This is a genomic window from Pedobacter jeongneungensis, assembly GCF_039538295.1.
Classification (GTDB): domain Bacteria; phylum Bacteroidota; class Bacteroidia; order Sphingobacteriales; family Sphingobacteriaceae; genus Pedobacter; species Pedobacter jeongneungensis.
Genome location: NZ_BAABBY010000012.1, coordinates 115,343 through 171,637 on the forward strand (window position 1 = coordinate 115,343; position 56,295 = coordinate 171,637).

Here is a 56,295-nt window from a genome sequence, read left to right on the forward strand (position 1 = left end):
TAAAATTTTATTGTAGCTGAATTTACAATCTTTTCTTAAGCTCCGTTTAATGTTATCGGCCAGAAACGCTTCTTCATGCATGTTTTTTCCACCTTCATCATCATCATTCTGCCAAAGCTGAGGAAAGCGTTTTTCCATGTCCAAAGGCATCATGCCCGAGAAAATTGAATTACGGGCATATTGCGTAGCCGTAGGCAAAATACTGGTGTACATATCTTCTTCATCAATCCTGAAATATTCAGAAATTAACGGATTGATGATTTTCCACTGATCGTAACGTAAATTATCAATCAGGATAAAAAATACAGGGGTGGTATCGTTAATATGCGGAAAAGCCTTTTTCTTCAACAATTCATTCGAAAGCAAAGGTGCCTTATCCTTATTCTTAATCCAGTCGAGGTAATTTTCTTCAATAAATTTGGTAAACTGGGTATTGGCTTCCTGTTTCTGCATGGTTAAAATTTCATGCATCTGCGGATCATCTAATTTTTCTAATTCCAGTTCCCAGAAAACGATTTTTTTGTACACATCAACCCACTCTTCGTAATTGAGCCTGTCGCCTAAAGTCATGCCCAAACGGCGGAAATCCTGTTGATAAGCCATTGATGTTTTTTCGCTCACCAAACGTTTATTATCAATCAGCTTTTTTATGGTAAGCAAAACCTGTTTAGGGTTTACCGGTTTGATCAAATAGTCGTCAATTTTACTACCAATCGCATCTTCCATTAAATTTTCTTCCTCGCTTTTGGTAATCAAAACCACCGGCACATCAGGATTTAAATTTTTAATGGCCGAAAGTGTTTCGATACCACTCATCCCCGGCATATTTTCATCTAAAAAAACCAGGTCGAAATGGTCTTTTCCAAATGCTTCCAAAGCGTCGTTTCCATTGGTAAATGTGGTTACATTATAACCTTTATCATTCAACAATAATATATGTGGTTTCAACAGGTCGATTTCGTCATCGGCCCATAATATCTTAGTTTCTTGCATGTTTTTGTAAAAATAGGTATGTATTGCCCTTAAATTTTGGCAGGTAAATCAAACTGTGAATAAAAATAGCAATTTTTGTACCGTATCTATCTATTTAACTATTTTTAACGATTGAACAAGAAGAAAATAATAAATGATCCGGTTTACGGTTTCATCAGTATTCCATCAGAATTGGTTTATGATGTAATTTCGCATCCCTATTTCCAGCGTTTGCGTTACATTAAACAACTGGGGATGACGCATTTGGTATATCCTGGCGCTTTACACACCCGTTTTCACCATGCATTGGGTGCCATGCATTTAATGAGTCTGGCGATTAATCTATTAAAAAGCAAAGGACATGTCATCACCGAGGGTGAAGAAGAAGCCGCCATTTTGGCCATTTTACTGCACGATATCGGCCACGGGCCTTTTTCGCATGCTTTAGAACATTCGTTGGTTACCGGAATCAGGCATGAAGATATTTCGGCAAAGCTGATGAACGACCTGAATGTTCATTTCGAAGGAAAATTGAGTCACGCCATTGAGGTTTTTAACGGCACTTACCATAAAAAATTTCTTCATCAGCTGATTTCAGGTCAGCTGGATTTAGATAGAATGGACTACCTCAACCGCGACAGTTTTTTTACAGGTGTTAGTGAAGGCGTGATCAGTTTCGACAGGATTATCAAAATGTTTAATATACACGATGATGACCTGGTGATTGAAGAAAAAGGCATTTATTCGATTGAGAAATTTTTAATTGCCAGAAGGCTGATGTACTGGCAGGTGTACCTGCATAAAACGGTAATATCGGGCGAAATGATCCTCGTAAAATTATTGGAACGGGCTAAAGAACTATCGGTTGCAGGAACAGATTTATTTGCTTCGCCTTCGTTAAACCACTTCTTAAAAAACGACATCAGCGAAGCCAACTTCTTTGCCCGGCACGAAAACCTGGAGCATTTTACCAATCTGGATGATCAGGATATTTATGCAGCAGTGAAGGTTTGGGTTAAACATCCAGATAAAATTTTGTCTACACTGTGTAAAATGCTTACTTCAAGGAATCTTTACAAAGTAGAAATGGGCAATGAAAAAGCAAGTGATGACCGGGTAAGCTTTCTACAGGATGCAGCTGTTAATTTACTGGAGATTAAACCCGAAGAAGCGAGGTATTTTGTTTTTACCGATTCGATCCAGAACCGGGCCTATAACGCGGGTGTTGGAAATATCAAGATTCTGATGAAAAATAACGATATTGTAGATATTGCAAAGGCATCAGATTTATCCAATCTCGAGTCGCTGCAGAAAACTGTAGAAAAATATATCCTCTGTTACCCCAGGGGCATTTAAGCTTATTTAACAAAATATTTAACTTTTACTGCCGTTTTAAGTCTTATTATTGTGTAAAATATACACCACTTAACCCTAGCAGGTTTTTTTGTTCATATCAATTTAACATATACCTTTGTACGATGCAATTTACTGCCACGCAGATAAGTCAGTTTTTGAACGGTTCCATTGATGGCAACCCAGATGTAGCCGTTACCGAACTTTCTAAAATAGAAGACGGGAAAGAGGGCTCTTTGTCCTTTCTTTCTAATCCTAAGTACGAAAACTTTTTGTATTCTACTCAGGCGTCAGTTGTTATCGTATCAAAAAATTTCGCGCCTACACAACCTTATACCAGCACTTTAATCCGTGTAGAAAATCCATATAGCGCCTTTACCATTTTACTGGATAAATATAACGAAGCCGTAAATGCACAGGCAGCGCAATCGGGCATCGATAAGCAGGCTTTTGTACACCCAACAGCTAAAATTGGTAAAAATGTATTTATAGATGCCTTTGCTTACGTTGCCGAAAATGTAGAAATTGGTGACGGATGTAAAATAAATGCGCAAACTTTTATTGGCGCAAACTCTAAAATTGGCGAAAACAGCACTTTTTTCCCAGGTGTAAAAATCTATCACAATTCAGTAATTGGCAAAAGGGTAACCATCCACTCCAACACCGTTATTGGCAGCGATGGATTTGGTTTTGCCCCTCAAAAAGACGGTACTTACAATAAAATCCCGCAGATTGGAAACGTCATTATTGAAGATGATGTAGAAATTGGTGCAAATACCACGGTTGATCGTGCTACGATGGGATCGACAATTGTGAAAAAAGGAGCCAAAATAGATAACCTGATCCAGATTGCCCACAATGTGGAAATTGGCGAAAACACCGTTTTAGCCGCACAATCTGGCATATCGGGCAGTACAAAAGTTGGCGCTAACAGCGTTGTTGGCGGCCAGGTGGGTATTGCAGGTCACTTAACTTTGGCCAAAGGCACACAGATTGGTGCACAGGCCGGTATCAACTTTAACATTACAGAAGAAAATAAACAATGGCACGGAAGCCCGGCGCAGCCACTGCGTAACTGGATGCGTGCCTCCGTAATTTTCAAACATCTCCCGGATGTAGAGAAAAGAATAAACGCGCTCGAAGAGGAATTGAAAAGGCTTACAGCTGAACTGGAAAAGAATACAATAAACAATGAACGTTAGACAAAAAACGATTAAACAGGAAATATCAGCATCTGGTGTAGGTTTGCACACCGGCGCTAATGTGACTTTAACATTTTGCCCAGCCCCCGAAAATCATGGCTTTAAATTTCAGCGCATCGATTTAGACGGGCATCCGATTATCGAAGCCGATGCAGATAACGTAACTGATACTTCACGCGGAACAACCCTTACTCAAAACGGCGCCAGCGTAAGCACCGTAGAGCACGTAATGGCTTCATTAGTGGGCATGGACCTCGATAACGTGCTAATCAAATTAGACGGACCTGAAACCCCGATTATGGACGGTAGTTCTATCCAGTTTGTTGATTTGCTGGAAGAAGTAGGCACGGTTGAACAAAATGCCGATCGCGAATACTTTACCATTCCCCATAACATTACCTATACCGAAGAAGACAGAAAAGTAGAAATTGTGGCCATGCCGTTAGACGATTATCGTTTTACTTGTATGATTGATTATAATTCTCCTGTTTTGGGCAGTCAGCATGCTGGTATTAATACCATTGCAGAATTTAAAAAAGAAATTGCTTCCTGCCGAACCTTCTGTTTCTTACACGAATTAGAATACCAGTTATCGCACAATTTAATTAAAGGCGGCGATTTAAATAACGCCATTGTAATTGTAGATAAAGAAGTTACCAAAGATGAATTGAGCCATCTGGCCAAATTATTTAACCGCAAGGATATTGATGTTGCCCCACAGGGAATTTTGAACAACATGGAATTGCGTTACCAAAACGAACCCGCCCGCCATAAACTTCTGGATATGATTGGCGATTTAGCTTTGGTTGGTATGCACTTAAAAGGCCACATTATGGCCGCCCGCCCGGGCCACGCGGCAAACGTTGCTTTTGCAAAAAAGATTAAAGCAGCCATTAAAAAAGAGAAAAACAAAAAAATACAGAAGGTGTACGATCCAAGTGCAAAACCATTGTATGATGTGGTTCAGATTATGGATATTTTGCCTCACCGTCAGCCATTTTTATTTGTAGATAAAATATTAGAACTTTCTAAAAACCATGTGGTAGGCGTTAAAAACGTAACCATGAACGAAGAGTTTTTTAAAGGGCACTTTCCGGGCGCACCGGTTTTTCCAGGCGTAATCCAGATTGAGGCCATGGCACAGGTTGGTGGTATTTTAGTTCTAAGCACCGTTCCTGATCCGAGGAATTACTTAACGTATTTCTTAAAAATAGATAACGTACGATTTAGGGCACAGGTTTTACCTGGCGACACCATCGTTTTCCGCTGCGATTTACTCGAACCGATCAGAAGAGGCATTGCCCAGATGAAAGGTGTAGGTATGGTTGGCGAAAAAATCGTTGTCGAGGCTGAAATGATGGCCCAAATTTCAAAAATTAAACAAGCAGAACCCGCCCAATAATGATACAACCTTTAGCATATATACACCCTCAGGCAAAAATTGCCGAAAATGTGGTAATCGAACCCTTTGTAGTGATACATAAAGACGTTGTAATTGGCGAGGGCACGTGGATCGGATCGAACGTTACCATTATGGATGGTGCACGTATCGGTAAAAACTGCCGCATTTTTCCTGGCGCCGTTATTTCCGGCGAGCCTCAGGATTTAAAATTTGCCGGCGAAATCACTACTGCAGAAATTGGCGATAATACCACCATCCGCGAGTGTGTAACCATTAACCGTGGTACTAAAGATAAATGGAAAACCACCATAGGAAGTAATTGCCTTATCCAGGCTTATTCGCACATTGCGCACGATTGCGAGGTTGGCAATAACTGTATTTTCTCTAACAGCACTACTTTAGCTGGCCACATTACCATTGGTAACAATGTAGTACTGGCTGGTTTAGTTGCGATACATCAGTTTGTTAAGGTAGGCTCGTATGCTTTTGTAACCGGTGGTTCATTGGTGCGTAAAGATGTGCCTCCTTATGTTAAAGCAGCCCGCGAGCCACTTTCTTACGCCGGAATCAACTCTGTTGGTTTGCGCAGAAGAGGTTTTACCAACGAGCAGATAGACGAAATACAGGAAATTTACCGCGTACTTTTTGTAAAACACAATAACGTAACCAAAGCTTTAGACATGATCGAAGCCGAATTTAAACCAACGGAAATCCGTGATGAAATTGTTGATTTTATCCGAAATTCTAACCGTGGGGTTATGAAGGGTTTTGGCATGGGCAGTTAAGCAGAAAGCTTAAAGACCAAAGCTAAAATTTTGATTTTTCAATGAGTGATTTAACGCTAATCAGAACTGATTCAGACAATGCCGGTTTTAGACAACTGGTTGCTTTGCTGGATCAGGATTTGGCTGTTAGAGATGGCGACGATCATGCTTTTTATGCTCAGTTTAACAAGGTTGATGCCATTAAAGAAGTGATTGTTGCCTGCCATAATGATGTACCCGTTGGTTGTGGCGCCATAAAACCTTTCTCTGCAACTGAGGCTGAAGTAAAAAGGATGTTTGTGCATCCCGGTTACCGGAAACAGGGAATTGCAGCAAAAATTGTAATCGAACTGGAAAAATGGGCAGCTGAACTGGGCTTTACTGCAACTGTGTTAGAAACCGGCAAAAAACAACCTGAAGCCATTGCGCTCTACCAGAAAATAGGATACTGCATTACGCCAAATTATGGCCAATATATCGGAGTTGATAACAGTGTTTGGATGATTAAACTTTTTAACGCTGACCACCAAACGCCAAACGCTTAGACCAAAATGAATATCTCTTTACAAAATATTGGCAGAAGGTTTAATAAGGAATGGATTTTCAGGCACCTGAGCACCGAATTTACATCGGGTAACAGTTATGCCATACTAGGGCCGAATGGTTCGGGTAAATCGACTTTGCTAAGTGTTTTAAACGGCAGCCTATCTCCTTCTGAAGGGAAAATTACATTTGCGGATACAGCAGAAATCCCTGTCGAAAATATTTACCGGTACATTAGTCTTGCTGCTCCTTACCTCGAACTGGTTGAAACCTTTACGCTAAAAGAGATCATTGATTTTCATTTTAAGTTTAAAAATTTTGCGCCTGGCCTCGATGCTAAAAAGCTGATCGGCGTATTGGGTTTAGAAAAAGCTGCAAATAAAGAAATTAAGTACTTCTCATCAGGCATGAAGCAAAGAACCAAACTAGCTTTGGCCTGTTGCACCGATACACCAATTTTATTTTTAGATGAACCGACCAGCAATTTAGACGTTCAGGGAATAAACTGGTACCGCGAACTGATTGAAAATTATGGAAAAGACCGTTTAACAATAATTGGCTCTAACCAGATCCAGGAATATGATTTCTGTACCACACAGCTGCAAATATCAGATTACAAGTAGTTTACTGCTCCTGAAACCCATCTTCATAACGTCTGTTTTGTCATACATTTGTACTAAAAATAAATTTTTAAAAAAATATTTTGCAATTAAGAAATAGTTTGTACCTTTGCACCACCAAAAAGAGATACAATTATTTAATTTATCTCTAAAGGAAACGTTAATATTTTCCGCAATGCGGAATCAAAAATATAGCCGTAAAAAGCGAAGAGTTTTTCATAGTTTAGTTTGAGGTTTAGGTTGATTATGCCTTTGGAGTGGTTCCCAAAGGCATTTCTTTTATACGGAGGTTTTTTGTTGTGTAAGTGGCATTTATTGATGTACAAGCCCCTCGTTTCTAAACCCGATTGCACGAAAATACTTTTTGGTGCAGCCTTTTCTATAAACTTACAGTTGCAATTGCAAAAAGATTGAAGGGAAAGCGAGACTGCGCTACCCGATTAATGCTGGTTTTGCTTTTCAAATCAATATGCATTTTTTAACTTTGATTTTTAATCATCAACAAAACAACATTTCATTTTAAAATGGCAAAAGCATCAGAAATATGGACCGGAAGTGTTCTTCGTATTAACGGAGAGTTGGTATCAGTTGAAGAATACATCCACCGCACCCCAGGAAATTTAAGAGCCTTTTACCAGGCCCGTATGCGCAATATAAAAACAGGTAAGATTGTGGAATATCGTTTCCGCCCGGATGAAGAAGTTACCTTTGCCCGCGTAGAAACCAATGACTATCAATACCTTTATGAGGATGGCGATTATTTAGTGGTAATGGATAATGAGACTTTTGAGCAGCACAATATCCCTAAATTCCTTTTTGGAGATTCGATCAGGTTTTTAAAAGAGAGCATGACCTTAACGGTTGCCTTTGAAAGTGAAGAGCCGATTATTGCACGCCTGCCAAACAGTGTTGAGCTTATTGTAACCTATTCTGAACCTGCGGTTAAAGGCGATACGGCAACAAGTGCGCTTAAGCAGGCAACTGTAGAAACAGGAGCTGAAATCAGGGTTCCTTTATTTGTTAATGAAGGTGATAAAATTAAAATTGATACGCGTACCGGTGAGTATATGGAGAGGATAAGATAAACCTGGTTAATGGTTTAAATTTTCTTAAGCACTAAGCCTTATGCCTTAAACCTTTATAGGTTTTTATTAAAATAATTTTACCTTTGCCGTCACGAAAAACTAAAATAAACCCCCAATTTGGGATAACACAATATGGCAAAAGCATCAGAAATTAAAACAGGCAACATCCTTCGTATTAATAACGAACTGGTTACTGTTGACGAATGGAATCACCGTACGCCAGGAAAAGGTGGCGCATTTTATACAGGTAAATTCCGTAACATTAAATCGGGCAGAATTGTTGAGGCACGTATGAATACCGACGAGGCTGTAGAAATTTGCCGTGTTGAAACCAACGATTACCAATACCTGTACGAAGAAGGTGATTATTTAATCGTGATGGATAACAATACTTACGAGCAATTTAATGTTGACAAAGCTTTATTTGGTTCGGCAATAAAATTTTTAAAAGAAGGCATGAACATCATTGTTTCGATGGAGAGTGAAGAAGCAATTATGGCACAGTTACCAAACTTTGCAGAATTCGAAATTACGTATTCGGAGCCGGCTGTTAAAGGTGATACTTCTACCAATGCATTAAAAGCAGCAACATTAGAAAACGGTGTTGAGGTTAAGGTACCGATGTTTGTAAACCAGGGCGATAAAATTAAAATTGATACCCGTACCGGCGATTACGTGGAGCGTGTAAAATAATTTAAATTCAATATTCTGAAGCCTCTGAAATTAATTTTTCAGAGGTTTTTTTGTTAGGTTTGCGATGCTGAACCGCTGTTATTAAACCTGATAAAGCGAAAAGCCCGCAGCGAGGCACGAGTGAGGACTTGAAGCGATAGCAGGACTGCAGGCCGCCATCAACACATTACCGCACATTTTCAAAAACAGACCGGACTCTTCTTTTCTTTCTTCGCTACACGATATAAACCTCACAGGTTTTTGAAACCTGCGGGGTTTGAAAAATATTATATTTGTTTTATGCTAAAAGCCGAAATCAGAAAACAAGCGTTAAAAGACAGGTTGCTACTAAACGACTCATTGTATCATGCGTTAAACGAATCGCTTTTAAAACAATTTAAAACACTCAATTTTAGCCAGATTAAAAACATTCATATCTTTTTACCCATTACCGAAAAAAAAGAGCCGAATACTTTTTTATTGATCGAATGGCTGAGTAAAACCCATCCCGAAATTAAAATTATTGTGCCAAAAGCCGATTTCGAAACGGCTTTGATGACCCACCATGAATATCTGGGCAAAGATGACCTTAAAAAAAACCTTTACAACATTCTGGAACCACAAAAAGGAAGCCTCCATGAAGGTGAAATAAACATGGTAATTATACCGCTTTTGGCCTTTGATAAACATGGCTACCGCGTAGGTTATGGCAAAGGTTTTTATGATCGTTTTCTACAGGATATAAATGCTCAGAAAATAGGCTTATCTTTGTACCCTGCTATCGAAAAAATAGATGATGTGAATGAACACGACATCAAATTAGATTTTTGCATAACACCAACAGAAATTATAAAACTTTAAGCTTACCGGAATGCCACAGGAAATCGTTATTAAAACAGAAAAACAATACGAAGACAACATGATTGCGGTATTCGAATTACAGGAAAAAGAAGAATTAACCGCCGAAGACCTTAAACAGATCGAATTGATGTTAAAGGCTGGTGAAAAATATGAAGCGGAGCACCTGTAAGGGTTCATTAGTTCAGTGACCATTGATTGGTTTAGGCGCGCTTCATAAAAATGCTCTTATCCTATCTAATGGCAGATTAAACAAAAGCGTTATCATCCCGATATCCCATTTCGTCATCTCGACTGTAGCGTAGCGAAACGGAGAGATCTATCTCAAGACAGATTTAGCTTCGCTGAGCACTTACGTGGTTCCCGGCAACGTTACCGATGTTAAATCGGTACAAGTTTCACTCCGCCCGAAATGACGGCACGGGAGGCTAAACCTTAGCAGCATGCGCTTTCATAAAATCACTCACCAAATAAGCAATCAATTTAGACGTGAGCTTACTCACCCTTCCATCAAGCATTCTTGTGGCACCTTCGCAAAGGTGTAAATAAGAAAATTTATTAGCGCTGGTTAAAATCAGTTTTCTGACATCGTTAACCGTAAATCCCGATGGTGTTTCGGCACTCGAAAGCACATTTTGGATACAATCTAAGTCGATCTCTAAACCAGCAGCTTTCCCTAATTCATCAAAAAAGCCGCCGGCATCGTCACCCATTAAAATATCATCGAAAAATATAGCATTTAGCCTGGCATTGTTTTCAACCTGGCTTAAAATCGCTTCATTATTGTAATTCTGATGCAGGCCATACATAAAATAATGATTAAGATAATTTTCTGTAAGTGCATAAGAAAACCCATTTCCGCTATGTCTTCCTTCCAGCTCTCTTAAATCGGCATGCGCATCAACGTTTAATACATCAATTGGAATTTTATACGCCAGCGAAGTCCCCTTAATGATGCCATAAGCATTGTTATGCCCACCGCCAATTACCACCGGGATTTTGCCTGCAGAAGCAATTTTTTCGATGACCGGATAAACCAGTTCGTCAATTTCTGCTACTTTATTCCTTAAACCTTTAATAGAAGAATCTTCAGGTTCGTTGATTTCGAAATGGCCTAAAACCAAAATTTCTGCACCATTTAAAAAGCGGTTACTTTGGATATTGAGAAAAGCAGCCAAAGCAGGTTTCCATGCCGAAGCGGCGCCAGCAATACCGGCGTTTGCACGCACACCAATATCTTCCGGAATGCCCAACAATACAAATTTTGAGTGGTTCGCTTTTAATCCTTCAATTGATATTGCCTCATACTGGTATGTTTTAACCCTTTCGCCAAGTTTAATTTCGCCATCACGATGGATAATCAAATGGTTAATGTCGCTCTGCGAATATATTTTAAGGTTATCCATGATAAATTTCACCGTTTAAAATCACCGTATCAACCTGGTTTTCACCAAAACTGTACGGCAAATAGGCAATTGAAGGCATCGGTTTGGTAATAAACAAATTTGCTTTTTTACCAATTGTAATGCTTCCATAATCTTTACTTATTTCCATTGCCGCTGCGCCATTTAAAGTGGCAGCATTAATGGCCTGCTCCGGAAACATCTTCATTTTGATACAACCGAGCGAAACCACAAAATTCATATTCCCTGAAGGTGTTGATCCCGGATTATAATCGGTAGCCAAAGCTACAGGCAAATCTGCTTTAATAAAGCTTTTGGCATCTGCAAATGGAATACCCAGGTAAAACGAACAGGAAGGCAATAACGTTACAATGGTATCAGCATTTCTTAAGGTATTGATGGTTTCTTCGTTACTTTCTTCCAAATGATCAACCGAAATGGCCTTGTTTTTTACGGCAACTTCGATAGCACCTGAAACGGAAAGCTGATTGGCATGTATTTTTGGTTTCAAGCCATATTTTGCTCCGGCTTTGAGTATCTGATCCGTTTCTTCGACGGAGAAAAATCCTTTTTCGCAGAAAACATCAATATAATCGGCCAGGTTTTCTTTGGCAATTAGCGGCAACATTTCATTAATAATCAAGTTAATGTAACCCTGGTGATCATTTTTAAATTCGGCAGGGAAAGCATGAGCAGCCAGAAAAGTTGCCTTTATGGGTATCGGAAAGTGATCTTTTAACCTGCGGATGACCCGGAGCATTTTGATTTCACTTTCAGTAGTTAATCCGTACCCGCTTTTAATTTCAACCGCTGCTGTTCCCTGAAAAATCATCTGTTTTAACCTCACCGCAGCACTTTCAAACAATTCATCCTCTGATGCATTTTGGAGTTTACCCGCCGAGTTTAAAATTCCGCCACCTGCCGCAGCAATTTCCTCGTAGGTTTTGCCCTGTATCTTCATGGCAAATTCTTCTTCACGGGAAGCCGCAAAAACAATATGGGTATGGCTATCGCACCAGGAAGGAAAAACGTAGCGGCCATCCGCATTGTAAGAGGGAAGATGTGCAATAGAAGATGGAAAACTATTCATTTTTCCAAAATCTTTAATCAGGCCATTTTCCAGCAAAAGCCAGGCATTTACGAGAACAGGCAATTTACCTAATTCACAGCCACGGAGCACTAATTTATCTTTAGGATGGAGGCCAACAAGCCCTTTTATATTTATGATTAGCATTTATGGGATGGTTAATTGTTCAAACCGTATAAATTGATTAATTGAGTATTGCGGACAGTTAACCAGTTTAAACAATTAACCGATTAATCCAAAACCTAATCTATTTCCAATAGAACCGGACAATGATCAGAATGTATGGCATCGGGTAAAATCCTTACATTTTTAAGGCGGCTTTCCATTGGTCTTGTAGCCAGGTGGTAATCGATACGCCAGCCAAGGTTTTTCCCCCTCGATCCTGCACGGTAACTCCACCAGGTATAGTGATGAGGATCTTTATTAAAATGCCGGAAAGTATCGATAAAACCATTATCCAGAAATAACTGCATCCACTCCCGTTCTTCGGGTAAAAATCCTGACGAATTCGCATTCGATTTTGGGTTGTGGATGTCAATAGCGGTATGGCAGATGTTATAGTCGCCACTTACAATTAAGTTGGGAAACTCTTTTCGCAGTTCGCCGATATACACATCAAAAAAACGCATAAATTCATACTTTTTAACCTGCCTTTCATCTCCGCTTGAGCCAGATGGCATATAAAGGCTCATCAAAGAAAAATCGTCGAAATCCGCCCTTAAAATCCTTCCTTCTTTATCGATCCACTCTTCGCCGCAGCCAAATTCTACGTGATTGGGTTTAATTTTTGATAAAATGGCTACGCCGCTATATCCTTTTTTCTCTGCCGGGAACCAGTAATGGTGATAGCCCAACTGCTCAATCAGCGCAATAATTTCCGATATTTGTGAAGGCATGGCTTTTACTTCCTGCAAACAGACCATATCAGCATTTGTAGCCTGAAGCCAGCCAAAAAAGTTTTTGGTACTTGCCGCCCGGATTCCGTTTACATTATAGGAGATGATTTTCATCAGTTAAATATATTTATCAATGGCGATGAAGCGATCATGATTTTTATGCCCGCTCAGCAGGTAAATCATAATGGTTTCATTCAGTAAATTTCAATTGTTGTGGGCGGTAAATTTAGAAATTAATTGAATAAATGCTTAGTAATTGAGAATTGCTTTCGTTAAATTTGTTTATGAGCATAGAAGAATTAAAAATAGAAATCGCAAAAAAGGTTTTCGAAACAGATGATGAAAATCTTTTATCAGAGCTGGACATGCTTTTAAACTACAATGAAAAGGTTGTGTTGGACGAATTGCCTAAACATGTTCAGGAGGGAATTAAAAGAGGGTTACAACAAGCTAAAGAGGGAAAACTAATCCCATATGACGAAGTAAAAAAAAGGCTTTCTGAAAAATGGCACTAACCGTTTCTTTTTCTGAAGAAGCATACGAAACACTACTTGGCATTGGGATTTTTATAGAAGAAACCTGGGGTTACGATTATGCTAAAAGTTTTATAGAAAGTGTTTATAAAAAAATTGATCTCATTGTCTTCTTGCCCTTTATCTACGAGCCTATCTCATTAAATAGCCAAGTAAGAAAAGGCGTAATCTCAAAACATACTTCTTTTTATTATCAAGTTTATCAAGAAGAAATTAGAATTCTGTTCTTCTTTGATAACAGACAAGATCCTTTAATTACATAACTATTTTATCTTTCAAAGATCCCTGTAACAACTGTTTCTCCAACTTTTTCGCTTCTCTCCTCTTCAAAACCGTAATCTCCATTTTTGCATCCTGTTTTGGACGGTTGTTTTTATCGGTTTCGATTACTGCAATCTTATCTACCAGATCCAGGCCAGCTACAATTTCGCCATAAACGGTATAATTACGGTCTAAGTGCGGGGTGCCTCCAATTGTTTTATATACCTCACGCTGCCATTCAGGAATTTTAAATTTCAGGCGTTTTTCTTCCACATTATTTAACTGCTGATCAGTAAAAACCTTTCCCTGAACCAGGTAAAACTGGCTTCCGCTTGATGCTTTTGCCGGATTAATGTCATCACCTTCCCTTGCTGCTGCCAAAACCCCTTTTTTATGGAACAAGCTATCATTAAATTCAGCAGGAATCGTATATTTTGGTCCGCCGTTGCCTAACAACGAATCTGGTTTGGCATTCCTCGAATCCGGATCGCCCCCCTGGATCATAAAATCTTTAATCACCCGATGAAATAAAAGATCATTGTAATACCCTTTTTTAACCAGTTTCAAAAAGTTATCGCGGTGCAATGGCGTTTGATTGTACAATTTAACAATGCACTCGCCATATGCTGTTTTAATACGGACATATTGATTTTTAGGTTTCCCAGCGAAAGCGGAAAGCACTGAAAAAGCGCAAAGGAACAATAATATTTTCTTCATTTAGCCGGTGTTTGAGGCTAAAATAAACTAAAAAATGAAATTCAGTAAATATTTCCGCGCATTATTCGATAATTTTTGCTTTACCTTTGTGTTAATGAAGTTAAAACAAAAAATAGCACTTTCTTTGGCTGTATTTTATGCAGTTAGTGTTATGGGGTTGGCTTTAAGCCTCCATTTTTGTGGGGGTAAACTAGAAAATGTTAAGCTCTTTAGCAACGAACTTTCCTGCAAATTCTGTAAGGAGATTCCTGCTGAGAAGAAAGATGATGGTTGCTGCAAAAACACACAGGTAACAGTTAAGGTTAAAGACAGTCACCAGGTGGAGGCACAGGTACAAATGCCTAAATTGTTTTCTATCCAACTTTTCCTGCATCCTCCGGTTTTAGAATTTCTGACCAACATCACTCCGAAGTTTTTTAGTAAAATCTCAAACAAAGCACCACCATTATCCTCGCGGGTTGCTTTGCATGTTTTCAATTGCATTTTCAGGAATTAGGATTAAACATCAGCTCGTAATGCACATTTCTTGTATTTGGACGGGCTCAATGTGACATTATCTTAAATTCTAATTCAAAAAAATCATGAAAACAATAAAAATTTTCAGCATCATTATGCTATTCTTTGCCGTTAACGCTTCGGCACAACAAATATCTACAGCCGATTTACAGGTAACCGGTTTAACTTGTTCCATGTGTTCAAACGCCACACAAAAATCTTTAGAAACCCTGGGCTTTATCAGTAACGTTAAACCAGATTTAAATAAAAACATCTTTGTTTTAACCTTTAAAAAAGACGCGAATGTTAATCTTGATCTGGTTCGTAAAAAAGTTCAGGATGCAGGTTTTTCTGTTGGCAGCTTAACTGCAAACTTCAATTTTAACGATGTTAAAGTAGACGACAAAGGTCAGGCAGTTGTTAATGGCAATGTGTACCGTTTTGTAAATGTAAAAGATAAAACGCTTAGTGGCACAATAAAGGCGAGTGTGGTTGATAAAGATTTTATTTCCGGTTCAGCATTTAAAAAACAAGCCTCAACTGCTAAGTCTGACGCTTATGCAAGTGGCACCGGCGTAGTAAATGGCAAAAAAACGCGCATTTATCACTTGGTTCTTTCTTAGGATGAGGCGGATATTCATACTGGCGCTGATGCTTATCGGTGCTTATAAAAGTGTTTCTGCACAAGAATTATATGTGTTTACAGAGCCTGCGAGCAATATGCCGAAAAAATCGATCGGCGTAAGGATTACCAACGAAGGCATGTTTAACTATCCGGGTTATGTAAGCCGCACTATTCCGGAGGTGATGATCGGGTTCAGCAAAAACCTGATGATGCATACCCAGGCTTTTCTTTCTGACATGGACGGTAAATATCGTTTAGAAGGTGGGAGTTTATATGCAAAATACCGGTTTTTATCGTTGGATGAAGCACACAGCCATTTCAGGGCATCGGCTTTTGGAAGGATTAGTACCAGCAGACGGCCAACTTATACGCGCGACATTAACCTTGAAGGCGACAATAGCGGCGTGCAGGGCGGATTGATTTTTACACAACTGCTGCATAAACTGGCGCTATCATCAACCTTAGGTTTTGCCCACGCTTTCGAAAACAGCGACAGACAAATCGCAGGGATGCCTCAACCAAAAAATATGCTGTCCTACAGCTTATCATCGGGTTATCTGGTTTTACCTGTCGTTTATAAGGATTACAAACAGCCCAACTTTAATGTCTATTTAGAGTTACTGGGCAAAACCGATCCGGGCAGCGGTCAATCCTATCTGGATATAGCCCCAGCCCTACAGATGGTTTTAAATAGTGCAACCCGAATCGATTTTGGCTATCGTTTTCAGGCAACCGGAAATATGGATAACCGGTACACCAAAAACATGTATTTGCTCAGGGCAGAATTTAATTTTTTTAACGTTTTAAAATAGAATATAATCACATGAAAAAAATATTAGGATTAGTTGCCATCATCACAATCGCAACAACAGCATTCACTTACGCACAAAGCAAAACAGATGCCGCCTTAAATCAGGTATTAACAGCCTATTACGATGTAAAAAATGCCCTCGCAACCGACAAAAAAGACCTGGCGATAGAAAAAGTAAAAGTTTTATCGGCAAAGGTAAATGCAGTTAACCATAAAGATTTACCAGCAGATCAGCATAAAATATTTATGGAACAAGCTGCAGTTATCAAAAATAAATCGGCACAACTTGCGGGCTCGAACGACATTAAAACACAAAGAAAAGCTTTTGAAGGGATTTCTTATGCGATGATTAAAACGCTGAAGGGTTTAAAATTTAACAGCCAAACCGTTTATGTTCAGCATTGCCCCATGGCGAAAGCGAGCTGGTTAAATGAAAAAGAAAACATCGAAAATCCATATTATGGAAGTATGATGTTCGATTGTGGTGATGTTTCCGAAACGATAAAACCGAACTAATGAAGCTGCATATCAAAAACATGGTATGCAACCGTTGTAAAATGGTGGTTAAGGCTGAGCTCGAAAAGCTTGGCTTTAAACCGCTATTGGTTGAGCTTGGCGAAGTTACTTTGGCTAAAAATATCACTCCCGAAGATAAAATCAGAATCTCATTTGGCCTTAACCATTTCGGATTCGAACTATTGGAAGATAAGAAAACCCAGATAGCCGAGCAGGTTAAAACGGCTATTGTTAATTTAGTACATTATACCAGGGAACCCTTAAAAATCAATCTTTCTGCCTACCTCAGTGATCAGTTGAAACAGGAATACGCCGGTTTAAGCGGTATTTTTTCGGAGGTGGAAAATCAAACGATTGAGAAATATTTCATTGCCCAAAAAATAGAAAAAGCAAAAGAAATGCTTACCTACGGCGAACTTACCCTGAGCGAAATTGCTTATCAGCTCAACTACAGCAGTGTGGCACACTTATCGGCACAGTTTAAAAAAGTAACTGGTATTACGCCTTCGGCTTATAAAGCAGGTTCTGCAGACAGCAGGAAAACACTGGATGAGGTATGAGGAGGATGGGCTAAAATTTATGGTCAATGGTTAGATAGATCATGGTTGATAGCCAATGGGCCCATCGTCTATGGACCATGAACCCAAAAACCATTAATCGATTAACCCCCTCTGTCCAATTTCTTACCATAAGTCAAGACTGATCAACTGGTAATCAGCTAATTTTGTACCTAAATAAAATCACCAGGTATGAAAAAATTATTCTTATTTCTGATCGCTGCCTCAATCAGTGTAGCATCATTTGCACAAACAAGCTGGAAAATAGATCCAATGCACTCGTTTGTTAACTTTTCAGTTAAACACATGGGCATTTCTTTTGTTGATGGTTCATTTAAAAAATTCGACGGAACGGTTACGGCTTCTAAACCAGATTTAACCGATGCTAAAATTAGCTTTACGGTTGATGTAAACAGCATTACTACAGGTGTTGAGATGAGGGATGGCCATTTAAAAACAGACGATTTCTTTAATGCAGAGAAGTTCCCTACGATGAAATTTGAAGGCACATCTTTCAAAAAACTAAGTGGCAATAACTATGAATTGAATGGTAAACTGACCATCCGCGATGTAACCAAAGATGTAAAGTTTGCTGTGGTTTATGGTGGTACCGCTAAAGATCAGCAAGGCAATACCAAAGCCGGTTTTGGCGCTACTACGACCATTAACCGTTTAGATTATAATATTAAATATGATCCAACAGGTGCTGGTGTTGCAAAAGATGTTGCCATTAAATTGAACCTGGAGTTTGTTCAGGCGAAATAATTGATGAAGATCGTTATTAATCAATTTTGATGATCTAATAAACTTTTTAATTAAATCTGTCACATTGAGCTTGTCGAAATGCATATAGGTGCTTCGACAGGCTCAGCATGACAAAAACGATACCATGTCCACATTATCTCAATTCAGAAACTTTACTCAGCGTTTGCCGCAAACGGATTTAATGCCAACGCTTTTTATTGGACATGGCTCTCCAATGAATGGTATCGAAAATAACGAGTTTAGTCAGAGCTGGATTGATTTAGCCAAACATATACCTGTTCCAAAAGCCGTTTTAGTGGTATCAGCACATTGGTACACCCATGGCACTTTTGTTACCGCGATGGATTTCCCGACTACCATCCACGATTTTGGTGGGTTTCCGCAGGCACTTTTCGATGTGCAATACCCTGCTCCCGGCGATCCGAATTTGGCTGCAGAAATTCCCGGATTAATTCACGCTACACCAGTGGGCTTAGACCACGACTGGGGCCTGGACCATGGCACCTGGACAGTGGTAAGGCACATGTATCCTAATGCAGATATTCCGGTATTGCAATTGAGTATCGATTACACTAAATCTCCTGAACAGCATTACGAAATTGCCAAAGAAATTTATGCGCTCCGCAAAAAAGGCGTATTGGTTATCGGGAGCGGAAACATGGTACACAACCTCCGCATGTTAAGCTGGGAGATGATTAACGGTGGTGGTTACGATTGGGCAAATGAGATGAACGATAAGTTTAAAAACTTAATTGCCAACGGAGATCATCAGCCTTTAATTAACTACCGTAACCTTGGTACCGATGCGATGCTGGCCATCCCTACGCCAGAGCATTATTTGCCGCTTATTTACACCCTCGGATTGAAAAACGATAAGGAAGAGATTGCGTTTTTTAATGACAAAGCCGTTGGCGGTTCGTTAACAATGACGTCTGTTTTGGTAGGATAAGGGGTTTAGGGTTTATCAAAACCGCGTCATCTCGACCGTAACACAGTGGAGCGGAGAGATCTAACTCTAGATAGATTTAGCTTCGCTGAGCACCTTCGTGGTTCTCGACTGCATTACACTCCGCTCGAAATGACGGCATCTGGTGGAATCACAGAAACTAAAATTCTATAAAACATTATGATTATTCTGTAACGCTTTTGGCCCCTTAAGTTGGTAAATTTGCTTAAAAGAATTTCATCATGACACATACCTATCAACTCACGGGCATGACCTGTGGCGGTTGCGAAAATAAAGTTAAAAGTAACCTGCTCGTTTTACCAGATGTAACCTCGGTTGAGGTTTCGAAAGATACCAATTCTGCTACCATTAGCATGGATAAACATATTGGATTAGATACCCTTCAGCAAGCTTTGGGTGGCGCCGACAGCAAATATCAGATTTCAGCTGCGCATCATAGTGAAGCGCTGGAAGAAGCAAAATCATGGGCAGAAACCTATAAACCCATCTTATTGATCTTCGGATATGTTACCGCAATATCTTTAGTGGTTTCATGGCAAAATGACGCCATTAATTTTATGGTGTTTATGCGCATATTTATGGCAGGTTTTTTCCTCACCTTTTCTTTCTTTAAAATGCTCAACTTAAAAGCTTTTGCCGAAAGTTATGCCATGTACGATATTGTAGCCAAAAAATTCAGTGCGTGGGGTTTTATTTACGCTTTTATAGAATTGGGACTTGGTTTGTCATTTGCCTTAAACCTCTCTCCTGTTGTTGTAAACTGGGTTACCCTCATCGTAATGACAGTAAGTATCCTTGGCGTTTTGGAAAGTGTTTTAAACAAAAAGAAAATTCAGTGTGCCTGTTTAGGTGCTGTTTTTAATCTACCCATGAGCACCGTAACCATTGTTGAAGATGCGATTATGATTGCTATGAGCGCGGCGATGTTGGTTTTGATGTAGGTTAGATCCTCTCTTTTAACATGATCGTCACCCTGAATTTATCTCAGGGTCTTTCATGCTAGAAAGATGCTGACCCCCGATGTAAAATCGGAACAGCATGACGAATCGTTTACTGCCGCTTATACCTAAACTCAGATTTTCGGCTTTTGCCATTTAGCTTACCATCAATCCAGGCGAGCATTTCTGTTTTACCCAGGTTTTGATAAACTATTCTCTGCGGAAAATCGTGATCCTTATTTTCGAAAATATAAATCTGGTTCTTTGTGGAGATAAGTTTAAAACAAACCTCTTTACCCTCATTCTGATTGGCGACAGTTGAGCAATAGAAAATATCTTTTCCTATTGTTCTGATCTGCAAAGTTTCGGTGAGTACACTATCACCTTTTGCATTAATACGATAGCTTTTGCCTTTTAATATTTTATCAGCGCTTTTACTCCATTGCTCTACATTTTTACCTTTAGGCGTTTGCATTTCCCATGAACCCAAAACAAATGAAAAGACTTCTGATGAATTTTTTTGGGCTTTAACATCGCTAAAAAAGCCAACCATGAATAAGATCATGGAAAATGAATAGATTCTCTTCATTTTGCAACAGTATTGGTAATGTGCGCCAAATGATGTTTTCCATGCCAGGCGTACATGCCCAGCATATTGGCTAAAGTGAGCTCCTTATTATGTGCCGGATGGATATATTTTCTCTGGTAGTCTTCTACTTGCAATGTTTTTAAAAAAGCAACCCAGCGCTGATGCAACCCGGTTAATAAATCAATAGAGAAATTGATGTCACCATTTTTAGCTTCTTCAGTTTCAGCCCAGCGTTCCTCATAATACGGTCTGATTACCGGAATATCCTCTGTTATGGCCTGCTTAAAACGGATATAGGCATTGATGTGGCTATCGGGAATATGGTGAACAACCTGCCTTAATGTCCAGCCTTCGGGGCGATAGGTCTGGTTTAATTCTTCATCCGTTAAATTTTCGGTAGCCTCTTTAAGCTGGCCGGGTAGTGCTTCAATTTCAGAAATCCAGGTATCAATCTGTTGCTGATCGAAAATATCAGGCATTGAAAACTGTCCGATCGGGTATTTTAACTGCTCTATATCCATGAAACCAAAATAAGATTTTTAAGGAGAATTATCTGTTTCTAAAAACTAATAAATAGTTGAAAGGCTGGAAAGTTGAAATCTAACCTTCAACCATGATAACATTCCAACATTAAAACAACCTCCCAATTACATCAGCTTCTTCAGCCATTTCAACAGACCCATTTTTTTGCCATAAGGAGGATAAATCATGCTGGTCATCCCCAATTTTGATTGAAAAACAACCGCTCTTTCGTGCGAAAAGGTTTTGAAGCCAAAAACCCCGTGACAACTTCCCATCCCGCTACTGTTTACACCGCCGAAAGGCAAATTAGGGTTACTGATATGAACCAGTACATCGTTTACACAAGTTCCACCGGTACTGGTTTCGTTAATAATTTTATGCTGATTCTGCTTGCTACCTGAAAAGATATAAAGCGCCAGTGGTTTACTTTTACTATTCACCAAATCAATAGCCTCCTGCACATTTTTAAAAGTAATTACAGGTAAAACAGGTCCAAATATTTCTTCCTGCATGATGTCGCTACTTTCATTTACAGAAGTTAAAAGCGCAGGCAACAGGGTCAGATTTTGCTCATCTTTTTCACCACCAAAAGCCAATACCGCTCCATCAGCAACAGCATCGTTCATTAATTTAATTAAACGTTTAAACTGTTTTTCACTGATGATTTTAGCATAATCCTTTTGATTAATTTCAGCCCCTTCGAAAAACATTTTCTGAACTGCAGTTCTATAATCTCCAACAAAATCATTTAGCTTACTTTCTTCGATCAAGACATAATCAGGGGCAATACAGGTTTGGCCGGCATTAACCAATTTACCCCAGGCAATTTTTTCGGCAGCTTTTTTAATATCGCAGGTTTCATCTACAATCACTGGCGATTTCCCCCCAAGTTCCAAGGTTACTGAGGTCAGGTTTTTCGCCGCAGCTTCCATTACCACTTTGCCTATGGCGGTGCTTCCTGTAAAAAAAATGTGATCAAACGGGAGTTTTAAGAGTTCGGTAGAAACACCAGCATCGCCTTCAAAACAGGCGATTTCTTTTGGATCAAAAGTGGTTGTAATCATTTTATTAATTACACCCGCTGTTGCTTCGCTTAATTCGGACGGTTTAAGGATGACGCAATTCCCTGCCGCAATTGCAGAAACCAATGGGCTCATCATCAATTGCAAAGGGTAATTCCATGGAGCAATAATCAGGCAAACACCTTTAGGTTCGTAATAAATTTTATTACTTGCAAAAAGATTACTCATGGTTCTGCCGGCAGATTCAGGCTTCATCCAGCTCCTCAGTTTTTTGATGGCAAAATCTATTTCTGCATAGGTAAAATACAGTTCGGTTACGGCACTTTCGAAACGGTTTTTGCGTAAATCTTTTTCAAGGGCTGCAAATATTTCTTCTTCAGCCTTTTCCAAAGCTTGTTTAAGTAATTTTAACTTTATCACACGGGTTTTAGCATCCGTTTTACGTAAATCGAATTTATGTTTTTGCTGTAAATCGAAAACCGGTTTTATCTGTTCTTCCATAATTATCTGACACTAATCTCTTTTACTCTAATCGATCTTGCCTGTTAATGCATTAAATTTAGTTAAAATGCTGCCGTTTCATTAAAAATTCATTCATTTAAAGCATATTGCAGCAAATTTTAATAATAAAGATGAAAAGGTTGTTTTTTGTTTTCGCATTCATAATTCCTCTGGTTATCCATGCCCAAACCATAAAAACAGATGTACTGGTTATTGGCAATGACGATGCCGCTTATGCTGCGTCTTTTCAGTCCTTTAAATCGGGTGTAAAAACCATCCTGCTTACCCAAAAAGAACAATTGGATTTAAATAAAATAGCCCCGACCAACAAGGCTTTTTATCAGAACTTTTTAAAGCGCGAAACCGAAAATGCGAAAAGCTTAGAAACCCCAAAGCCTAAGCCCGATAAGAAAAACCGGCCAAAAGTAATGGTGACAGATAGCACACTACTTTTAAACGTGATCAATAACACACCCTACGCCGAAATTAAACGATCTGGCAGTGGCTGGGAAGTAAAACTCACAAAAGATAAAAGTATTAAAGCAAGGATTCTTTTGCTGGCCGATAATCCTGAAAAATTGATTGCCGCATTAAAAATCACAACTTTAAATCCGGCGAAACCAAGCCCGTTAAATTATAACGAAAATACCTACCGAACCACTGTAGCAAGTATTGCTTCAACAGGTGCTAATTTTTTATCATTATATAACCTGTTGATTCCCAATCAGGAAAATCTCTTATATATTCCTGCCGAACAATCCGAATTTGGGTCGGCAGCGGGAGCCACTGCAGCCTATGGTGCATTTTATGATATTAAAACCAGTTTATCAAATTTAAAAGGAATTCAGGGCGAATTGTTAGCATATAAGCATGCATTAATGCCATTTGAAGATATAAAACCCACCGATTCGAATTGGCTGGCCATCCAAAAAGTAGGCATTACCGGAATTATCAAAGCAGAACTCAAACAGGGTAAAGCTTATTTCAAACCTGAAAAAGAAGTAACTTATAACGAAATTAAAGAACCGGTTAAAGAATATTATTTCAAAGCTCAAATCTGGTTCGATGATCATCAGAATATCCCAATTAATTTAGAAAATACCATTTCTATGGTGTGTTATGTGGGCAATAAATCAGTTGATGCTACAAAAGATGCATTGCAGAAAAACTGGAATAAAAATTACAGGTTCAGCTCCAGGTATGACCTTAAAAAAGTGTTAACCAGACGCGAATTTGCCACCATCATTAACGAATTCCTCGAACCTTTTGATAAAGTTAACGTAGATAAAACCGGGAGGGTTATCCGTTAGTTTTTGCCACAGATTTGCACAGATAAACACAGATTTTAACCTTAATGCAAAGGATTATCTGTGTTCATCCTTGTTATCTGTGGTTAATTGGTAAGACAGAAGTAGATAAAACCGGAAGGATGATCCGCTAGTTTTTTACCACAGATTTGCACAGATAAACACAGATTTAAGCATAATTGCAAAAAATAATCTGTGTTCATCCTTTTATCTGTGGTTAATTCAGAAGGCGGAAGTAGATAAAACCGGAAGGATGATCCGCTAGTTTTTTTGCCACAGATTCGCAGAGATAAACACAGATTTTAACCTTAATGCAAAGGATTATCTGTGTTCATCCTTTTTATCTGTGGTTAATTCAGAAGGCAGAAATAAATAAAACCGGAAGGATGATCCGCTAGTTTTTTGCCACAGATTCGCAGAGATAAACACAAATTTTAACCTTAAGGCAAAGGATTATCTGTGTTCATCCTTTTTATCTGTGGTTAATTCAGAAGGCAGAAATAAATAAAACCAGGAGGGTGATCCTTTAGTTTTTGCCACAGATTTGCACAGATAAACACAGATTAAGCATAATTGCAAAAAATAATCTGTGTTCATCCTTTTATCTGTGGTTAATTTATATGACTGAGGTTGTAACATTTCCATTTCCTTCTAAAATTAGGTTGTGCTTTACCTAAATTGCATCCAAACCTAAAATTCATGAAGAAATATTTACTTTTCCTTTTGCTTTGCACGGGCGAATACACTTTTGCGCAACAACTAGCCCCTTTAACCGTAGAAAAAATTATGCGCGACCCAAAATGGATGGGTATTGCACCCACTAATTTCCGCTGGACGGCAGATAGCAAAACCCTTTATTTTAACTGGAACCCTGAAAATAAAGCCAAAGAAGAATTATTTAAAGTTTCGGCAACTTCTGCAAAACCTGTAAAAGCGGTTGAAAAAGAAGATGAAAAACTATTGAGCTTAAACTATACCTATAATGCTGACCGCAGCCTGGGCTTGGTAGAAAAAAGTGGCGACATCTATCTGAAGAATTTCAAAACGAATAAAGAAACACGCCTAACCAACACACTCGAAAGAGAAAACAGTCCTGTTTTTTTGACCAATGGAAACGTTGTTTACCAGTTGGGCGATAATCTTTTCGAGGTGGACTTAAAATCGGCCGAAACCAAACAGCTTACTAATTTTGTTAAAGGTAAAAAAGCAGGAAGAACAGAAGCCAAACCTCTTACCGAACAAGACAAGTGGTTAAAAGCAGAGCAAACGGAACTTTTCGATATCATTAAAAAGCGCAATGCAGAAGCCAAAAACGGTTCGCGTGGCGGAAGAGGTCGCTTTGGTGGTGCCTCCGGAGATACAAAAACTTTAAAAGAACTTTACACCGAAGATAAGTTTCTCAATGGGGTAGTTATTAGTCCGGACGGGCATTTTATAACCTACAAACTCACCACCCCTGCTCAGAATAACCACAATACCATTGTTCCGAATTACGTAACCGGATCTGGTTATACCGAAGATATTCCTGGCCGGACCAAGGTTGGCGAAAACGAAAATACCTCACAGGGTTTTATTTATGATACGCAGCGCGATACAGTTTACGCCATCCAAACTTCAACCATTCCCGGCATAAAGGATCTTCCTGATTACCTGAAAGATTATCCAAAAGAACTGGATACCTTAAAAAAGAAAAATGCCGACAGGCCTGTAAATTTCTTTGGCCCGATCTGGAACGACAATGGAAATACCGCAATTGTTGTGGCCACTTCCACAGACAACAAAGACCGCTGGATCTTGAAACTGGATGCTTTGATAGGTAAATTTTCTTTAATAGATCGCCAGCGCGATGAAGCCTGGATCGGCGGTCCTGGCATTAGCGGTTTTTACCAGGGCAGCACTGGGTGGATCGATAATAACCGTTTTTATTACCAAAGTGAGGCTACAGGCTATTCGCACTTATATGTGGCAAATGTAAATACCGGCGATAAAAAACAGCTTACTTCGGGTAAATGGGAAGTACAATCGGTACAGCTCTCAAAAGACAGAAGTACGTTTTACATCAAAGCAAATAAAGAGCACCCAGGCATTACCAATTTCTTTAAAATCGGTGTTAATGGAGGTGAACTTGTTCAGATTACCACCATGAAGGGGTTGAATGACATCACCCTTTCGCCCGACGAGAAATATATCGCCATCAATTATTCTTATATGGATAAACCCGGAGAATTATATCTCCAGCCAAATAAAGCCGGAGCTAAAGCCGTACAGGTTACGCAATCAACCTCTGCAGAATTTAATTCTTATAAATGGCGTCAACCCGATATGGTTACCTTTAAAAACCGCTACGGAGCCGATTTATATGCAAGGGTTTATAAACCGGATCATCCGCACCCTAACCATCCTGCTGTAGTATTTGTACATGGTGCTGGCTATTTACAAAACGTACATTTTGGCTGGAGCACCTATTTCCGTGAGTTTATGTTCAATAATTTACTGGCCGATAATGGGTACACGGTAATTGATATCGATTATACCGGAAGTTCTGGTTATGGCCGCGATCACCGTACGGGCATTTACCGCCACATGGGTGGAAAAGATTTAACCGACCAGGCCGATGGTGTTAAGTTCTTGGTAGAGAAATATGGCGTTAATCCAAAACATGTGGGTTTATATGGCGGCTCTTATGGTGGGTTTATCACGTTGATGGCCATGTTTAACGAATCGGATGTTTTTGCCAGTGGCGCTGCTTTACGTTCGGTTACCGATTGGGCACATTACAATTATGGTTATACCTCCAATATTTTAAACGAACCTTACAATGACCCGATTGCCTATAAAAGAAGCTCACCAATTTACTTTGCGGATAAATTAAAAGGCAACCTGTTAATGGCACACGGCATGGTTGATGTAAATGTACACTTTCAGGATATTGTGCGCATTACACAACGTTTTATTGAGCTGGGCAAAAACAACTGGGAACTTGCGGTTTATCCGGTAGAAGACCATGGTTTTGTTGAGCCAAGCAGCTGGACGGATGAGTATAAAAGGATATTTAAATTGTATGAAAATACGTTGAAGAAGTAATTTTTAATAAGGTCCGTCATCTCGACTGGAGCGCAGCGGAACGCCCGCCTGCTTCGGGCAGGGAGAGATCTACCTTGAGATAGATTTCTCGGCTGCGTTGCACTCCGCTCGAAATGACGCAATCTATAAAATAGGACCCTGCTATATCTCCTGCAAACAATATAGTTTTCATCTATATCATTATCAATAAATACAATTAACAATTAGTGGATCGGGGTTGATTGGCTCCTCTTTTAGCCTTACCTTTGTGCCAACAAAATTAAAGACAAAAAATTATGGCAATAGTAGGTAAAAAATTCCCGAGTGTTAGTATTGATGCAATGTCGGACATGGGTGATGACTTGAAAATCAATGTATTTGAAGAAGCTGTAAACAAAAATAGTAAAGTGTTATTATTCTGGTATCCAAAAGATTTTACTTTCGTTTGCCCTACAGAATTACACGCTTTCCAGGCTGCTTTACCAGAGTTTGAACAAAGAAATACCATTGTAATCGGTGCGTCTTGCGATACCAACGAAGTTCACTTCGCATGGTTAAATACGCCAAAAGATAATGGTGGTATTGAAGGTGTTACTTACCCGATTTTAGCTGATACCCACAGACAATTATCTGGCATCCTTGATATTTTAGATCAGGAAGTTAACTACGATGAAGAAGGAAACGAATCTTTCTCAGGTTCAAATGTTTCTTTCAGAGCTACTTATTTAATCGACGAAACCGGTAAAGTTTTCCACGAAAGTGTTAACGATATGCCACTAGGTAGAAACGTTAAAGAATATTTACGTTTAATTGATGCTTATGCTCACGTTCAGAAACATGGCGAAGTTTGTCCTGCAAACTGGGAAGAAGGAAAAGAAGCAATGAACGCAAACAGAACTGGCGTAGCTGAATATTTAGCCGCTAACTAATTAAACAAAACGTTATGTTTTTAGAATTAATAGAAGATAATCTTCAACAATACCTGGCCGATAACTCAAAGGTGATGGTTCAGTACGCTGCATCGTGGTGCGGAAACTGCAGGATCATGAAACCTAAGTTTAAAAAACTGGCTTCGGAAAATGAAGATGTAGCCTTCCTGATTGTTGATGCCGAAAAACTTCCAAACTCACGCAAATTTGCAAACGTTGATAATTTACCAACTTTCGCAGCTTTTGAAGGTGGCAATTTGGTAGATCAGGTGCAAACCAACAAAGCAGAAGGTTTAATTGAACTATTTAACAAGATAAAGTAATGAAGATTCCGGTTATAAGACAATTATTTCAAAACACCACTCCGGCTCAACTGGAGACCACTTTAGAAGTTTTAGAAGCTTTCTGCGAATTTAGAGGTGTTAGTGAGCACGAGGTTGATGTAGCTGGCGAGATGATTACCAATATCTGCGGCGCGCTTGAAGTGCACCAGATGGTAAGTGAAGGTGCTGCCGAAAAAGATGCGCTAAATGCTTTTGGCCAAAAAGTGATGGGTTCCATTGATCGGTAATCGTCTTAAAGCTTAATCTCGCTTTTTCGAAATATAAAATCCCTTGCTGATGAAAAATCTGCAGGGGATTTTTGTTTATACGCGATTTCGTCATTGCCAAAACTTAAACTTCTATTGATTGCCCTAAACTAAAACCGTCATCTCGACCGAAACGCAGTGGAGCGGAGAGATCTATCTCGAGACAGATTTAGCTTCGCTGAGCACTGCGTGGTTCTCGACTTCGTTGTACTTCGCTCGAAATGACGAAGCTTTGAGAATGACAGCACAATAATAAAAAAGGTCTGTGCGGACACAGACCTTGGATTAGTGCTAACGCTCGTTTCTAACGAGCGTCGAATAGTTTATCGTTTACAAACGATAGAATCGTATTGCTATTTACGCACTCGTTTGGAAATGAGCGCAAACGTCTTTCAATACTAAGCTAAATTCCTACCGGCATTTACAATACCAAATACCGTTCTTACTGCAAGCTTTTCTAAAGCGTGCTGGTCTTTCTCGCTTTGATCGTGCTGCAGTTTCTCTAAAGCGAAATGCTGGATTAAAACTAATGGCAGGATAATTTTCTCACGCGTGGCGATTGATTTTTTATCTACCGGATAGTTCGCCATCAATGTTGGCTGTCCGGAGAGTTTTAAGAGCATCTCTTTGGTTAATTTAAACTCGTCATGTAGTTGAGTCCAAAAGGCACCAAACTCTTTGTCGTTGGCTAAATGAGCCGTAATTACAAAGTCCGATTTGCTCATGCTCATCATACAGTTATCTACAATGGTTTTCAGGTAATCTGAATCCTGATAAACCTTAACCACTTTATCCCAATTACCGGCTTTTTCCTGAGTGCTCAAGGCTGTTCCCATTCCATAGAAACCAGGTACATTTTGTTTCAGCATACTCCAGGCGGTTACAAAACTAATGGCCCTTAAATCTTCAAGCTTCATTTCGCCGCCGCCGTTTCTTTTTACCGGACGACTGCTAATATTAGCCTGCGATAACAGTTTTAAAGGAGATAATTTCTCTAAATAACTTACAAATAATGGGTGCTCACGCAAATCGACAAAAGCTTTATAACTTTCTTCAGCCATTTCATCAAGCAGGGCTTTATTTTCAGGATCCAACAGAATATTGTGCTTTTCTTTTAATCCAGAGGTTAATCCTGCGTTGATCAGTTGTTCGATATTAAATTCAGCACTTTCTACTGAACCATATTGCGAACTAATGGTCTGCCCCTGAACGGTTAATTGCATATTTTTATTGGCAATTTCCTTGCCCATTGAAGCATAAAAACGATGTGTTTTACCACCACCACGTGCAGGCGGACCGCCACGGCCATCAAAAAATGCCAGCTGGATGTTGTGTTTAGCAGAAATAGCCGACAATGAAGTTTTTCCGTTAAAAATAGACCAGTTGGCCATTAGGTAGCCACCATCTTTGGTACTATCAGAATAACCCAGCATAATATCCTGCTTATTGCCACGGCTGGCCAAATGTGCTTTATAAAATGGATTGCTATACAATGTATCCATAATCGCGGCCGCACCTTTTAAATCGTTAACGGTTTCGAAAAGCGGTACAAAATCAATCGTCAGCGATTCTTTACTCCAGCCATTCCAAAGGAAAAGCTCAATCAATTGAAGAATGTCGCTCGCCTGCTGGCAATTACTAATGATAAAACGGTGGCAGGCTTTTTCGCCGTTGCGTTTCTGAATACCTTTAATTTCTTTAATTACCTCAATGGTATCCTCAATTAAAGCATCAGGTTCACTTGCATAAACAATAGTTGCTTCTTTAAAAGAAATCAGGTTTAGTTTTTCTGCTTCTGATAACTTATCATAATTAGCAGGATATAAAGAAGAAATCGGTTTATTTTCACGGCAATACGCATGTACACTTCTCAACACACGGCTATCCTGGCGGATATCCAGCGAAGCAAAGTAATTGCCATAGAGATCAATTTTACGGATCAGGTCGTTAACTAAATCCACAAATAAACCATCGTGTTCGGCCAGTAATGTTTCTTTAATTTTATTGAGGTTATCCCTTAATTCATCAGAAATATCATGAAGTTCGCAGGTTTGATCGAAAGCATTTTGATAGAGTACATCGTGCAGTTTGGCGATATTTTCTTCAACACCCCTAAAAGTGATACGGCGTTTAATTACCCTGAAATCGCGGTAATAGCAACGGAAGAGGATCTGGCGCAACATTTTAGAAACCGCCAGGGTTGTATCGGCATGAATATTCGGATTTCCATCCCTGTCACCACCTGGCCAGAAACCGAGTTCTAAAATTTTCTTGGTTTCGAGGTTATATTCATCCAGGTTCTGGTCGATTTCTTCCTGAATGTTTGCCGCAGCAAAATAAAAGGTATTTTCGAGGAACCAGGCCAGGTTTAAGGCTTCATCAACCGGTGTTGGCGATTTTTTATTAAAAAATGGTGTTTTACCCAATTGTTGCAAAAGCGAATTCATCGAGATAATATCATTATCCCTGATGGCCTTGGTTAAATCGGTAATGATGGCCAATACACTGCCCGGATAAAACTGGGTGGGGTGCGCGGTTAAAACCAAACGGAGCGAAAGTTCATCAATCAGCTTCTCAATTTTTGCCAGCACAGGCTTATTATCGGCATTTTTCTTTAAAATAAAGGCCAGTGTACTTTGCTCATCAGTGGTATTTAATTTGGTAAAAGAAGCATCTTCTACGGCATCAAAAAGCACTACCTGACGTTCGATATACTGGATAAAACGGAAAAGAAGGTCAATAATATCCTTGCGCTCGGTATAGCTGGTGTACTTGGCAAAAAATTCTTCGATAATCTGTGCGGGTTTCTCTCCGTTAGCAATGCCTTCTTCACAGCTTTTAAAGAATAAGGGAAGCAGTGTTCCGGTATCCTTAATTTTGTAGAAAGGCAAGGTGAGAAATAAACTGTTAAATAGTTCGAATTTTGAGATGACCTCATTATTAAAAATAGATTCTCGTTGCGTTGTTAAACGAAGTTTGGGCATAGCTTAGGCAGTAGTTTTGTTTACCGTAATACTACAAAAAATGCATAAGGTATTAAAATTCTAAGGCTTACAATTTGGAAAATTGTAGAATAAATTTTAATTTTAGAATCTTATTTGGCCACTATGTGGTTAAGTAAGAACATTTGCAATGTTTAAGGGCATTGCATTGATTGTTAATTTTTTGGGTTAAAACAGCCGATGTAATAAAATACACCGGCTGTTTTTGTTTTTTGCCATTATTTATGGCATTTCTTTGCAAATTTTAGTGCACATCGGCAGGAATGTTTGCATTTTTCTTAAACTTTTGAAGATAAAGCAGTGGGATCGAGAACAACATAATCAATCCGGCTACCCAGTAAGCATCATCATAAGTAAGCAACATGGTTTGTTTGGTTACAATTCCTTCCATCGCTTTTGCTGCCATAATTTTGGCATCGAACAAAGTTTGTCCTTTTGCCATAAAACCTTTAATCAAAATATTAAAGCGCTCTACAAATGGCTGGTTATAATCATTCACATTCGACAATAAAACGCTTCTGTGGAAACCCGAACGGATGTGTATTAAAGTAGTTAAAGCGGCAATACCAAATGAACCGCCTAACTGGCGCATCATGTTGTTTAAACCAGAACCCTGACCAATTTCCGGTCCTTTCAGGTCCTGGATAGCCAATGTGGTTAAAGGCACAAACAATAAGGCCATACCCACACCCCTGATTACCAAAGGCCAGAAGAAATCGCCTGTTCCTGATTGTAGTGTCGAATTACTTAACATCCAGCAGAACACGAAAAAGGCAAACATCCCGAAAGTGGCCATAATTTGCGCCGGAACACCTTTTTTAAGCATAATACCAATAAAAGGCATCATTACAATGGTACATAAACCACCCGGGAATAAGATTTCTCCGGTTTGCAACGGAGAAAATCCTAACAGGTTCTGACAAAATACCGGAAACACGAATACCGAACCATACAAACCGAAACCTAAAATAAAGGAGGTAAACATACCCACAGAAAAACTCCTGTGCCTCATAATTTTAAAATTCACAATCGGGTGGTCGGTGGTCAGCTCCCGCCAGATAAACAGCAGCAAGCCAAATACCGAAGCAACGGCCAATGCAGTAATATATGGTGTAGAGAACCAGTCTTCACTCTCTCCTTTTTCTAATAATGTTTGTAAGCTACCTACCGCAATAGCCAGTAACGCGATACCCCACCAATCGACAGGTTGACCCTGCCCTTCTTTAGGGGTTGCCCGAACAAAGGTGTACGTACAGTAGGCCGCGAGTATTCCGACGGGAATATTCACATAAAAGATCCACGGCCATGAACTGATTTCCAGGATATACCCACCAATGGTTGGTCCTACTGTTGGTCCAACTACCGCACCCAAACCAAACAGGGCTGTTGCGATACCCACATCTTCACGTGGCCAGGTTTCGATAAGGATAGCCTGCGCTGTTGATATTAAACCACCACCGGCCAGTCCCTGAATAATCCTGAATAAAATAAGTTCATTTAACGAAGTGGCGTTTCCGCATAAAAAGGAAACGAGTGTAAAAACGATGATGGAGGTAAGAAAATAATTTTTCCTGCCGAACCGGTTACCCAACCAGCCCGACATTGGCAATACGATAACGTTTGCTACCGCATAGCCGGTGGAAAGCCAGGCCACATCCTCAAGGGTGGCGCCCAGGTTTCCCTGTATCTGTGGAATTGCCACGTTTACGATCGTTGTATCAATCAGCTCCAACAAAGAAGCTGTGATTACCGTAAATGTAATAATCCACTTTTTTAAACCTACTTCGGCCATTTTAATATTATTTAGTAGATACTGAAGCTTTAACGCTCATTCCGGGACGTAATTTAGCCAGCAGTTCTTTTGATGGATGGATTTTGATTTTTACCGGAACACGTTGAACAACTTTAACGAAGTTACCAGTAGCGTTATCAGGAGGCAATAAAGATCCTTTTGCACCGGTAATCGGAGAGAAATTATATACTTCACCTTCAATTTTTTCGTCCGGATAAGCATCAACTTCGATTTCTACTTTAGAACCTTCCCTGATTTTTTCCAATTGGGTTTCTTTAAAGTTTGCTGTTACATAAATACTTCCGTCGTTTACTACAGAGAATAAAGACTGACCAGCCTGAACCAATTGTCCTTTTTGAACATTCTTTTTAGAAACAATACCGGTTGCCGGAGCTTTGATATCGGTATATGATAATTGAAGTTTAGCAAAATCGATATCACTCTGGCGCTGGCTGATTACGTTGCTGCTTACTGCCAGTTGCGATTGTGTGGTACCAACTTGTTTAACCGCAGCATTGTATTGATCTTGCGCTGCCTGATAGGCTGCAATAGCAGATTGTCTTGCTGCTTCAGCAGATTCTTTGTTGGCTTTTGCCTGATCGAAAGCCTGTTGTGTTATCGAACCATCTTTAACCAGGTTCTCATAACGGTTATAATCTTTCTGCGCTAAATTTACTTTAACGTTTGCAGCCGCAACATTTGATTTTGCAGCATCAACATTTGCTTTTGCAGTACCAGTATTGGCCTGGGTAGCCGCAATTTGCGATTGTGCCACACCAACACCTGCATTTGCACCTTTCTGGCCAGATTGGGCCTGCTCTAATTTAACTTTGTAATCGTTATCATCAAGCTTCACTAAAATCTGCCCTTCGGTTACGTGCGTATTTTCTTCAAAATTAATATCCTTAACATAACCACCAACACGAGCAACAACAGGACTGATATCGCCATCAATCTGAGCATCATCCGTATCTACGTGTTTGCTATAATAACTCCATTCGGTAATTCCGAAGATTATACCGATTACTAGTAAAACACCTAAAATGATGGGTACTACTATGTTCTTTTTTTTCTTTTCAGTTGTCATTGCTGTATTTATTGCGTTATTTTTCCTGTTGATTTTAATAGTGTATAGTAAGCCAAACCTGCATCTGCCTTTGCTATCTCTAAGTTTATTTTTGCCTGGTATAATAAAGTTTCTGCATCGATTCTATCGGTAACAGAAGCCACATTGTTTTTATATTTAGATGCCAATAATTTATCGTTCTCTGTTGCCTGGGCTATTGAAGTTTCCAAAACCTGGATTTTGTTCATGGCCACCTGGTAACTTTGAAAGTTTTTATTGATATCGGTTTTTACCTGATCAGATAAAATATCTTTCTGAATGGTAATTTCGCTCTGTTCAATTTTAGCCTGGCTTACTTTGTTTTTGTTTGTCCAAAGGTTCCCGAAATTCCATGAAACCGTTGCGCCTAATGTAACCGGCATTAAGTACTGGTTTGTTGGCGGAATAAAGTTGCCGCTTGGGTTAATGTAGTACAGGTTTGCACCAACACCAACGGTAGGTAAAGTATTTGCCTTAACCGTTTTGATGTTAAAATCGGCCACTTTGTTCTGTACATCGAGTTGTTTTAACTCCTGGCGGTTAGCCATGGCCTGACCAATGTATTCGTTTAAAGCGCCTGGTGTTTTTAAACCAAGGGTGGGATCAACAATTTTAACTTCAGTATCTTCAGGTAAGCCTAAAAGGATATCTAAATTGTAGTTGATTACCTTGCGGTTGCTCTCGATATCCATTTGAGTTAACGTAACGTTTGCCTGTTGCAACTGGAAACGCAGTACATCATTTTTGGTTACAATGCCCTGTTCGAAGAAACGTTGTGCCTGTTTAATCTGTGCAGCAATCGACTCTAAATTCTGATCAACCACTTTTCTGCTTTGTAAAACCTTGTATAAAGAATAATAAGTATTGATTACGGCATAAGTAATTTCTTCTTTGCTTTTATCGGCATCCAAACGTGCAACTTCGGCCAGTAACCTGGTCGATTCTTTTGCATATTTTAATTTACCGCCACCATATACCAGTTCCTGTACTGCTGCTGTACCTACAAAAGCATCTGCCCTTTTCGGTAATTGCAGGGTCGATCCTCCACCTGGCAGAGAAAACGTGCTGGTTGGGATTTCAGCGTGGTTGTACATAAAACTTGCAGTACCGGTAGGCAAAGCATTGTCTTTAACAACTGCCAGCTGAGCCACTGCCTGATCAATTTTGTTTTGGGAGAGTTTTAAGTTTTTACTATTGGCTATGCCAAGTTCTATTGCCTGATTGATATTTAATTCCTTACTGCTCTGTGCCAATAAAGCCGCCGGAACTAATGATGCCACAAGCATTAATCTAATTGATTTGGGTATCATCTTTTTGTTGTTAAATAAACTGTTGTTAGATCTTGTAAGTGAGCTACTGCCCTGTCTTTAATAATTTTTTTGTCTTTCGGATTACTCAGATCGAAGTTTGAGCATGATATAACCTTGTGGGGAGCAATAACGATATTGGTAATGGTGCCCATAATCGTAGCGATTACCATCCGCACATCTACTTTATTAAAAGTGCCATCTTCTATCCCGTCGGTAATAATGCGATCAATAAGCTGCATGTTATGGCTCATGGCATCTTTAATTTTATCGTACATTTCGGGCCTCTGGGTTAAAGACAGTTCGCGGTGCATCATTTTGTGAAATGCAGTGTTATTCAGAATTCTGTTTACATAGCCTTCAATAACCTTATGCAATTTTTCTAATGCAGAGATCTTATCCTCGTTGATGATTTTTAACTGAGAAGCAAAACCAGCAATACGCTCGTTCATGATCTCCACAAAAACGCCTTCTTTCGAACCGAAATAATAATTTATCATTGCCATGTTCGCTCCAGATTCTTTGGCAATCTGGCGGGTAGAAGTTCCCTCATACCCCGTTTCGCAAAACAGCTTTTCAGCTGCGTCGAGAATGGCCTGTTTTTTATCTACTTTTTCTGTTTTCATTTCTTTTTGACGGCACAAAATTAATCAAACGATTGATTAACTTCCAAATGTTTTGGTACTTCTTTTACATTATCCTGATAAAACACTGGCTTTTAATAAAATAATCGATTCTAAACTAAATACCGGCTATTCAGATAGGCGATATTCTTTATTTAGCCTTTATCATTTATAGGGCAGTAACAGCTAAAAACTGAATATCTGTTATGTAGTGAAATTTATTAAGATTTCTTTCGTTTTTGGTACCGTTAAATTTTATATCAGATTATTCTGGCAGTTTACTTTTATAAATTGTACCGTTTATAAATTAGCCCGAATTGATAATTAATTGGATAATTCGGCTGATTGTCAAATTAAAATTTAAAATAAATATTAACTTTGCCTCCAAATAACAAAAAACATGAGTGTACAAGAAAACAGCAACAATAATTTCAACTGGTTATATTATGCTTTAGGTTTATTCTTCGGAGTTTTAACAGGAGCAATTATTACACAAAACTATATTTTCGCTTTATTAGGCGGTGTTTTAGGTTTGTTAACTGCAGGCTTATTTTTAAACGCTATTGTAAAAGGAAGAAAGTACTAATTTCTTCTAGCCTTTTACCTTCACATCCTATTAAAATTTACGCCCTGTTTAAGGGCTAGATAATTTAATTTCAAAGTAAACGGAACCGTTAAGATTTTACCAATAAGCGTAAAACCATAATTGTTTTATTACTACAAGAAAACAAACTACACCTAAATGAAAAATATCTTCATTGTTGTTTTCGCTCTTATATGCTTTAGCGCAAAGGCACAACAGGCCGGCACCGCTGAGGTAAAATTCCCTGTTGCAGACCCAAGTCCGGCAGATATTGTGTATTTTCCGCTTAATGCCCCAAAGGTGAAAGCCGGAGATCCGACCAAACCTATTATCAAAATCGTTTACTCACGTCCTCAGAAAAAAGGGCGCGATATTTTTGGTGTTTTAGAGCAATACGGAACAGTATGGCGCTTTGGTGCTAACGAAAGTACAGAAATTCATTTCTTTAAAAAGGTGAGCATTGGTGGTAAAAAAATTAAAGCAGGTACTTACAGCTTATTTGCCATTCCTAACAAAGATACCTGGACCATTATAGTAAACAGCGAAACCGATAAATGGGGTGCTTTTACTTATAATCCATCAAAAGATATTGTACGTGTAAATGTGCCGGTTAAAACACTGGCTAAACCGATAGAATATTTCTCGTTAACTTTTACACCGGTTACAGAAGGTGCAAACCTGATTATTGGCTGGGACAGAACGCAGGTAGAATTACCGATTGGTTTTTAAGAAAAAACATAGAAAAATATAAAGTCCCGGTTTTGGCCAGGACTTTTTTGTTTAACGTGAATTTAAAACCAGCTTTCTGGCTTCGCTTTCGCTGGAAATAAATACTTTATACACCTGGCTGATTTTCCATTCGCCTTCTTTATTTTTTTCGATGATGACAAAGTTTTGCTGTGCACCATCAAATAATTCATAATTAATATCTACACGGGCAATTACCAGTGCGTCGCTTTCTGAAACGATGGTAGAGCTGATGTTGCAATCGCGCTGTACCACCCCCTCGTTTTTCTTCATCTCGCTTAAAATCTCACTGGCTTTATGTTTAATTACCCTTACATCTCTGTTTGAGGTAAAAACGGCATCCTCACTTAAAACAGCTTTCAGCTTCTTATAATCAGAGTTAATGTAACTGTCCATATAATAATTGATCACTGATTTATGACTCGCAGTAGGCTTTTCGGTAGCCAAAACCTGATTGGTGATTGTAATACCTAGTAATAAAATCACTAAAGCTTTTAGTTTCATAACTATTGGTGTTTTTTTTATTAAAGTTCGGCCAGATTGCAACAAAATAATATGCTGATAACACCTTAATGATGAGGTAACTAAAATATGATGTAAAGCAAAAAGCCCTCCTCAAAATAATTGAGAAGGGCTGGGGTTTATTAATTTTAAAGGTATTAATAGCCTGGGTTTTGTTGTGGTTTTAAAACCGGATTTGCATCCAATTCTGATTGTGGGATTGGAGAAACCAACCTGTTATCGCCAGACGGAAAGTTTACAATTTTCCAGTGTACGGTAGATCCGGTTCGGTTAACGCCCTTGTTTGTGCGTAGTAAATCGAAAAATTTATGCCCTTCGCCATATAGCTCTTTGTTGCGTTCTAACAATATTTCTTCGATCAGGGCATTGCCTGTATTGGCCGAAACAGCTGTTGCAACGCCAGCCCTTTGTTGTATCGCTAATAATGCTTGTTTTGCTGCCGGCTCGTTACCGAGGCGGGCCTCAGCTTCAGCCTCGATCAGGTACATTTCGGCAGAACGCATCAATACCTGGTTATTAGCGGTAGTGGTGGTAAAATCGAACTTATTAATTAAGTAACCCTCACCTCTTCTTCTGTAAGCGCCGGTGCTGGGATCGGCGGTTATACTGCTTTTTACCAAAAATTGTTTTTTGCGTTCGTCGTTTGCGGCAAATGAGTTAAAAAAATCATCAGTAACCCTAAAACTGGAGTAACCCGAATTGTAAGGATCGTAAAATGATGAAACGGCTAAGAAACCCTGATTGTCATCTGTACGAACACTAATACCATAAATCCATTCGGTAGTGGGCGTATTAAAACCGGTTAATAATGCCGCAGCACTACTTAATGATTTTCCTGCGCGTGCCAGTTTAGCATAACGGCTTGCTTCGGCCCAGTTTCCCATATTCAGATATACCCTTGCCAGTATCCCCTGAATGGCTGCAGTGCTCATTCTGTAAACATTGGTATTTTTTGCCGGTAAATTTATTTCTGCATATTTTAAATCATCAATAATAAAAGCGTAAACATCTTTTACTTTGTCTCTGCCTGGTGTAGGATCGTTAGGGCCAAGTGGCGCCTTAACAATCGGCACGCCCAGTGCATCAGGATTAACGCTGTAAGGTTGTGCAAACCAGCGGATTAACCAGAAATAGGTATATGCCCTTAAAGCCCTTGCTTCTGCCAGGAATTCGGTCTTTTGTGCGTCGGTTATCGGGGCAGTAGGGATATTGGCAACAAACTGATTGGCATTAGCAATCACTTTTCCGCTGTACTCCCACCAGGCACCCACATCTGAGTTGCTAGAGGTTTCTATAAACTGATATTGTGCTACAAAACGGTTATAATTTGATGCACCACTCACAATCAGCACATCGTTACCTTTAACATCTGCGCTTAAAATCATATTATTGGTATAACCCGAAAAAGTGGTTAAATCGTAAATACCCGTCATGGCAGCCTGAATTTTGGCTAATGATGAAAACGTTTCTTTCGAGTTGATCTGTTGGGTAGGGCTTACCTCCAGAAAATCTTTTTTACAACCGATAAGGTTTACCAATAACAGCAGGCTACCGATGTAAAATGTGGTTTTATATATTTTTATATTTTTCATTTTTCTCTAAATTAAAATCCAACATTAAGGCCCAGCGTAAATGTTTTAACATTTGGAATATCATTATTTGTTAAACCGGTAAGCGCAGACTCCGGATCCATACCTTTATGTTTTGCAAGTGTAAACGGATTTTCTGCTGTTACATAAAGCCTAAGCGTTGATAAATGGATGGTTTCTAACCAGTTTTTCTTTAATGTATATCCTAAGGTGATATTTTTAACACGCATAAAAGATCCATCATAAAGGAAACGGGTAGATTGGTTGTTTCCTAAATCGGTATTGGCGATTACAAATCTTGGTACATCTGTTACATCACCAGGTTTTTGCCAGCTGTTAAAATTATCAACCGACAATTGTTTACCAACATTGGCACCTCCGTGCATTAAATTGCCATAAAGGGTATCATAAATTTTTCCCCCGGTTGAGAAATAAGTATATACACTTAAATCGAACTGCTGATACTTAAAGTTGTTGTTAAAACCGCCTGTAAATTTAGGCAATGCCGAACCGAAGTTATTGTACCTTGTGGCTGTAGACCAGGTTTTAGTTGTAATTCTATTGCCTGTTGCCTGGCCATTTACCACTTCATCCATATACCACATCGGTCTTCCGTCAGCCTGGTCTACGCCTGCATACTCGCGTAAATACCAGTCGTATCTGCTTCCTCCTACGGTCCACCTTTTGGTCGCGTCATCAGCATCAATTACCTCAGCCTGTGTCATTTTATTGATCTTGTTTTTGTTCGAAGTAATGTTGAATGAAATATTCCAGTCGAAATCTTTTGTTTTTACCGGATTTGCATTTAATAACACCTCTACACCATAATTATCCATTGAGGCTAAATTGGTTGTTAAATTACGAAAGCCTGTGAGCTGAGAAACCGGCTGACTGAATAATATGCCTTTTGAACCGCGTTTGTAATAAGAAACCTCTCCACTTAATTTTCCTTTAAAAAGGGCAAATTCTAACCCTAAATCAAGTGTCGAATTTTCTTCCCAGCGTAAATCAGGGTTTGGCAACTGAAAATAATTGATTCCTGATTGCCCGTCGTAGTTTTTACCTAATGAATATAAACCTTGTGAGGCATATCTTTCAATCCTGTCGTTACCCGAAGTACCATAACTTCCCCTTAATTTTAACTCATCAAGCCAGGTTACATTTTTAAGGAAATCTTCTCTTCCGATTCTCCATGCACCACCTACTGAATAAAATGTTCCGTATTTATGATCTGCCCCAAAAACAGAAGAACCATCTCTTCTTAAACTTGCCGACAGGTAATATTTAGTGTCGTAATTATACTCTAAACGGGAGAAATAAGAAGATAATCTTTTTTGCGTATAGTAAGATTGTGTGGTGTTAGGGGTTGATGCCGCAATTAATTCGCTGGTTCCGGGAAAAGGAAAGCCAGTTGCCTGTGCATAAGTGTAATCTTGTTTGGTACGGTAAGCCTCCTGACCCAACAATACATTAAAACTATGTAAGTTGAAAGATTTGTTATAGGTTAAGGTATTTTGAAAAGTTACGGTTACATCTTCTTTTGAGTAACGGTACCCCCTGCCCTTTACACTAAATCCATCACCATGCTCCATGTTATAGAACTGGCGTTCGCGGTTATTGATATAATCAACAGCCACCATTGTTTTAGCGGTAAAATCTTTTAAAAATTTAACCTCTGCGTAAGGGCTCGATATTACCCTGTTGGTAATGGTATTGTACTCGTTTAATTTTGATAAGCCAACCGGGTTAAAATCGGGCGTAACCGGATTGACATAATTGTAAACCGGATTTCCAGCCAAATCGAATACTACATTACCATTCGCATCGCGTACATAAAGCGGATAAATATTTGCAGTTTGATCGGCAAAGTTTACCGGGTTATCAGAACCGGTGCTGCCAGCAGGCGTATTTTGTTGCGTACGGGCCAGGCTATTGTTTATGCCAATTTTCAAGAAATCTGTTACCTCGGTATTAATGTTAAATTTGCTCGAATAACGGTTAAAATCTGAACGGATTACAATACCATTTTGCTCGAAATAGCCGCCGGAGACGAAGAATTTAGTTTTTTCGTTACCGCCACTGGCCGATAAATCGATGTTTTTAGTTACCCCTCTGCGTTGTACCTCCTTACGCCAGTCTGTATCGTAAAGTAAGGCTGCCCCATTGGCCAGTACACCATTTGCCGCATAAGGATTAGCGGTATTATATGGGTTTACAACCAGTTTGCCATTGGTTAATCCATTTGCTGCTGTAGCTGCAGCATCAGGGGTTAAACCTGCCGCCAGGCGTTGTGCATAATATACATCCCAATAGGTTTTATAATATTGGGTGGCATCCATCACCTCAGGTTTATCAACTGCCTGGTAAGAATATCCTGTATAAGCACTCAGGTTTAATTTGGTTTGGCCTGCTTTACCTTGTTTTGTAGTGATTAATACCACTCCGTTAGCCGCCCTTGACCCGTAAATGGCTGCAGCCGTTGCATCTTTTAATACCGTTAATGAAGCAATATCGTTAGGGTTGATTGACGAGAGCACATCAGATGTTTGCGCTACATTACTCAAATCTCCGTTGGTAATGGCAATACCATCTACCACATAAAGTGGCGTACTGGATGCGGTAAAGGAGCCAACGCCACGAATGCGTACGGTAGAGGTTGCACCCGGCTGACCAGATACGCTGGTAACCTGTACACCTGCTGCTGCACCTTGTAAGGCTTTTTCAAAAGAAGTAACCGGACGATCCTGTAAAACTTCGCTTTTAACTACCGCTGCTGATCCGGTAAAATTTTCCTTCTTCACCGTTCCGTAGCCGATAATCATTACATCCTGCAGGTTTTTAGAAGACGATACCAGGCGTACAGTTAATGTTTCGCCGGTTATGTTTACTTCCTGTTCGGTATATCCTACGTAGCTTAACACCAAAGTTTTTGCGTTTACAGGCACAGAGATCGAAAAGGTTCCCTGTCCGGTGGTTTGGGTTAACTGTGCTGTTCCTTTTATTTTAATTGATACACCAGGCAATGGCAGGCCATCGTCTGCATCAACCACTTTTCCGGTGATTGTTTTATTCTGCGCCAGTGCATTGAAATAAGACAAAACCGTCACCATTAAAATCAATAGTAATTTTTGTTTCATGTTGAGAAATAAATAGTTAGTAATTAGTTTATCGTTTAGTTTTTAGCCGGGATGCATGAAACCAAATCAATAAGCAATTTAGGTGCTATCAAAACCTCAAAATGTGCGAAAATCACCATTTTTAATAATCAGGGGTCATAAACGCAAAAAAGCAAACTCCAATCCTGGCAGTTTGCTTTTTTAATCATTATTAACCTAAACAGGAAAAAACTTCTACAAATTGTCCTGCAAGAGCTTCAAAAATAGTTTCATCCTGATATAGAAAATATGCAGAAATCACTATTTATATTTAATTCAGCTTACTCTTTTTATACTTTAAAGGAGTAATATTGAACGTATTTTTAAATAACCTGATGAATGAACTCGGGCATTCAAAACCCACCAAACCCACTATTTCGTTTAACGAATAGCTTGTAGTTTGTAATAATCTTTTGGCCCGGTTTAACCTGAGCTGCATCAAAAACTGGTAAGGACTGATTTCGTACGCTTCCTTAAACGTCCTCAGTAAATGGTTAACCGATAAACAGGCCTGTTCGGCTATATTTTCAAGCGTGATATTCTGGTTATAATTACTGCTGATGTATTCTTTGGCCAGTGTTAACCTTTTTAAAACCTCCTCACGCGTTTTGGTTTTAATAAAACTGAGTTTATCCAGTTTCTGCACCACCTCCCGATCATAAATTTTATAATAATTTAAAAGGCAGTGATACATGTATTCATTAATCAGCATTTCGTCTTTTAAACCTTTATCGAGCTGGTTTTTAAGGTGCTGTACGTTAAAGCGCATATCGCCGGTAAAGGGATATAAAGATTCTGTAAATGCCGGCCTGCTTTTAACCTCTTTCCCATCCAGTAAATTTTCGTGGCTGGCGGAGAGGGTATGATGAAAATCACTAAAAAAGTGCTCACCGAAAGAAACCGAAAATGTATTTACCGGGTTAATCGAATCTATTTTACTGCAAAAGTTTGTTCCGGCGTTTACCACCGCAAAAGTATCGGGGTAAATGCTAAACCTTCTTTTATTAATTTCGCAGTCTTCGGCACCGCTAAAAACAAATTTTATGGTATAGGCATCGTTCTGCTGCTCATAAATGGCATCGCAGGTGCTTTCGCTTACAATTTTATTTCTGTTGCTCAGTTCTTTAACGTACCTCATGCCATTAATCCTCATTATAGTTACGTTGTTCCAAAATGATAAATTCGTTTCCATAGGGATCAGAAAATGCGGCACTTAAACCCTCAGTTAAATAAGACGGTGTTTTTTTAAAAACAACCCCTCTGGATTTTAACCTGCAATAATCTTCCAGGCAATCATCACTTTGCAATACAATTTTATTGGTCTGGTTTTGATGCTTATGCTCCGAAAGAAAAATACTGGTTCTATCATCAGCCTTAACCAATATCCCCTTTTCCTGTCCGTGAAGTATGGTTGCTTCAGTAGGCATCCCTAAACAATTGGCATAAAAGGCATCTGCATCATTTAGCTGCTGTACTTGCACATAAAAGAATTTTGCAGATGGGCTCATTATTCCGTTCAATTGTATGGTGTAAAATTAAACTGAAATTGAACGGGAAGGATCACCCAAAAAGGGTGATTTTAGCATTATTTTTTCAAATGGTATTGTTATAACTTAAATAAAACGCTTTTCTTTCGCTGTTTTAATGGCTTCGGCCTTTGAGTTTACATCGAGTTTGATGTAGATATTTTTGACATGGCTCCGCACCGTTTCCTGGTCGATAAAAAGATCATTGGCAATTTGGGGCTTGGTTTGTCCGTTGGCTATCCGGTCTAATATTTCGGTTTCTCTTTTGGTTAAGGGCGAGTTCAGGTTTTTTTGAAAAGAATGCATCACAATCCGGGCAACATTGGTACTCATGGCGCCACCACCCGTACTTACTTCCCTAACTGCATCGATAATTTTTGCCGCACTGGAGTTTTTGGTCAGGTAACCGCCCGCCCCCATGGTTAGGGCCTCGAAAACCAGTTCAGGCGAATCAAATACGGTTAAGATGATGATATGGGCATTTGGCAAAGTTTTTTTAATAAACGGCAATGCCTGTAAACCGTTTGTGCCTGGCATCTGGATATCAAGCAGGATTACATCGGGTTGGTCGGTTTCCAAATGTTTTTTAGCCAGATCGTATGATGCATAGGAATTTACCACAGCAAAGTCTTCAACATCATTCAACAGCGATTCGTAGCCCATTCTTAAAATATCATCGTCTTCTATTAAAACGATTCGTAAACTTTGGTTCATTTTAGGTGTGTTTAATGGTTAGACGGCTTTTATGCTATTTTGTGACAGGAATTCTTGTAGAAATTGTGGTGGTGGTCCCTTTTCCCTTAATTGAAGAAATCTGGAAGGTAGATTTTATCCGTTTACAACGGGTTTGAATGTTGTTTAACCCCCTGCCCCGCTCTACCGATTCGAGGTCGAATCCTGTGCCATCATCTGTAGTTAAAATGTTGATGGTGTGGTGGTCTGTTTCGATCACCATAATAAGTACCTGCGTGGCTTTTGCATGTTTTAGTACATTATTCAGCATTTCCTTAAAAATAAGCGTCAGGTTGCGGTTAAACTCCATCGATAAATGCAATTTTTGGTATTTGGCCAGCACGCCTTCCATTTTAAAATCGATCCCGGTATTCTGAAATAGATCGATCCCGAAATTTTTAATGTGTACCAAAATTTCGAAAAGGTTGTCGCTGTGCGGATCAAGCGCCCAAAGGATATCTTTTGTTCCGGTATAAAGCAAACCGGCATTTTCCCTGATCAGGCGGATCAGTTCTTTCTGCTCTTTCTCCGTTCCATCTACTTTTTTATCCAGAAGCTCCGATAAAACATTAATCCTGGTTAATTTATTGCCAATATCGTCGTGAAAATCTTCAGCCGTCTGTTTCCTGATTTTTTCCTGCTCTTTTAACTTTAATTTTTCGAACTGGTATTTCTTCCGTTCGCGGGTTTTAAAAATCAGGTAAAAAATAAGCCAGATCAGAAAAATCATCACCAGAAACGCAATAACCTTAAAAAGAACCGTATCGTAATAAGGCGGTACAATGATAAAACTGAACTGTTCGATACCGGATTGCTGACCGTTTGCAATGGCATATACCTGAAAAGTATAAGTACCGGGCCTGATGGCAGAATATTCGATCTCTGTATTGGGCACAGGTTTACTAAAATCGTTATCTATCCCAACCAGTTTGTACCGGTAAAGCACGCTTTCGGGATTGGTAAGGTAAACTCCTTTAAAACTTATTGCAATGTGGTTCTGACTATAGTTTAACTTGTAAAAACTATTTTTAGTGCTGTTGAGATCGATAGAAAGATCTTTAGAACGGTCATTTTTATGAAAAACATTAACCTGCTGAATATGGATAAATGGATTTTTTTTATTCTGACCGGGTGCTACAATTTTACATTGAATGATGCCACTGATGGTGCCCACCAGAATATTATTTTTGTAATTGATAATCGCGTTCTGATTACATTCTACAATTAAAGCATGATCCCTGAAAACCTCGTAGCGCTGTTCCTCCTCGTTAAAGGTTAATTTATTGATGCCACGGCCGGTACCGGCCCATAAATTTCCTTTATTATCTGTTGCCAGGCTGTAAATATCATTTGAGTTGAGCCCGTTAGCAGTTACATAACGTTTTATAGCTTTTGTTTTAAGGTTCCAGGTTACAATACCATCTCCAAGTGTAGCAAAAACGAGGTTATCGCCATGTTTAATAATGCTTAGAATATGTATATGGTTGAGTGCTTTAATCTGAAAGCCGGGATCTGTTTTTTTATTCCTGATGAGCGTAACACCGTTTGATGTGCCCAGCAGTACGCTATCTTTACTTAAAGGATAAGGAAAAATGCAGGAAGAATAGCCATCAAAGCCGGTTATCTTTTCAATTTTCCCATCTTTTAAATAAGTGGAAGATTTTAATCCGTTGATCCAGATCCCACCTTCACTGTCTTCACCAATGCAACTATTATCAAAACGCTCGGGCTTTAATACCTGCGAAAATTTTTGTCCGTCGTATTTCCAAACACCATTGCCATAGGTAGATATCCAGATATTTTTTGCCCTGTCAGCATAAACAAAATAGATTTTTTTATCCTTAAAAACCGGATTGCCGATCTGCTCTACCTTTTTACCATCATACTTAAAAATGCCCTTATTATAGGTTCCGAACCATAAATTATTGTTTTTATCCGCAGCCATCCCGCTGATCGGGTAGGCAATATTCTGACCTTTGAATTTATTGTAGCGGATAAAGGCATCACCCTCATACTTATAAATTCCATCACTGAAACAGGAAATCCAGATGTTATTTTCTGCATCCCTAAAAATCTCATTTACCTGATTGTCGCTCAGCCCGTTCTCGGCATTGAAATAAATAAAAGAACCATCTTTGTGGATGAGGTATGCTCCTTTTTCGGAACCTGCCCACATATTGCCCTTATTATCTTGTTCTAAAGCATAATAAGTGTCGATTTTAGGATTTTTGAAAAACGGTTTCACCATTCCATTTTCGGACACGTAAATACCGCTCCGGTAGGTTAACAGGTAAAACTTGGTTCTTATCCTCTTGTCGAATAAGATTTTCCTAATGGATAATGCACTTAATTCGGCCGGCAATTCCTGATAAATTACCCATTTGTTATTTTTAAGCTGATAAATCCCTTTCTCTGCAACCACAGCAAAAAGATTACCGTACTGATCGGTATTAATGGCATTTACATACAAGCCGCCTATAGCATAAAAAACAAGCCTGCCCTTTTCAATTTTAAACAGTTTACGTTCGGTTATCCCCCAAATGGTGCCTTGTTTATCTTTCAGGAGATTATTTACGCTTTTTCCTGAAAATATGGTGGTTATTTTTCCTTTTTTCAGACTATTAATCCCGGCCTCAGTTCCAAAATAAATCTGCCCCTGGTTATCTTCAAGAATGCAGTTTACCGAATTAGAACTCAATCCATCGGCTTTGCTATAAGAGGTAAAAATTTTTCCGTCGAAATTACTAACGCCGCCAAAAGTACCGAGCCAGAGCGTTCTGTCTTTTGCCTGGTAAATAACCATTACCTGCGATTGCGGCAGGCCATCTTTTAAACTGTAATTGGTGAAGTTATAGCTTTGGGCCGATAGCTGAAGGCTACAGACCAAAATGAAAGAAATTATGAAACTTATTTTGACTATAGACAGTTTACTGCACATACAATACAAAATAAGCATAATTTCTTTCAAAAGCCATCCCCCTTTTTGGGGGATATTTTATGCGTTACCCATATATGGATCGGTTTGGGTAATTTCTCCGGTTTCTATTTTGCCGGCATAACGCTGTTTAAAAAGGCTGTTGCCAGCCTGTACAATACTGAAATCGTACCAATTGGCATTTTTACTTACATTGAATGTAAAATTAGCACCCGATTTTGGCTTTAAGCTTACCGTTTTAACTCCGCTTTTATATTTGTTGTCGATAATTTGCAGGGTAATTACAGCAGCACTTTTATTTTCTATTGCAAAAACCAGGTTTCCGTTAAGTTTTTTGCTTACCAAACCACTTTGTTCAGGATAAGCTTTAATCGAAACAGCAGGATTTTTTTTACTCCCCGCAAAATTCCGGTAAAAACCATTTGGTCCGCTGATGGCCAGGTCATACACTTCGCTGTCGAAATCATCGATTTTGATACGGTCTTTCAAGGTATCGCCAGCTTTTACTGCATAAGCCCAGGTTTTTCCGGCCACGCCTTTAAATTTGGCAATGGTATTCATATTGAACGGTGCACCAATACTTTCGGTTTCGTTGCCAAACAGGGTTTTTGCCGATTGGAAGGTAAGTTCGATTTCGTTATTCGCCAAATTGGCATCTACCATTAAATGATAAGGCAGCGCGCAGGCATGCTTGGTGCCATTTTCCTGTTTGGGTGCATGAACAGATGTTTCACGTGAAAAAGACTCAAATTTATTGATTTTGGCCACTTCAATTTTATTTAAAGCAGTTGGACCAACTTGTGCAGGTTTATTTTTGGCATTACCGATATTGGTAACAACCACATCGCGTTTTAGGGGTTCGGGAGATTTAATTTCTTCACCGTTATAAGGTCTGAATACCGAGGTTAAATCGCCACAGATATTTCTGCGCCAATCGCTAATATTATTGCTTTTAATGTTTTTTCCTGTTTTTTTGGCCAGCCATTTCTCCATAAACATCAACGAAGAAGTATGATCGAAAACCTGCGAGTTTACAAAACCACCTTTGCTCCACGGCGAAGCAATAACCAAAGGTACACGGTAGCCTAAACCAATCGGACTGCCCTTCCGGGCTTCGAAATCGGTAGCAAAATTGATTCCGCGAGAAACTTTTCCGCTGGTCGGATCATCAGGATTAGGAACCACAAAAGGTGGCTGGTGATCGAAATAACCATCATTTTCATCGTAGGTTAAAACAAATATGGTTTTTTTCCAAACCTCCGGGTTTTTGGTTAAAATATCCAAAGCTTCGCTTACGTACCAGGTTCCGTATAAAGGCGAACTGGTATGGTCAGAAAAACGTTGTGGCGCCACCAGCCACGAAACGGTTGGCAATTTTCCACTGTCAACATCTTTTCTGAACTGGTGAAAAATATCCCCTTTTGGAACATTTATCGTTTCAGATTGCCCCTGGTCGTTTTTAAAGGTAAAAGGCTCCAGTTCCAGGTAATCTTTTTGCGAAATATTGGTGGTAAAGGCTTTATCAACTAAATTTTTCTCCTTTTGAGATAATTTATCATATTTCTCCTGAACTTCTTTGGCTGTTAAGGCCGGTTTAACGGTATTATCGCCGTTTTTCCTAAAATAAGCTGATAATTTAACGTTGTGCCTGCTAATGTATTCAACAGGATTGTCGCCGTAATTTCCTAACCAATCGTCAATTTCACCTTCAGGAAGTTTTGACGTCCAAAGTTCGTTCTGGTAAATACGCCAGTCGATTCCGTTATCTTCCAGGGTTTCCTGAAAAGTTGGCCAATCTACAAATACATTGTTCTGCGATTCGGCCTGATCATTATTCACTACGGCCACACGGTTGGCGCTTTTCTCTCCCCGTATGGTACCGGTGAAAAAGAAAAGGCGGTTTGGTGTTGTTCCGGTTAGCGACGAGCAAAAATGCTGATCGCAAATGGTAAAGGCATCAGCCATAGCATAATAGAAAGGAATATCGTTCCGATCATAATAGGCTAAAGTCATAGGTGTTTTAACGGGCAACCATTTATCGTATCGACCACCGTTACGCGCTGCAACCTGATCGTTCCACGAGTGTGGCAAACCACCCTGCCAGGTAATTTTTGTTTTGTTAATGTCGACATGAAAAGGCGCATAAGTGTAACCCTGACCATCTTTCTGCAACCAAACTTTGTTACCATCGGGCTGGATATGCGGATGTGGGTCGTTAAATCCGCGTACACCTTTCATTTTACCGAACATATGATCGAACGACCTGTTTTCCTGCATTAAAAAAACAATGTGTTCTGCATCATAAAAAGTGCTGCCAGGTTCAGGATTAATCGACATGGCTTTTAGCACCGAGCTGGGCAAAGTGTTGGCCATGCCCGTAGCCCCGGCAAACAAGGCCGCTTTTTTTAGAAATTCTCTACGTGAATCCATAAATTATACAATATAGCTTAGATACCGCAAGTTATGATTTTTAGTCCAAAGTCCTTAGTCTGCAGTCCATAGTCAGGTAAGCGATCTATCCCAACAATAGAGCAATCTAATTCATTACCAGTAATCGAATCACAATATCCAAAATGTAACGATCGGAAATCAATTTGCAGTAACAGTTAACCGATTTAAACGATTAAGCAGTTAACCCTAACAATGAAACAATCGGGCAATGTGACAATTTTCAGTTAACCGATTTCAACAATTAACCAGTTAACCTTAACAATGAAACAATTTTCAGTTTTCAGATGCCACTTACCAATAACAAATGACCAATGAACTAATAAACCTCTATTTCTGGAACACCCTTACATAATCCACTTTCATGGCCGCCGGGAAAATAGCATCATCAACGCCTTTCTTTCCGCCCCAGCCGCCACCTACAGCAACGTTTAAGATCACATGGAAATTCTGATCGAAAGGCCAGTCGCCCGATCCTTTTTTGGTATTGTTAAAGGTGAGGTATTTTTGATCGTCAATAAAGAAATCGATGCGATCGGCAAACCATTCTATCGCATAAACATGGTATTCGGTATAAGGATTATTAACTTTCAAAGCCTTACCCACCTGCGTTTTAATGACGTGGTTAAATTTTTCGGTATGTACCGTTCCATGCACGCTATCCGGATCGTAACCTACATGCTCCATGATATCAATTTCGCCACTTTTAGGCCAGTTGCCATATTTCCAGTCGGTTGGTAAAGCCCATATTGCAGGCCATAATCCCCTGCCCTTTGGCAACATGGCGCGTACTTCTACCCTGCCGTATTTAAAGTCGAATTTGTTTTTGGTTACCAACCTGGCCGAAGTATAATGGTTGGCATCTTTATCTGCCTTTATAGCGGTAATGTTCAGGTTTCCTTTTTTAACCACTGCATTTGCGCTATCAGCATCGGTATAATATTGCAGTTCGTTATTTCCCCAACCTTTGCCGCCTACGTCATAACTCCAGTTTTTGGTTAGCGGCAATCCGGCGTCATCAAATTCATCAGCCCATTTTAATTTCCACCCTTGCGCAACCGGAGTTTTTTTAATTTCTTCGAAAAGTAATTCTGGCTCGTTGGTGGTGATGTAATCTACTTTGTGCGCTAAAAGCCACTGCATTTCGGGTACTGCGTTTACCGTCCACGCATTTACAGTTAAGCCTAGTTTTTGCGCATTTTCGATCCAGTTATCTTTCTGGTACACGCTATAATGATAATCAACCCCCGTTAATTTATCGGCTTTCATTTGCTCAGCACTAATTTCGCCCCTCAAATAAGCCACTTTTGCTTTTGGTAATAAAGCTAACACGCGTTTGCAATAATCGTAATCAAAACTGATGTACTCTACCCAGTCGGTTGCTTTTAGCTTTTGCACCATTTCAATGCTTTTATTGGTCACCTCTATTCCGCGTTCTTTACTAATTAACGATGGTTTTATCTCCAGAATCAGCTTGGTCGTTTTCTGTTTTTTACCTTCCAGCAGGTAGGCTTCCAAAGTTGGGATTTTCTCGCCATTGCTCATCGTTTTGGTTAACAGTTCATTATAACTCACTTTCTCAATGGTTAAACCCTGAAATTCAGGATCGTGGTTAATCACCAGAACCCCATCTGCTGTCATCCATACATCGAATTCTGAACCATAACAACCCAGTTTTACGGCTTCGTTTAAAGAAGCAATGGAATTTTGAGGGAAATTATTTTTCTTCCAGGCGCCACGGTGGGCAATTACCTGGTTTTTGTTCCAGTTAAATTTTTGGGCAAAAGAAGCAGTAAAAATGAACAACATCAGTGCAGAAATAAGTACTCGTTTCATGTTTGGTATAATTTATACAAAAAATCAAAAGTAGATTTTTATAAGAACACCTGTTTAAAATCTATGTAACCTTTGTATTAATAAAAACAAGTTAAAGATTTTACTTCGATATTTCTTACCACAGATTTGTACAGATATAACTATACCATTTCATCTGTATCATCCTTTTATCTGTGCTTAAATAATTATTAAACAGGTGAACATAACCATTTTGTAATAAACACGTTATCCAATTACCCGTTTCCTTTTAATTGACTGGAACAATTTTTACATTTACGGTGATATGGTGAGCAATAACTACAACGAATTATTAAGGAAGATAGATGAGTTTATCCGGAAATTTTACCTCAATAAAATTTTACGGGGCAGTATTTATGCTGCAGCAATACTTCTAGCCCTGTATTTAATTGTTTTTTTAAGCTTGTATTACCTCAACCCAACAGCGGGTTTCAAAACTTTTATTTTTTTCGCATATCTCCTGGTCGGGTTATTATTAGTAGGTTTTCTCATTGTAAAACCGCTCCTATCAATGCTAAAATTGGGCAAACACCTTACTTTCGATGAAGCATCGGTTATCATCGGAAATCACTTTTCCGATATTAAGGATAAATTGCTCAATACCTTGCAACTTCACCGCTTGTCAGAAAATCAGCCCAATAATAATCACCTCATTATTGCCAGTATCGATCAAAAAATTCTCGAATTAAAACCCGTTCCCTTTTATACCGCAGTAAGTATAAATGATAACCGCAAGTATTTAAAGTATCTTTTTATTCCGCTTTCCATCATCCTGCTAATCGCCATTATCGCTCCCGCCATTTTACGCGAGGGTACCAGCAGTTTTTTCAAATACGATGAATACATTGCCCCTAAAGCCCCGTTTAGTTTTACCGTTTTAAATAAGAATTTAACCGTTACACAGGGTGATGATGTAACCTTAAACCTGAAATTATCAGGCGATCAGCTCCCGGCCGAAGTTTATGTAGAAGACGGAAAAAATACCTATAAACTGCAAAAAGAGAACATCAGTAAATTTAATTATAGCATTAAAAACATCCAGAGCGATAAAAAATTGGTTTTTAAAGGTGGTGGCTTCAGTTCTTCGGTTTTTACCATTAGCGTTAAGCCCCGCCCGGAGTTACTAAACGCCACTGCAACTTTAAATTTTCCAGCCTATCTGGGTAAAAAAGCTGAACAGGTAGTTAATGTTGGCGACATGCTCCTACCGGAAGGAACAAAGGTTACCTGGAATTTTAAAACCGGACAGAGCAATTCGATTTTGTTTATCCTGAACGGCACCGAAAATATTTTAAAAGTGGAAGATAATGAATCCAGGTTCAATGCCACCATCAGGAACAATTCCAAATATAGCGTTACCCCTAAAAATGAATACGTTACACTGCGCGATTCTTTATCGCATCAGATTACGGTGGTTAAAGATCAGTCGCCAGGAATTTCAGTAGAAGAAAAATCTGATTCGGTGAGCAATAAAGCCCTGTATTTCAGCGGTAATGTTACAGATGATTATGGTTTTAGCCGTTTAAGTTTCAAATATAACATTAAAGAAAATAACCGGATTATTGGTTCATTTACCAAAAATATCGCGATTAAAAGCAACGTCACCGAAAATACCTTTTTCTACTTCTGGGATTTAAAAACAGCCGCTGCCAAACCCGGACAGGAAATTGAATATTATTTCGAAGTAGCCGATAATGATGGCGTTAATGGCGCAAAAGTTACCCGATCGGAAGTTAAAACCTTTAAACAACCTACCAAAAAAGAAACCGCTGAGCAGGTAAACGCCAGTAACCAGGCTTTAAAACAAAAAGTACAATCTGCTATCCGTTTGGCCAATACCATCGAAAAGGAAAGTAAAAAAGTGGCAGAAAGTCTGATCGATAAAAAACAGATTTCTTTCGAAGATAAAAAGCAAATCGAAGCCCTTTTAGATAAGCAAAAACAGCTTGATGAAGCCGTTAAGGAAATTAAAGAACAGAATGACAAAAATATTCAGCAACAGGAAGATCAAAAACAGACGGGAGAACTGTTAGAGAAACAAAAGCAAATTAAAGACCTGTTTGATAATGTGCTTGACGAAAAAACGAAAGAGCTTTTGCAAAAGCTGCAGAACCTGATGAATGAAAAAAACAAAGATCAGACACAGAATGAGCTTTCTAAAATGCAGCTGGATAATAAAACCCTTAAAAATGAACTCGACAGGATTTTAGAACTCTATAAACAGTTAGAATTTGAACAGAACCTTCAATCGGATATCGATCGCCTGAATGAGCTGGCCAAAGATCAAAAGGAACTTGCCGAGCAAACCAAAGATAAAAAACAGGACAACGAAGCCTTAAAACAAAAACAGGATGCCCTCAACAAAGAAATGAAGGACCTGAAAGATGACCTTAAAAAGCTGGAAGAAAAAAATAAATCGCTGGAAAGACCAAATCCTTTCGAAAACCCAGAAAAAGATGTTCAGGATATACAAAAAGAACAGCAGGACAGTAAAGATGCTTTAGATAAAAAAGATTCAAAAAATGCCAGTCAGAAACAGCAGAAGGCTGCAGATCAGATGGAAAAATTATCTAAAAAAATGAGCGATATGCAGCAACAGGGCGAAGAAATGGAAAACAACCTGAATGCCAAAGAGTTGCGCCGATTATTGGAAAACCTGCTAACCACCTCATTCGATCAGGAAAAGGTAATGCTTGCTTTAAAGAAAATGAATGCTACTGATCCATCATACATCAGTAACGTACAAAAACAGCGGGCCATTAAAGATAACCTTAAAACCATTGCCGATAGCTTGTATAGCTTAAGCAAACGCGTTCCTCAAATAGAATCGACAGTGAACGAGGAAATGAATAAAATCAACTTTAACCTCGATAAAAGTTTGGAAAGTTTGGGCGACAGAAGAACGCCGGAAGCCAACCGTTTTCAGCAGTTTACCATGACTTCTATTAATAACCTCACCCTGATGTTGAGTGAAGCTTTAAGCCAGTTACAGAATATGCAGAAAAACGGCAAAGGCGGCAGCGGAAAGAAACAGAAACAGGGAATGAAACAGCTTTCGCAAATGCAGGATCAGCTGAATAAAAGCATGCAAAAAGCCCGGGAGCAGATGCAAAAATCAGGAGGTAACCAGGGCACCGTGGGTAAAGGACAAATGAGCCAGGAATTTGGTAAAATGGCCCAGCAGCAACAAATGATCCGTCAGGCACTGGAAAAAATTAACCGCGAAGAAAATAAAGATGGAAGCGGTAAAATGGGCAACCTGAACGAAGCCATTAAAGAAATGAAACAGACCGAGAGCGATCTGGTTAACAAGCGTTTACAACAGGAAACTTTAAACAGACAGAAAGACCTGTTAACCAAACTATTAGAAGCAGAAAAAGCCGAACGCGATCAGGAGGAAGATTCGAAACGCGAAAGTAAAGCTGCGAAAGAATTTCCACCATCTTATCAGAAAATGGTCGATCAGTTTAAAAAGCAGCAACAAAACGGTAATGATATGTTGCAAAAAATGCCACCGAGTTTAAATTACTACTATAAAAATAAAATTGCTGAGTACTTAAAATCGTTGAATATAATCCAATAAATCCACTCGTCATCTCGACCGAAACGCAGTGGAGCGGAGAGATCTATCTCGAGACAGATTTAGCTTTGCTGAGCCTTCGGGTTCTCGACTCCGTTGCACTCCGCTCGAAATGATTGTTATGATAAAAACAAATTTTAAGCGGCAATATTAAAGTTATTTTTATAGCTCTCCTGGTTTTTAATAACAGCAGCAATTCTTAGCGCTATTTTGTTTCTAACGGCATTAATT

50 protein-coding genes (1 of these 50 running past the window's edge) are annotated in these 56,295 nt (G+C 39.2%); 28 read left to right on the forward strand and 22 right to left on the reverse strand.

The window, feature by feature from the left end; all coding sequences use genetic code 11:
- Positions 1 to 993 carry the 5' portion of a T9SS response regulator signal transducer PorX gene (gene porX, locus ABD769_RS21145; RefSeq protein ID WP_344853349.1) on the reverse strand. Its footprint begins 561 nt before the window's first position, so only the first 993 of its 1,554 coding nucleotides appear in the window; its start codon is at positions 991 to 993; the stop codon falls past the left edge of the window.
- Positions 994 to 1,104: 111 nt separating this feature from the next.
- On the opposite strand from porX, the gene ABD769_RS21150 reads away from it, so the two are divergent.
- The 10 genes from ABD769_RS21150 (at position 1,105) to ABD769_RS21195 (ending at position 9,643) form a co-directional block, all read left to right on the forward strand.
- On the forward strand, positions 1,105 to 2,328 hold the full coding sequence (locus ABD769_RS21150) for an HD domain-containing protein (RefSeq protein ID WP_344853350.1): 1,224 nt from the start codon (positions 1,105 to 1,107) through the stop codon (positions 2,326 to 2,328).
- Between the two features lie 122 nt (positions 2,329 to 2,450).
- The gene (gene lpxD / locus ABD769_RS21155) at positions 2,451 to 3,527 is read left to right on the forward strand and encodes a UDP-3-O-(3-hydroxymyristoyl)glucosamine N-acyltransferase (protein ID WP_344853351.1); all 1,077 of its coding nucleotides are present in this window, start codon (positions 2,451 to 2,453) and stop codon (positions 3,525 to 3,527) included.
- Positions 3,517 to 4,929 carry a bifunctional UDP-3-O-[3-hydroxymyristoyl] N-acetylglucosamine deacetylase/3-hydroxyacyl-ACP dehydratase gene (locus ABD769_RS21160; protein WP_025141732.1) on the forward strand — a complete coding sequence of 471 codons (1,413 nt, stop codon included), beginning with the start codon at positions 3,517 to 3,519 and terminating at the stop codon, positions 4,927 to 4,929. The genes lpxD and ABD769_RS21160 overlap by 11 nt, the downstream gene beginning before the upstream one ends.
- On the forward strand, positions 4,929 to 5,714 hold the full coding sequence (gene lpxA / locus ABD769_RS21165; protein WP_025141731.1) for an acyl-ACP--UDP-N-acetylglucosamine O-acyltransferase: 786 nt from the start codon (positions 4,929 to 4,931) through the stop codon (positions 5,712 to 5,714). The genes ABD769_RS21160 and lpxA overlap by 1 nt, the downstream gene beginning before the upstream one ends.
- A gap of 41 nt (positions 5,715 to 5,755) precedes the next feature.
- On the forward strand, positions 5,756 to 6,238 hold the full coding sequence (locus ABD769_RS21170) for a GNAT family N-acetyltransferase (RefSeq protein ID WP_344853352.1): 483 nt from the start codon (positions 5,756 to 5,758) through the stop codon (positions 6,236 to 6,238).
- Positions 6,239 to 6,244: 6 nt separating this feature from the next.
- Positions 6,245 to 6,859: an ABC transporter ATP-binding protein gene (locus ABD769_RS21175; RefSeq protein ID WP_344853353.1), complete on the forward strand. Its 615-nt coding sequence runs from the start codon at positions 6,245 to 6,247 to the stop codon at positions 6,857 to 6,859.
- A gap of 521 nt (positions 6,860 to 7,380) precedes the next feature.
- Positions 7,381 to 7,941: an elongation factor P gene (gene efp / locus ABD769_RS21180; RefSeq protein ID WP_344853354.1), complete on the forward strand. Its 561-nt coding sequence runs from the start codon at positions 7,381 to 7,383 to the stop codon at positions 7,939 to 7,941.
- Between the two features lie 132 nt (positions 7,942 to 8,073).
- A complete protein-coding gene (gene efp, locus ABD769_RS21185) occupies positions 8,074 to 8,634 on the forward strand; it encodes an elongation factor P (protein ID WP_344853355.1) in 561 nt (186 codons plus the stop codon).
- Positions 8,635 to 8,913: 279 nt separating this feature from the next.
- Positions 8,914 to 9,474, forward strand: a complete 561-nt coding sequence (locus ABD769_RS21190) for a 5-formyltetrahydrofolate cyclo-ligase (protein ID WP_344853356.1) — start codon at positions 8,914 to 8,916, stop codon at positions 9,472 to 9,474.
- 10 nt (positions 9,475 to 9,484) lie between these two features.
- Positions 9,485 to 9,643, forward strand: coding sequence for a hypothetical protein (locus ABD769_RS21195; protein WP_157255332.1), 159 nt, complete (start codon positions 9,485 to 9,487; stop codon positions 9,641 to 9,643).
- A gap of 256 nt (positions 9,644 to 9,899) precedes the next feature.
- On the opposite strand, the gene ABD769_RS21200 is transcribed toward ABD769_RS21195, so the two are convergent.
- The 3 genes from ABD769_RS21200 to ABD769_RS21210 form a co-directional block, all read right to left on the reverse strand.
- Positions 9,900 to 10,877 (reverse strand): formimidoylglutamase, encoded by a 978-nt coding sequence (locus tag ABD769_RS21200; protein WP_344853357.1) that lies wholly within the window; start codon positions 10,875 to 10,877, stop codon positions 9,900 to 9,902.
- On the reverse strand, positions 10,870 to 12,108 hold the full coding sequence (gene hutI / locus ABD769_RS21205; RefSeq protein WP_344853358.1) for an imidazolonepropionase: 1,239 nt from the start codon (positions 12,106 to 12,108) through the stop codon (positions 10,870 to 10,872). Before hutI ends, ABD769_RS21200 begins: the two co-directional genes overlap by 8 nt.
- A 95-nt stretch (positions 12,109 to 12,203) precedes the next feature.
- A complete protein-coding gene (locus tag ABD769_RS21210) occupies positions 12,204 to 12,971 on the reverse strand; it encodes an exodeoxyribonuclease III (protein ID WP_344853359.1) in 768 nt (255 codons plus the stop codon).
- 170 nt (positions 12,972 to 13,141) lie between these two features.
- On the opposite strand from ABD769_RS21210, the gene ABD769_RS21215 reads away from it, so the two are divergent.
- Positions 13,142 to 13,372 carry a hypothetical protein gene (locus ABD769_RS21215; protein WP_344853360.1) on the forward strand — a complete coding sequence of 77 codons (231 nt, stop codon included), beginning with the start codon at positions 13,142 to 13,144 and terminating at the stop codon, positions 13,370 to 13,372.
- Positions 13,363 to 13,653, forward strand: a complete 291-nt coding sequence (locus tag ABD769_RS21220; RefSeq protein WP_344853361.1) for a type II toxin-antitoxin system RelE/ParE family toxin — start codon at positions 13,363 to 13,365, stop codon at positions 13,651 to 13,653. Before ABD769_RS21215 ends, ABD769_RS21220 begins: the two co-directional genes overlap by 10 nt.
- Here the strand turns inward: ABD769_RS21220 and ABD769_RS21225 are convergent.
- Positions 13,646 to 14,368 carry a peptidylprolyl isomerase gene (locus tag ABD769_RS21225; RefSeq protein WP_344853363.1) on the reverse strand — a complete coding sequence of 241 codons (723 nt, stop codon included), beginning with the start codon at positions 14,366 to 14,368 and terminating at the stop codon, positions 13,646 to 13,648. The genes ABD769_RS21220 and ABD769_RS21225 overlap by 8 nt on opposite strands.
- Positions 14,369 to 14,402: 34 nt before the next feature.
- Here ABD769_RS21225 and ABD769_RS21230 point away from each other — a divergent pair, with 34 nt between their 5' ends.
- From ABD769_RS21230 to ABD769_RS21265, 8 genes are all read left to right on the forward strand, one after another.
- Positions 14,403 to 14,864: an HYC_CC_PP family protein gene (locus ABD769_RS21230; RefSeq protein WP_344853364.1), complete on the forward strand. Its 462-nt coding sequence runs from the start codon at positions 14,403 to 14,405 to the stop codon at positions 14,862 to 14,864.
- A gap of 85 nt (positions 14,865 to 14,949) precedes the next feature.
- The gene (locus ABD769_RS21235; protein WP_344853365.1) at positions 14,950 to 15,486 is read left to right on the forward strand and encodes a heavy-metal-associated domain-containing protein; all 537 of its coding nucleotides are present in this window, start codon (positions 14,950 to 14,952) and stop codon (positions 15,484 to 15,486) included.
- Position 15,487: 1 nt separating this feature from the next.
- Positions 15,488 to 16,300, forward strand: coding sequence for a hypothetical protein (locus ABD769_RS21240; RefSeq protein WP_344853366.1), 813 nt, complete (start codon positions 15,488 to 15,490; stop codon positions 16,298 to 16,300).
- Between the two features lie 11 nt (positions 16,301 to 16,311).
- Positions 16,312 to 16,815 carry a DUF3347 domain-containing protein gene (locus ABD769_RS21245; protein WP_344853367.1) on the forward strand — a complete coding sequence of 168 codons (504 nt, stop codon included), beginning with the start codon at positions 16,312 to 16,314 and terminating at the stop codon, positions 16,813 to 16,815.
- Complete coding sequence (locus ABD769_RS21250; RefSeq protein ID WP_344853368.1) at positions 16,815 to 17,375, forward strand: helix-turn-helix domain-containing protein; 561 nt, start codon at positions 16,815 to 16,817, stop codon at positions 17,373 to 17,375. The genes ABD769_RS21245 and ABD769_RS21250 overlap by 1 nt, the downstream gene beginning before the upstream one ends.
- Positions 17,376 to 17,564: 189 nt before the next feature.
- Positions 17,565 to 18,137, forward strand: a complete 573-nt coding sequence (locus ABD769_RS21255) for a YceI family protein (RefSeq protein WP_344853369.1) — start codon at positions 17,565 to 17,567, stop codon at positions 18,135 to 18,137.
- A 124-nt stretch (positions 18,138 to 18,261) separates the two neighbouring features.
- Positions 18,262 to 19,086: a 4,5-DOPA-extradiol-dioxygenase gene (gene ygiD / locus ABD769_RS21260; RefSeq protein ID WP_344853370.1), complete on the forward strand. Its 825-nt coding sequence runs from the start codon at positions 18,262 to 18,264 to the stop codon at positions 19,084 to 19,086.
- Between the two features lie 239 nt (positions 19,087 to 19,325).
- Positions 19,326 to 20,045: a heavy-metal-associated domain-containing protein gene (locus ABD769_RS21265; RefSeq protein WP_344853371.1), complete on the forward strand. Its 720-nt coding sequence runs from the start codon at positions 19,326 to 19,328 to the stop codon at positions 20,043 to 20,045.
- 109 nt (positions 20,046 to 20,154) lie between these two features.
- On the opposite strand, the gene ABD769_RS21270 is transcribed toward ABD769_RS21265, so the two are convergent.
- The 3 genes from ABD769_RS21270 to ABD769_RS21280 form a co-directional block, all read right to left on the reverse strand.
- On the reverse strand, positions 20,155 to 20,631 hold the full coding sequence (locus tag ABD769_RS21270; RefSeq protein ID WP_344853372.1) for a DUF6265 family protein: 477 nt from the start codon (positions 20,629 to 20,631) through the stop codon (positions 20,155 to 20,157).
- Positions 20,628 to 21,152 (reverse strand): YfiT family bacillithiol transferase, encoded by a 525-nt coding sequence (locus ABD769_RS21275; protein ID WP_344853373.1) that lies wholly within the window; start codon positions 21,150 to 21,152, stop codon positions 20,628 to 20,630. Before ABD769_RS21275 ends, ABD769_RS21270 begins: the two co-directional genes overlap by 4 nt.
- A gap of 126 nt (positions 21,153 to 21,278) precedes the next feature.
- Positions 21,279 to 22,676, reverse strand: coding sequence for an aldehyde dehydrogenase family protein (locus tag ABD769_RS21280; protein ID WP_344853374.1), 1,398 nt, complete (start codon positions 22,674 to 22,676; stop codon positions 21,279 to 21,281).
- A 131-nt stretch (positions 22,677 to 22,807) separates the two neighbouring features.
- On the opposite strand from ABD769_RS21280, the gene ABD769_RS21285 reads away from it, so the two are divergent.
- The 5 genes from ABD769_RS21285 to ABD769_RS21305 all read left to right on the forward strand — a co-directional run bounded on the left by ABD769_RS21285 (position 22,808) and on the right by ABD769_RS21305 (position 28,546).
- Entirely contained in the window at positions 22,808 to 23,986 is a 1,179-nt protein-coding gene (locus tag ABD769_RS21285; protein ID WP_344853375.1) for a hypothetical protein, read from the forward strand.
- 696 nt (positions 23,987 to 24,682) lie between these two features.
- The gene (locus tag ABD769_RS21290; RefSeq protein WP_344853376.1) at positions 24,683 to 27,067 is read left to right on the forward strand and encodes a S9 family peptidase; all 2,385 of its coding nucleotides are present in this window, start codon (positions 24,683 to 24,685) and stop codon (positions 27,065 to 27,067) included.
- A 275-nt stretch (positions 27,068 to 27,342) separates the two neighbouring features.
- Positions 27,343 to 27,975: a peroxiredoxin gene (locus ABD769_RS21295; RefSeq protein WP_344853377.1), complete on the forward strand. Its 633-nt coding sequence runs from the start codon at positions 27,343 to 27,345 to the stop codon at positions 27,973 to 27,975.
- Between the two features lie 14 nt (positions 27,976 to 27,989).
- On the forward strand, positions 27,990 to 28,298 hold the full coding sequence (locus ABD769_RS21300) for a thioredoxin family protein (protein ID WP_344853378.1): 309 nt from the start codon (positions 27,990 to 27,992) through the stop codon (positions 28,296 to 28,298).
- On the forward strand, positions 28,298 to 28,546 hold the full coding sequence (locus ABD769_RS21305; RefSeq protein ID WP_010599336.1) for a DUF6952 family protein: 249 nt from the start codon (positions 28,298 to 28,300) through the stop codon (positions 28,544 to 28,546). The genes ABD769_RS21300 and ABD769_RS21305 overlap by 1 nt, the downstream gene beginning before the upstream one ends.
- Before the next feature lie 416 nt (positions 28,547 to 28,962).
- On the opposite strand, the gene ABD769_RS21310 is transcribed toward ABD769_RS21305, so the two are convergent.
- From ABD769_RS21310 to ABD769_RS21330, 5 genes are all read right to left on the reverse strand, one after another.
- The gene (locus tag ABD769_RS21310; RefSeq protein ID WP_344853380.1) at positions 28,963 to 31,548 is read right to left on the reverse strand and encodes a phosphoenolpyruvate carboxylase; all 2,586 of its coding nucleotides are present in this window, start codon (positions 31,546 to 31,548) and stop codon (positions 28,963 to 28,965) included.
- 262 nt (positions 31,549 to 31,810) lie between these two features.
- The gene (locus ABD769_RS21315) at positions 31,811 to 33,358 is read right to left on the reverse strand and encodes a DHA2 family efflux MFS transporter permease subunit (protein ID WP_344853381.1); all 1,548 of its coding nucleotides are present in this window, start codon (positions 33,356 to 33,358) and stop codon (positions 31,811 to 31,813) included.
- A 7-nt stretch (positions 33,359 to 33,365) separates the two neighbouring features.
- On the reverse strand, positions 33,366 to 34,445 hold the full coding sequence (locus ABD769_RS21320; RefSeq protein WP_344853382.1) for an HlyD family secretion protein: 1,080 nt from the start codon (positions 34,443 to 34,445) through the stop codon (positions 33,366 to 33,368).
- Between the two features lie 8 nt (positions 34,446 to 34,453).
- On the reverse strand, positions 34,454 to 35,773 hold the full coding sequence (locus ABD769_RS21325) for a TolC family protein (RefSeq protein ID WP_344853383.1): 1,320 nt from the start codon (positions 35,771 to 35,773) through the stop codon (positions 34,454 to 34,456).
- Entirely contained in the window at positions 35,770 to 36,396 is a 627-nt protein-coding gene (locus ABD769_RS21330) for a TetR/AcrR family transcriptional regulator (protein ID WP_344853384.1), read from the reverse strand. Before ABD769_RS21330 ends, ABD769_RS21325 begins: the two co-directional genes overlap by 4 nt.
- Positions 36,397 to 36,793: 397 nt before the next feature.
- Between ABD769_RS21330 and ABD769_RS21335 the strand changes: the two genes are divergently transcribed.
- Positions 36,794 to 36,979, forward strand: coding sequence for a hypothetical protein (locus ABD769_RS21335; RefSeq protein ID WP_010599342.1), 186 nt, complete (start codon positions 36,794 to 36,796; stop codon positions 36,977 to 36,979).
- Between the two features lie 156 nt (positions 36,980 to 37,135).
- Positions 37,136 to 37,705, forward strand: coding sequence for a DUF2911 domain-containing protein (locus ABD769_RS21340; RefSeq protein WP_344853385.1), 570 nt, complete (start codon positions 37,136 to 37,138; stop codon positions 37,703 to 37,705).
- A 51-nt stretch (positions 37,706 to 37,756) separates the two neighbouring features.
- Here ABD769_RS21340 and ABD769_RS21345 read toward each other — a convergent pair whose 3' ends face one another.
- The 9 genes from ABD769_RS21345 to ABD769_RS21385 form a co-directional block, all read right to left on the reverse strand.
- On the reverse strand, positions 37,757 to 38,227 hold the full coding sequence (locus ABD769_RS21345; RefSeq protein ID WP_344853386.1) for a hypothetical protein: 471 nt from the start codon (positions 38,225 to 38,227) through the stop codon (positions 37,757 to 37,759).
- Between the two features lie 155 nt (positions 38,228 to 38,382).
- Complete coding sequence (locus ABD769_RS21350; protein WP_344853387.1) at positions 38,383 to 39,837, reverse strand: RagB/SusD family nutrient uptake outer membrane protein; 1,455 nt, start codon at positions 39,835 to 39,837, stop codon at positions 38,383 to 38,385.
- 11 nt (positions 39,838 to 39,848) lie between these two features.
- Positions 39,849 to 42,971, reverse strand: a complete 3,123-nt coding sequence (locus ABD769_RS21355) for a SusC/RagA family TonB-linked outer membrane protein (RefSeq protein ID WP_344853388.1) — start codon at positions 42,969 to 42,971, stop codon at positions 39,849 to 39,851.
- Between the two features lie 289 nt (positions 42,972 to 43,260).
- Positions 43,261 to 44,127 carry an AraC family transcriptional regulator gene (locus tag ABD769_RS21360; protein WP_344853389.1) on the reverse strand — a complete coding sequence of 289 codons (867 nt, stop codon included), beginning with the start codon at positions 44,125 to 44,127 and terminating at the stop codon, positions 43,261 to 43,263.
- A gap of 4 nt (positions 44,128 to 44,131) precedes the next feature.
- Positions 44,132 to 44,497 (reverse strand): VOC family protein, encoded by a 366-nt coding sequence (locus ABD769_RS21365; RefSeq protein WP_344853390.1) that lies wholly within the window; start codon positions 44,495 to 44,497, stop codon positions 44,132 to 44,134.
- 105 nt (positions 44,498 to 44,602) lie between these two features.
- Entirely contained in the window at positions 44,603 to 45,229 is a 627-nt protein-coding gene (locus tag ABD769_RS21370; RefSeq protein WP_344853391.1) for a response regulator transcription factor, read from the reverse strand.
- Between the two features lie 34 nt (positions 45,230 to 45,263).
- The gene (locus ABD769_RS21375) at positions 45,264 to 48,134 is read right to left on the reverse strand and encodes a ligand-binding sensor domain-containing protein (protein ID WP_344853392.1); all 2,871 of its coding nucleotides are present in this window, start codon (positions 48,132 to 48,134) and stop codon (positions 45,264 to 45,266) included.
- A gap of 108 nt (positions 48,135 to 48,242) precedes the next feature.
- Positions 48,243 to 50,612, reverse strand: coding sequence for a phosphocholine-specific phospholipase C (locus ABD769_RS21380; RefSeq protein ID WP_344853393.1), 2,370 nt, complete (start codon positions 50,610 to 50,612; stop codon positions 48,243 to 48,245).
- A gap of 348 nt (positions 50,613 to 50,960) precedes the next feature.
- Positions 50,961 to 52,466, reverse strand: coding sequence for a glycerophosphodiester phosphodiesterase family protein (locus ABD769_RS21385; RefSeq protein WP_344853394.1), 1,506 nt, complete (start codon positions 52,464 to 52,466; stop codon positions 50,961 to 50,963).
- Positions 52,467 to 52,749: 283 nt separating this feature from the next.
- Between ABD769_RS21385 and ABD769_RS21390 the strand changes: the two genes are divergently transcribed.
- Positions 52,750 to 56,067, forward strand: a complete 3,318-nt coding sequence (locus ABD769_RS21390) for a hypothetical protein (protein ID WP_344853395.1) — start codon at positions 52,750 to 52,752, stop codon at positions 56,065 to 56,067.
- Positions 56,068 to 56,295: the final 228 nt, after the last annotated feature.

Coding starts and splice junctions, on each gene's coding strand:
- ABD769_RS21225 (WP_344853363.1), bottom strand. CDS start 14,368: ATGAAGAAAATATTATTGTTCCTTTGCGCTTTTTCAGTGCTTTCCGCT.
- ABD769_RS21330 (WP_344853384.1), bottom strand. CDS start 36,396: ATGAAAACAGAAAAAGTAGATAAAAAACAGGCCATTCTCGACGCAGCT.
- efp (WP_344853355.1), top strand. CDS start 8,074: ATGGCAAAAGCATCAGAAATTAAAACAGGCAACATCCTTCGTATTAAT.
- ABD769_RS21335 (WP_010599342.1), top strand. CDS start 36,794: ATGAGTGTACAAGAAAACAGCAACAATAATTTCAACTGGTTATATTAT.
- ABD769_RS21210 (WP_344853359.1), bottom strand. CDS start 12,971: ATGAAAATCATCTCCTATAATGTAAACGGAATCCGGGCGGCAAGTACC.
- ABD769_RS21390 (WP_344853395.1), top strand. CDS start 52,750: ATGGTGAGCAATAACTACAACGAATTATTAAGGAAGATAGATGAGTTT.
- ABD769_RS21380 (WP_344853393.1), bottom strand. CDS start 50,612: ATGGATTCACGTAGAGAATTTCTAAAAAAAGCGGCCTTGTTTGCCGGG.
- lpxA (WP_025141731.1), top strand. CDS start 4,929: ATGATACAACCTTTAGCATATATACACCCTCAGGCAAAAATTGCCGAA.
- ABD769_RS21365 (WP_344853390.1), bottom strand. CDS start 44,497: ATGAGCCCATCTGCAAAATTCTTTTATGTGCAAGTACAGCAGCTAAAT.
- ABD769_RS21235 (WP_344853365.1), top strand. CDS start 14,950: ATGAAAACAATAAAAATTTTCAGCATCATTATGCTATTCTTTGCCGTT.
- efp (WP_344853354.1), top strand. CDS start 7,381: ATGGCAAAAGCATCAGAAATATGGACCGGAAGTGTTCTTCGTATTAAC.
- ABD769_RS21360 (WP_344853389.1), bottom strand. CDS start 44,127: ATGAGGTACGTTAAAGAACTGAGCAACAGAAATAAAATTGTAAGCGAA.
- hutI (WP_344853358.1), bottom strand. CDS start 12,108: ATGCTAATCATAAATATAAAAGGGCTTGTTGGCCTCCATCCTAAAGAT.
- ABD769_RS21285 (WP_344853375.1), top strand. CDS start 22,808: ATGAAAAGGTTGTTTTTTGTTTTCGCATTCATAATTCCTCTGGTTATC.
- ABD769_RS21240 (WP_344853366.1), top strand. CDS start 15,488: ATGAGGCGGATATTCATACTGGCGCTGATGCTTATCGGTGCTTATAAA.
- ABD769_RS21355 (WP_344853388.1), bottom strand. CDS start 42,971: ATGAAACAAAAATTACTATTGATTTTAATGGTGACGGTTTTGTCTTAT.
- ABD769_RS21265 (WP_344853371.1), top strand. CDS start 19,326: ATGACACATACCTATCAACTCACGGGCATGACCTGTGGCGGTTGCGAA.
- ABD769_RS21190 (WP_344853356.1), top strand. CDS start 8,914: ATGCTAAAAGCCGAAATCAGAAAACAAGCGTTAAAAGACAGGTTGCTA.
- ABD769_RS21160 (WP_025141732.1), top strand. CDS start 3,517: ATGAACGTTAGACAAAAAACGATTAAACAGGAAATATCAGCATCTGGT.
- ABD769_RS21250 (WP_344853368.1), top strand. CDS start 16,815: ATGAAGCTGCATATCAAAAACATGGTATGCAACCGTTGTAAAATGGTG.
- ABD769_RS21195 (WP_157255332.1), top strand. CDS start 9,485: ATGCCACAGGAAATCGTTATTAAAACAGAAAAACAATACGAAGACAAC.
- ABD769_RS21345 (WP_344853386.1), bottom strand. CDS start 38,227: ATGAAACTAAAAGCTTTAGTGATTTTATTACTAGGTATTACAATCACC.
- ABD769_RS21175 (WP_344853353.1), top strand. CDS start 6,245: ATGAATATCTCTTTACAAAATATTGGCAGAAGGTTTAATAAGGAATGG.
- ABD769_RS21350 (WP_344853387.1), bottom strand. CDS start 39,837: ATGAAAAATATAAAAATATATAAAACCACATTTTACATCGGTAGCCTG.
- ABD769_RS21275 (WP_344853373.1), bottom strand. CDS start 21,152: ATGGATATAGAGCAGTTAAAATACCCGATCGGACAGTTTTCAATGCCT.
- ABD769_RS21215 (WP_344853360.1), top strand. CDS start 13,142: ATGAGCATAGAAGAATTAAAAATAGAAATCGCAAAAAAGGTTTTCGAA.
- ABD769_RS21370 (WP_344853391.1), bottom strand. CDS start 45,229: ATGAACCAAAGTTTACGAATCGTTTTAATAGAAGACGATGATATTTTA.
- ABD769_RS21280 (WP_344853374.1), bottom strand. CDS start 22,676: ATGGAAGAACAGATAAAACCGGTTTTCGATTTACAGCAAAAACATAAA.
- ABD769_RS21305 (WP_010599336.1), top strand. CDS start 28,298: ATGAAGATTCCGGTTATAAGACAATTATTTCAAAACACCACTCCGGCT.
- ABD769_RS21255 (WP_344853369.1), top strand. CDS start 17,565: ATGAAAAAATTATTCTTATTTCTGATCGCTGCCTCAATCAGTGTAGCA.
- ABD769_RS21325 (WP_344853383.1), bottom strand. CDS start 35,773: ATGATACCCAAATCAATTAGATTAATGCTTGTGGCATCATTAGTTCCG.
- ABD769_RS21315 (WP_344853381.1), bottom strand. CDS start 33,358: ATGGCCGAAGTAGGTTTAAAAAAGTGGATTATTACATTTACGGTAATC.
- ABD769_RS21385 (WP_344853394.1), bottom strand. CDS start 52,466: ATGAAACGAGTACTTATTTCTGCACTGATGTTGTTCATTTTTACTGCT.
- ABD769_RS21200 (WP_344853357.1), bottom strand. CDS start 10,877: ATGGATAACCTTAAAATATATTCGCAGAGCGACATTAACCATTTGATT.
- ABD769_RS21290 (WP_344853376.1), top strand. CDS start 24,683: ATGAAGAAATATTTACTTTTCCTTTTGCTTTGCACGGGCGAATACACT.
- ABD769_RS21320 (WP_344853382.1), bottom strand. CDS start 34,445: ATGACAACTGAAAAGAAAAAAAAGAACATAGTAGTACCCATCATTTTA.
- ABD769_RS21230 (WP_344853364.1), top strand. CDS start 14,403: ATGAAATTCAGTAAATATTTCCGCGCATTATTCGATAATTTTTGCTTT.
- ygiD (WP_344853370.1), top strand. CDS start 18,262: ATGTCCACATTATCTCAATTCAGAAACTTTACTCAGCGTTTGCCGCAA.
- ABD769_RS21220 (WP_344853361.1), top strand. CDS start 13,363: ATGGCACTAACCGTTTCTTTTTCTGAAGAAGCATACGAAACACTACTT.
- ABD769_RS21300 (WP_344853378.1), top strand. CDS start 27,990: ATGTTTTTAGAATTAATAGAAGATAATCTTCAACAATACCTGGCCGAT.
- ABD769_RS21270 (WP_344853372.1), bottom strand. CDS start 20,631: ATGAAGAGAATCTATTCATTTTCCATGATCTTATTCATGGTTGGCTTT.
- ABD769_RS21340 (WP_344853385.1), top strand. CDS start 37,136: ATGAAAAATATCTTCATTGTTGTTTTCGCTCTTATATGCTTTAGCGCA.
- ABD769_RS21310 (WP_344853380.1), bottom strand. CDS start 31,548: ATGCCCAAACTTCGTTTAACAACGCAACGAGAATCTATTTTTAATAAT.
- lpxD (WP_344853351.1), top strand. CDS start 2,451: ATGCAATTTACTGCCACGCAGATAAGTCAGTTTTTGAACGGTTCCATT.
- ABD769_RS21295 (WP_344853377.1), top strand. CDS start 27,343: ATGGCAATAGTAGGTAAAAAATTCCCGAGTGTTAGTATTGATGCAATG.
- ABD769_RS21245 (WP_344853367.1), top strand. CDS start 16,312: ATGAAAAAAATATTAGGATTAGTTGCCATCATCACAATCGCAACAACA.
- ABD769_RS21170 (WP_344853352.1), top strand. CDS start 5,756: ATGAGTGATTTAACGCTAATCAGAACTGATTCAGACAATGCCGGTTTT.